Origin of the sequence: Phytohabitans maris (assembly GCF_031085175.1) — a bacterium.
Taxonomy (GTDB): Bacteria; Actinomycetota; Actinomycetes; order Mycobacteriales; family Micromonosporaceae; genus Phytohabitans; species Phytohabitans maris.
The window spans coordinates 172,633-229,078 of sequence record NZ_JAVHUY010000005.1 but is presented as its reverse complement, the minus strand read 5'-3'; the positions used below and the strand labels follow the sequence as shown (position 1 = coordinate 229,078).

The 56,446-nt window shown below is 72.3% G+C and carries 54 protein-coding genes and 1 pseudogene (2 of these 55 running past the window's edge); 23 read left to right on the top strand and 32 right to left on the bottom strand.

All coding sequences use genetic code 11. The annotated features are described in order from the left end of the window. A protein-coding gene (fxsT, locus tag RB614_RS07345; RefSeq protein WP_308711602.1) for an FxSxx-COOH system tetratricopeptide repeat protein crosses the window boundary here: on the top strand, positions 1-2,383 show its 3' portion. The gene continues 1,577 nt to the left of window position 1, outside the view; the window shows 2,383 of its 3,960 coding nt (coding positions 1,578-3,960); the start codon falls outside the window, past its left edge; its stop codon occupies positions 2,381-2,383. Here fxsT and RB614_RS07340 read toward each other — a convergent pair. From RB614_RS07340 to RB614_RS07320, 5 genes are all read right to left on the bottom strand, one after another. Beyond that, positions 2,341-4,083, bottom strand: a complete 1,743-nt coding sequence (locus RB614_RS07340; protein WP_308711601.1) for an HEXXH motif domain-containing protein — start codon at positions 4,081-4,083, stop codon at positions 2,341-2,343. The genes fxsT and RB614_RS07340 overlap by 43 nt on opposite strands. Beyond that, the gene (locus tag RB614_RS07335) at positions 4,068-5,246 is read right to left on the bottom strand and encodes an FxsB family cyclophane-forming radical SAM/SPASM peptide maturase (protein ID WP_308711600.1); all 1,179 of its coding nucleotides are present in this window, start codon (positions 5,244-5,246) and stop codon (positions 4,068-4,070) included. Before RB614_RS07335 ends, RB614_RS07340 begins: the two co-directional genes overlap by 16 nt. 23 nt (positions 5,247-5,269) lie before the next feature. Then, a complete protein-coding gene (locus tag RB614_RS07330; protein WP_308711599.1) occupies positions 5,270-5,440 on the bottom strand; it encodes a hypothetical protein in 171 nt (56 codons plus the stop codon). Between the two features lie 509 nt (positions 5,441-5,949). Further along, positions 5,950-6,621, bottom strand: a complete 672-nt coding sequence (locus RB614_RS07325) for a response regulator (protein ID WP_308711598.1) — start codon at positions 6,619-6,621, stop codon at positions 5,950-5,952. Next, positions 6,618-7,850, bottom strand: coding sequence for a sensor histidine kinase (locus tag RB614_RS07320; protein ID WP_308711597.1), 1,233 nt, complete (start codon positions 7,848-7,850; stop codon positions 6,618-6,620). Before RB614_RS07320 ends, RB614_RS07325 begins: the two co-directional genes overlap by 4 nt. A 211-nt stretch (positions 7,851-8,061) precedes the next feature. Here RB614_RS07320 and RB614_RS07315 point away from each other — a divergent pair, with 211 nt between their 5' ends. The 6 genes from RB614_RS07315 to RB614_RS07290 all read left to right on the top strand — a co-directional run bounded on the left by RB614_RS07315 (position 8,062) and on the right by RB614_RS07290 (position 12,151). Next, positions 8,062-8,565, top strand: coding sequence for a DUF1707 domain-containing protein (locus tag RB614_RS07315; protein WP_308711596.1), 504 nt, complete (start codon positions 8,062-8,064; stop codon positions 8,563-8,565). A gap of 132 nt (positions 8,566-8,697) precedes the next feature. Beyond that, positions 8,698-9,507: a metal-dependent hydrolase gene (locus tag RB614_RS07310; protein WP_308711595.1), complete on the top strand. Its 810-nt coding sequence runs from the start codon at positions 8,698-8,700 to the stop codon at positions 9,505-9,507. Between the two features lie 149 nt (positions 9,508-9,656). Next, on the top strand, positions 9,657-10,496 hold the full coding sequence (locus RB614_RS07305) for an amidohydrolase family protein (protein ID WP_308711648.1): 840 nt from the start codon (positions 9,657-9,659) through the stop codon (positions 10,494-10,496). Then, a complete protein-coding gene (locus RB614_RS07300) occupies positions 10,486-11,067 on the top strand; it encodes an ASCH domain-containing protein (protein WP_308711594.1) in 582 nt (193 codons plus the stop codon). The genes RB614_RS07305 and RB614_RS07300 overlap by 11 nt, the downstream gene beginning before the upstream one ends. A 47-nt stretch (positions 11,068-11,114) precedes the next feature. Next, positions 11,115-11,615: a helix-turn-helix domain-containing protein gene (locus tag RB614_RS07295; protein WP_308711593.1), complete on the top strand. Its 501-nt coding sequence runs from the start codon at positions 11,115-11,117 to the stop codon at positions 11,613-11,615. After that, positions 11,612-12,151, top strand: coding sequence for a DUF6036 family nucleotidyltransferase (locus tag RB614_RS07290; protein WP_308711592.1), 540 nt, complete (start codon positions 11,612-11,614; stop codon positions 12,149-12,151). The genes RB614_RS07295 and RB614_RS07290 overlap by 4 nt, the downstream gene beginning before the upstream one ends. Before the next feature lie 8 nt (positions 12,152-12,159). On the opposite strand, the gene RB614_RS07285 is transcribed toward RB614_RS07290, so the two are convergent. The 7 genes and pseudogenes from RB614_RS07285 to RB614_RS07255 form a co-directional block, all read right to left on the bottom strand. Beyond that, positions 12,160-12,498 (bottom strand): YciI family protein, encoded by a 339-nt coding sequence (locus RB614_RS07285; protein WP_308711591.1) that lies wholly within the window; start codon positions 12,496-12,498, stop codon positions 12,160-12,162. A gap of 42 nt (positions 12,499-12,540) precedes the next feature. Further along, positions 12,541-13,134, bottom strand: coding sequence for a nucleotidyltransferase family protein (locus tag RB614_RS07280; protein ID WP_308711647.1), 594 nt, complete (start codon positions 13,132-13,134; stop codon positions 12,541-12,543). Between the two features lie 87 nt (positions 13,135-13,221). Then, positions 13,222-14,730: pseudogene (locus tag RB614_RS07275) on the bottom strand (bifunctional 3'-5' exonuclease/DNA polymerase); the annotation flags it as partial. Positions 14,731-14,856: 126 nt separating this feature from the next. After that, positions 14,857-15,780: a carbohydrate ABC transporter permease gene (locus tag RB614_RS07270; protein WP_428982940.1), complete on the bottom strand. Its 924-nt coding sequence runs from the start codon at positions 15,778-15,780 to the stop codon at positions 14,857-14,859. A 12-nt stretch (positions 15,781-15,792) separates the two neighbouring features. Then, positions 15,793-16,704, bottom strand: coding sequence for a carbohydrate ABC transporter permease (locus RB614_RS07265; protein WP_308711590.1), 912 nt, complete (start codon positions 16,702-16,704; stop codon positions 15,793-15,795). Positions 16,705-16,709: 5 nt separating this feature from the next. Next, positions 16,710-18,143 carry an N-acetylglucosamine/diacetylchitobiose ABC transporter substrate-binding protein gene (ngcE, locus tag RB614_RS07260; RefSeq protein WP_308711589.1) on the bottom strand — a complete coding sequence of 478 codons (1,434 nt, stop codon included), beginning with the start codon at positions 18,141-18,143 and terminating at the stop codon, positions 16,710-16,712. A gap of 132 nt (positions 18,144-18,275) precedes the next feature. Beyond that, positions 18,276-19,172: a MurR/RpiR family transcriptional regulator gene (locus tag RB614_RS07255; protein ID WP_308711588.1), complete on the bottom strand. Its 897-nt coding sequence runs from the start codon at positions 19,170-19,172 to the stop codon at positions 18,276-18,278. Positions 19,173-19,366: 194 nt separating this feature from the next. On the opposite strand from RB614_RS07255, the gene RB614_RS07250 reads away from it, so the two are divergent. Together RB614_RS07250 and RB614_RS07245 are read left to right on the top strand one after the other, a co-directional pair. After that, entirely contained in the window at positions 19,367-20,377 is a 1,011-nt protein-coding gene (locus tag RB614_RS07250) for an N-acetylglucosamine kinase (RefSeq protein ID WP_308711587.1), read from the top strand. A gap of 72 nt (positions 20,378-20,449) precedes the next feature. Beyond that, positions 20,450-21,511: a Fic family protein gene (locus RB614_RS07245; protein ID WP_308711586.1), complete on the top strand. Its 1,062-nt coding sequence runs from the start codon at positions 20,450-20,452 to the stop codon at positions 21,509-21,511. A gap of 21 nt (positions 21,512-21,532) precedes the next feature. On the opposite strand, the gene RB614_RS07240 is transcribed toward RB614_RS07245, so the two are convergent. The 4 genes from RB614_RS07240 to RB614_RS07225 form a co-directional block, all read right to left on the bottom strand. Beyond that, positions 21,533-22,429, bottom strand: a complete 897-nt coding sequence (locus RB614_RS07240) for a carbohydrate ABC transporter permease (RefSeq protein WP_308711585.1) — start codon at positions 22,427-22,429, stop codon at positions 21,533-21,535. Then, complete coding sequence (locus RB614_RS07235; protein WP_308711584.1) at positions 22,426-23,334, bottom strand: carbohydrate ABC transporter permease; 909 nt, start codon at positions 23,332-23,334, stop codon at positions 22,426-22,428. Before RB614_RS07235 ends, RB614_RS07240 begins: the two co-directional genes overlap by 4 nt. Before the next feature lie 18 nt (positions 23,335-23,352). Continuing rightward, entirely contained in the window at positions 23,353-24,720 is a 1,368-nt protein-coding gene (gene ngcE / locus RB614_RS07230; protein WP_308711583.1) for an N-acetylglucosamine/diacetylchitobiose ABC transporter substrate-binding protein, read from the bottom strand. A gap of 144 nt (positions 24,721-24,864) precedes the next feature. Further along, positions 24,865-26,163: an aspartate aminotransferase family protein gene (locus RB614_RS07225; protein ID WP_308711582.1), complete on the bottom strand. Its 1,299-nt coding sequence runs from the start codon at positions 26,161-26,163 to the stop codon at positions 24,865-24,867. A 73-nt stretch (positions 26,164-26,236) separates the two neighbouring features. On the opposite strand from RB614_RS07225, the gene RB614_RS07220 reads away from it, so the two are divergent. Further along, the gene (locus RB614_RS07220) at positions 26,237-27,175 is read left to right on the top strand and encodes a hypothetical protein (RefSeq protein WP_308711581.1); all 939 of its coding nucleotides are present in this window, start codon (positions 26,237-26,239) and stop codon (positions 27,173-27,175) included. A 172-nt stretch (positions 27,176-27,347) separates the two neighbouring features. Here the strand turns inward: RB614_RS07220 and murD are convergent, their stop codons facing one another. Further along, complete coding sequence (murD, locus tag RB614_RS07215) at positions 27,348-28,685, bottom strand: UDP-N-acetylmuramoyl-L-alanine--D-glutamate ligase (protein WP_308711580.1); 1,338 nt, start codon at positions 28,683-28,685, stop codon at positions 27,348-27,350. Positions 28,686-28,731: 46 nt separating this feature from the next. Between murD and RB614_RS07210 the strand changes: the two genes are divergently transcribed. After that, positions 28,732-30,036, top strand: a complete 1,305-nt coding sequence (locus RB614_RS07210; RefSeq protein ID WP_308711579.1) for a MurL-like N-terminal domain-containing — start codon at positions 28,732-28,734, stop codon at positions 30,034-30,036. Positions 30,037-30,123: 87 nt separating this feature from the next. On the opposite strand, the gene RB614_RS07205 is transcribed toward RB614_RS07210, so the two are convergent. The 6 genes from RB614_RS07205 to RB614_RS07180 all read right to left on the bottom strand — a co-directional run bounded on the left by RB614_RS07205 (position 30,124) and on the right by RB614_RS07180 (position 36,494). Beyond that, entirely contained in the window at positions 30,124-31,356 is a 1,233-nt protein-coding gene (locus tag RB614_RS07205) for a YncE family protein (protein WP_308711578.1), read from the bottom strand. A gap of 61 nt (positions 31,357-31,417) precedes the next feature. Beyond that, positions 31,418-33,043: a PucR family transcriptional regulator gene (locus tag RB614_RS07200; protein WP_308711577.1), complete on the bottom strand. Its 1,626-nt coding sequence runs from the start codon at positions 33,041-33,043 to the stop codon at positions 31,418-31,420. Positions 33,044-33,047: 4 nt separating this feature from the next. Next, positions 33,048-33,887 (bottom strand): TrmH family RNA methyltransferase, encoded by an 840-nt coding sequence (locus RB614_RS07195; RefSeq protein WP_308711576.1) that lies wholly within the window; start codon positions 33,885-33,887, stop codon positions 33,048-33,050. An 80-nt stretch (positions 33,888-33,967) separates the two neighbouring features. Continuing rightward, on the bottom strand, positions 33,968-34,705 hold the full coding sequence (locus RB614_RS07190; RefSeq protein ID WP_308711575.1) for a hypothetical protein: 738 nt from the start codon (positions 34,703-34,705) through the stop codon (positions 33,968-33,970). 212 nt (positions 34,706-34,917) lie between these two features. Next, entirely contained in the window at positions 34,918-36,021 is a 1,104-nt protein-coding gene (locus RB614_RS07185) for an SPFH domain-containing protein (protein WP_308711574.1), read from the bottom strand. A gap of 35 nt (positions 36,022-36,056) precedes the next feature. Beyond that, positions 36,057-36,494 (bottom strand): NfeD family protein, encoded by a 438-nt coding sequence (locus RB614_RS07180; protein WP_308711573.1) that lies wholly within the window; start codon positions 36,492-36,494, stop codon positions 36,057-36,059. 97 nt (positions 36,495-36,591) lie between these two features. Here RB614_RS07180 and RB614_RS07175 point away from each other — a divergent pair, with 97 nt between their 5' ends. Both RB614_RS07175 and RB614_RS07170 read left to right on the top strand, forming a co-directional pair. Further along, a complete protein-coding gene (locus RB614_RS07175; protein ID WP_308711572.1) occupies positions 36,592-37,893 on the top strand; it encodes a serine hydrolase domain-containing protein in 1,302 nt (433 codons plus the stop codon). A 186-nt stretch (positions 37,894-38,079) separates the two neighbouring features. Then, the gene (locus RB614_RS07170) at positions 38,080-38,568 is read left to right on the top strand and encodes a Rieske (2Fe-2S) protein (RefSeq protein WP_308711571.1); all 489 of its coding nucleotides are present in this window, start codon (positions 38,080-38,082) and stop codon (positions 38,566-38,568) included. Positions 38,569-38,585: 17 nt separating this feature from the next. Here RB614_RS07170 and RB614_RS07165 read toward each other — a convergent pair whose 3' ends face one another. Beyond that, a complete protein-coding gene (locus RB614_RS07165; protein WP_308711570.1) occupies positions 38,586-39,392 on the bottom strand; it encodes a DUF3097 domain-containing protein in 807 nt (268 codons plus the stop codon). A 161-nt stretch (positions 39,393-39,553) separates the two neighbouring features. On the opposite strand from RB614_RS07165, the gene RB614_RS07160 reads away from it, so the two are divergent. Beyond that, positions 39,554-40,345, top strand: coding sequence for a hypothetical protein (locus RB614_RS07160; RefSeq protein ID WP_308711569.1), 792 nt, complete (start codon positions 39,554-39,556; stop codon positions 40,343-40,345). Positions 40,346-40,800: 455 nt separating this feature from the next. On the opposite strand, the gene RB614_RS07155 is transcribed toward RB614_RS07160, so the two are convergent. The 4 genes from RB614_RS07155 to fabG are packed head-to-tail and all read right to left on the bottom strand — an operon-like array spanning position 40,801 to position 44,090. Continuing rightward, the gene (locus RB614_RS07155; RefSeq protein ID WP_428982952.1) at positions 40,801-41,580 is read right to left on the bottom strand and encodes an HAD-IIA family hydrolase; all 780 of its coding nucleotides are present in this window, start codon (positions 41,578-41,580) and stop codon (positions 40,801-40,803) included. Next, a complete protein-coding gene (locus RB614_RS07150; RefSeq protein ID WP_308711567.1) occupies positions 41,580-42,599 on the bottom strand; it encodes a ferrochelatase in 1,020 nt (339 codons plus the stop codon). Before RB614_RS07150 ends, RB614_RS07155 begins: the two co-directional genes overlap by 1 nt. Before the next feature lie 4 nt (positions 42,600-42,603). Further along, positions 42,604-43,371: an enoyl-ACP reductase FabI gene (fabI, locus tag RB614_RS07145; protein WP_308711566.1), complete on the bottom strand. Its 768-nt coding sequence runs from the start codon at positions 43,369-43,371 to the stop codon at positions 42,604-42,606. 14 nt (positions 43,372-43,385) lie between these two features. After that, positions 43,386-44,090 (bottom strand): 3-oxoacyl-ACP reductase FabG, encoded by a 705-nt coding sequence (gene fabG, locus RB614_RS07140; RefSeq protein WP_308711565.1) that lies wholly within the window; start codon positions 44,088-44,090, stop codon positions 43,386-43,388. 120 nt (positions 44,091-44,210) lie between these two features. On the opposite strand from fabG, the gene RB614_RS07135 reads away from it, so the two are divergent. The 5 genes from RB614_RS07135 to RB614_RS07115 all read left to right on the top strand — a co-directional run bounded on the left by RB614_RS07135 (position 44,211) and on the right by RB614_RS07115 (position 48,959). Next, entirely contained in the window at positions 44,211-45,464 is a 1,254-nt protein-coding gene (locus RB614_RS07135) for a sensor histidine kinase (RefSeq protein ID WP_308711564.1), read from the top strand. Continuing rightward, positions 45,461-46,129: a response regulator gene (locus RB614_RS07130; RefSeq protein WP_308711563.1), complete on the top strand. Its 669-nt coding sequence runs from the start codon at positions 45,461-45,463 to the stop codon at positions 46,127-46,129. Before RB614_RS07135 ends, RB614_RS07130 begins: the two co-directional genes overlap by 4 nt. Positions 46,130-46,202: 73 nt before the next feature. After that, positions 46,203-46,943, top strand: coding sequence for an alpha/beta hydrolase (locus RB614_RS07125; RefSeq protein ID WP_308711562.1), 741 nt, complete (start codon positions 46,203-46,205; stop codon positions 46,941-46,943). Continuing rightward, the gene (locus tag RB614_RS07120; RefSeq protein WP_308711561.1) at positions 46,940-48,022 is read left to right on the top strand and encodes an acyltransferase family protein; all 1,083 of its coding nucleotides are present in this window, start codon (positions 46,940-46,942) and stop codon (positions 48,020-48,022) included. The genes RB614_RS07125 and RB614_RS07120 overlap by 4 nt, the downstream gene beginning before the upstream one ends. 319 nt (positions 48,023-48,341) lie before the next feature. After that, positions 48,342-48,959 (top strand): hypothetical protein, encoded by a 618-nt coding sequence (locus RB614_RS07115; protein WP_308711560.1) that lies wholly within the window; start codon positions 48,342-48,344, stop codon positions 48,957-48,959. 55 nt (positions 48,960-49,014) lie between these two features. Here RB614_RS07115 and RB614_RS07110 read toward each other — a convergent pair whose 3' ends face one another. Genes RB614_RS07110 through RB614_RS07100 form a run of 3 tightly spaced genes read right to left on the bottom strand, consistent with a single transcriptional unit; the run spans position 49,015 to position 52,042 of the window. Further along, on the bottom strand, positions 49,015-49,965 hold the full coding sequence (locus tag RB614_RS07110; protein WP_308711559.1) for a VWA domain-containing protein: 951 nt from the start codon (positions 49,963-49,965) through the stop codon (positions 49,015-49,017). After that, entirely contained in the window at positions 49,962-50,894 is a 933-nt protein-coding gene (locus tag RB614_RS07105) for a DUF58 domain-containing protein (protein ID WP_428982939.1), read from the bottom strand. Before RB614_RS07105 ends, RB614_RS07110 begins: the two co-directional genes overlap by 4 nt. Further along, positions 50,891-52,042, bottom strand: a complete 1,152-nt coding sequence (locus RB614_RS07100) for an AAA family ATPase (RefSeq protein WP_428982938.1) — start codon at positions 52,040-52,042, stop codon at positions 50,891-50,893. Before RB614_RS07100 ends, RB614_RS07105 begins: the two co-directional genes overlap by 4 nt. 442 nt (positions 52,043-52,484) lie before the next feature. Here RB614_RS07100 and RB614_RS07095 point away from each other — a divergent pair, with 442 nt between their 5' ends. Both RB614_RS07095 and RB614_RS07090 read left to right on the top strand, forming a co-directional pair. After that, on the top strand, positions 52,485-52,985 hold the full coding sequence (locus RB614_RS07095) for a PH domain-containing protein (RefSeq protein ID WP_308711557.1): 501 nt from the start codon (positions 52,485-52,487) through the stop codon (positions 52,983-52,985). Further along, a complete protein-coding gene (locus RB614_RS07090; protein ID WP_308711556.1) occupies positions 52,982-54,316 on the top strand; it encodes a PH domain-containing protein in 1,335 nt (444 codons plus the stop codon). Before RB614_RS07095 ends, RB614_RS07090 begins: the two co-directional genes overlap by 4 nt. Here RB614_RS07090 and RB614_RS07085 read toward each other — a convergent pair. Then, positions 54,240-55,295 carry a phosphatase PAP2 family protein gene (locus tag RB614_RS07085; protein WP_308711555.1) on the bottom strand — a complete coding sequence of 352 codons (1,056 nt, stop codon included), beginning with the start codon at positions 55,293-55,295 and terminating at the stop codon, positions 54,240-54,242. The two genes, RB614_RS07090 and RB614_RS07085, sit on opposite strands and share 77 nt — an antisense overlap. Positions 55,296-55,571: 276 nt before the next feature. On the opposite strand from RB614_RS07085, the gene RB614_RS07080 reads away from it, so the two are divergent. Further along, positions 55,572-55,952, top strand: coding sequence for a thioesterase family protein (locus RB614_RS07080; RefSeq protein ID WP_308711644.1), 381 nt, complete (start codon positions 55,572-55,574; stop codon positions 55,950-55,952). Further along, positions 55,942-56,446, top strand: the 5' portion of a protein-coding gene (locus RB614_RS07075; RefSeq protein WP_308711554.1) for an MBL fold metallo-hydrolase. The gene runs 329 nt beyond the window's last position; 505 of the gene's 834 nt are visible here — the first part of the coding sequence; its start codon is at positions 55,942-55,944; the stop codon falls past the right edge of the window. The genes RB614_RS07080 and RB614_RS07075 overlap by 11 nt, the downstream gene beginning before the upstream one ends.

Below are 56,446 nucleotides of genomic sequence, written 5' to 3'. Positions count from 1 at the left end.
GCCGCAGGCGCTCTACGGCCTCGGCGGCGTCGGCAAGACTCAGGTCGCGCGTGAGTACGCGAACAGGTTCGCCGCCCACTACGACGTCGTCTGGTGGATCTCGGCGGAGCAGCCGGGCATGATCCGCGCCGAGCTGGCCGAACTGGGTGAGAAGCTCGGGATCCCGATGGAGGACAACGACAACGCCACCGCCCGGACCGTCCTCGACGCGCTCGAGCGGGGCGAGCCATACCGGCGATACCTGTTGATCTACGACAACGTGCACGATCCTGCCGACGTCCGCGAGTACATCCCGCAGGGGCCCGGCGATGTGCTTCTGACCTCTCGAAACCCGGCCTGGAGCAGCCAGGCCCGCCCGATCCACATTGGAGTGTTCGCCCGCGGGGAAAGCATCGCGCTGCTCCGTAAGAAGGTCAAGGGGCTCGCCGAGGTCGACGCCGACCAGGTCGCCGAAAAGCTCGGCGACCTGCCGCTCGCCATCGAGCAAGCGGCCGCCTGGCTGGCGGAGACCGCCATGCCGGTCAGCGAGTACCTACGTGAGCTGGACCGCCAGCTGCCCCGGGTGCTGGCCGAAAACCCGCCCCCCGGCTACCAGGAGACCGCCGCCGCTATCTGGCTGCTCTCGCTCGACCGGCTCCGCCAGCAGCGCCCAGCCGCGGCGAAGCTGATGGAGCTCTGTTCCTTCTTCGGCCCCGAGCCGATACCCACCGCCCTGCTCTACAGCGACCGTTGCGTCAAGGTGCTCGCGGAGTACGACGTGGCGCTGCGCGATCTGAAGGACCGGATGCTCGTCGGCGCCCTGATCCGCGACATCGGGCGCTTCGCCCTGGCCCAGCCGGGCGCGGGTCCGAGCAGCATCCAGGTGCACCGGCTGGTCCAAGCGGTCATCCGGGAGCGGCTCTCACCGCAGGACCAACGGGAGAACCGCCGGCACGTGCACGAGATCCTGGCCGCGGCAAACCCGAAGAACCCCGACGAGCCCAGCTTCTGGGACGTGTACGACGAGATCTGGCCACACCTGGTGCCCCCGAAGACCATCGAATCCACCACACCCGAGGTCCGGCAGCTTGTCATCGACGTCGTCCGCTATCTCTACCGGCGTGGCTACTACGTCAGCTGCCAGGAGCTGGCCGAGGAGACCCAGGTTCGTTGGTCGGCCGCGGACATCCTGGACGACGACCCGATGACCCTGGTCCTCCGCTTCCACCTCGCCAACACCGTGCGGGCCCGGGGTGACTACACCGCCTCACTCGCCCAAAACCAGGACATCCTCGCGCGCCAGGAGCGCACGCTCGGCCCCGAGCACCCGTACACGCTCCTGACCGCCCGGAGCCTCGGCGCCGACCTGCGCACGTTCGGGCGGTACGCGCAGGCCCGCGACCTCGACGAACTGACCCTTGTGCGGTTCCGGAGAGTCTTCGGCGAGGACGACCAGCAAACGCTCGCCGCGGCCAACAACCTCGCCGTCACCTTGCGTCTGGTCGGAGACTTCCGGCGCGCCACGGAGCTGGACGAGGAGACGCTGCGCCGCGGCCGCGAGGTGCTCGGCGAGCGACACCCCCTGACGCTGCAGTTCGCCGCGAACTACGGGCGCGACCTGCGCGAGATCGGCGACTTCCCGGGGTCGAAACGAGTCCTCGAACAGACTTTCGAGCACCTGCGGACGGTGCTCGGCGACGAGCACGCGGACACCCTGCGGGCCGCGCGCAGCATGGCGGTCACGCTCCGGAAGATGGGTGACCTGGAGGTCGCCCGAGATCTCACCCGCGACACCTTGACCAAACACGAACACCGTCACGGCCCGGAACATCTCGACACGCTGGCCTGCTCCCTCAACCTGGCCTGCGACGACTCGGCCCTCAACGACGACCGGGCCGCCCAGCAGCGTGCTGAGGCGGTGCTCGGCCGCTACCAGCGCCTCGTCGGCGAGGACCACCCCTTCACCCTGGCCTGCGCCAACGACCTGGCCATCTTCATCCGCCGGCAAGGCGACCACGACACTGCCCGCTCGCTCTCCGAGCGAGTGGTGGAGCGGCTGGTCGAACGCCTCGGCCCGGACCATCCGTACGCGATCGCGAGCCAGCTCAACCTCGCCAACGACGTCTACGCGATGGCCGAGTACGACCGCGCACGCGACCTGGACGAGCAGGCATTCGCGCGATTCTCCGCCGTGCTCGGAGAGGAGCACCCGGACACCTTGGCGGCTGCGGTCAATCTCGCGCTGAGCCGGCGTGCCACCGGTGACACCGCCCGCGCGCGGTCGCTCAGCACCGGCGTCCTGGCCAGAATCCGCCGCACGCTCGGCGACGATCACCCGAACACAGCGGCTGCGCGGACGGGTCAGACCCGGTTCAACTGTGACATCGAGCCGCCTTCGGTATAGGCCACACGCTCCGCGACGGCGCCGACCGTGGCCGCGACGCCGGCGCCACGCAGGCACCGGTAAGCGGCCCGGACGAGTTCCGGCCGGGCGGCGAGCGCCCGGGCGACCGCGGTGTCCGGATCCAGCCGCCCGGCCGCGAGCGAGAGCCCGACCCAGTTCTCGTGATCGTCGGGGTCGGCCGCGATCGAGTCCTGATACCGCCGTGTCGCAGCGGGCCAGTCGCCGCGCAGATACGCCACAGCCGGCTCGCCGGCCCGCTCGGTCGACCTTCCGATGGTGCGCTGGCGTACCAGACGGGCCAGCCCCGGCAACAGCGGCAGCGACGTGGACGGCTCCGTCGACGGCGCCTGCGCCCGATGCCCGGCCAACTGGTCTCGCCACTCTTCGAGCACCCGCTCCACGCTGTCCTGTGCGGGCCGCACATTGCGCAGCCGCCAGGCGACTGAGCCGGCCCGGGACATGTCGTCAACCGCACGGCGGATACCGGGCGGTAGTTCCTCGGTCTCCCGCCAGCCCCGCAGCGTACGCGCCATCCCGGTCACGAACCGCCGGCCGTGATCGGTCATCTCCCCGCTTCGGTCGAGGGTGTCGGTCGCCTCGATAGTCTGGGCCAGCCAGTAGCCGAACTCCAGGTCCGCTGCCGCCCCGGGCCGCCGACGGCGACGCAGCCGCCAGTAGTCCGTCACTCCAATGTGGGCAAACGCCCCCTGGAGCAACGCGCCGGCGGGCCGTGGGTCCGGTCGCCACGGGGCCCGGTGTCGCGGCGCGCCGCCTGGCCGGTACAACGGCACGAGATCCAGCAACGCGCCGAGCTTCATATGTTGAAATTCGTGGATCAATAGCATCGCCAGTGTCTCGGCATCCGACGGAACCGCCAGACCGATCGACCCGCAGGCGAGCCGTGACGCCGCGCTGACCTCCGCCGCCGGGTCGGTGCTCACCAGCGGCACCACCGCCCGCAATCCCGTCCGCAACGCGATCGCGTGCTCGGGATGATCGCGGGTGACGATCGTCCAAGCGTCGCCCAGGAGGCGCTGGAAGTCGGCGACGGCCTCGTCGGACAGGCGCGGCGCCAGTGGCCATTGAAAGAGGTCCCGGTATGGATCCAGGTCCTCCACCATCAGCGCGATCGATTCGTCACCGATACCGGCCCGGGCGATCCGCAGCGGCAGCCAGCCGGGCATCGCCGACTCGAAGGCACGCCCGACCACGACCTCGCGCTCCGATCCGCCGATCACAACCCCTTCGCGACGCCGATTGCGCACCGTCGCCGACGGGGCCGCGCCGAGCCCCGTCGCCAGGCCGAGGCCGGGGAGCCAGAGCGCGCCGCCGCGAACCGGGACCGCCAGTTCGAAGTCGAGGCCGGCACGAATCGCGGCAGTGGCCGCATACGCGAAGAGGCGGCCGGGGTCGCCCCCGGCGCCAGGATGGGCCGCCCTCACCCGGTTCGTTGCCCAGGCGGCGAAGAAGGGATGCGCCAGCACCGACTCCACCGCGGCGGGATCCTCCCGCTGCGCGTCCGCGATCAGCGTCAACGCGTCACCCGGCAACCGCTCGTCCGGGCACGCCGCCAGCACGGCGCGCAGCAGCAGCATCCCCCTGGAGATCTGCCCGGCGAGGAGTGTCTCCATGGCCTGGCGGCCGCCGTAGCCCGCGGCCAGTTCGCCGAACTGTGCGGCGCTTATCAGGTGCTCGGGCATCTCTCCGCCGCCATGGTGGGCCGTAGTCTTTCGATGTCGTGGGTCAGCCGAGAGCGCACATGCCGGATGAGCGCGAACAGGTCAGCGCAGTACACCGACGGGCGGTCGAAGCCGCGAGCGGGGTCGAAGCGGTGCGCGCGCAGGCCGCCACCGCAGACGGCCACCTCGGGGCAGCGCCGGCACTCCGGACCGAGCCCTGGCGCCCGTGACCACGCCTCGTGCGCCAGCACGTCGTCGAGGCTCTGCGCCATGACGGTCATCCCGGTCGCACCCCCACCGTCCACAGTCGACTTCAACGCGTCGTGCTGCTCGATCGTGCCATCCGACTCGATCACTACCAGGTCGTCCGGATCCGGGCCGATGACCTCGCTGCTCGCCGGGCCGCCGAGCAGCAGGCTGAGGATGGAGCCGAACAGGCGGATCTCGGTCTCCCGGGTAGGCGCGTCGTACCAGCGGTCGAAGACCGCGATCAGCCAGTCGCCGTACGGCGTGCCGCCGCCGGCCAGGCCGCCGGGTGGGTGGAGCCAGTTGCCATGCGGCAGAAGCAGATCCAGCTTGGGCGGCCGCGACCACAACAAGCTTTCGTATGTCTCGACCGGGTCATTGGCCAAATCAATGGTGCAGAGCAGTCCAGAGTAGAGCGACCGGTGCTCCGGCCGAGTCAACAGCGCGATCCCCCGAGCGACCCGCTCGTGGCTGCCCCGCCCATTGGCGAAGCGGCGGTGCCGGTCGTGGGCCGCACCGGTGCCGTCGATACTGACGCCGACGCGGATGCCGTGCCGGTGGAAGACCGCCAGGAACGCCTCGTTGAGGAGAGTGCCGTTGGTCTGCACGACGAGCTCGAGGTCGGTGGTGGGCCGCACCGAGCCCCGTAGGGAGCGGGCGATGTCGTCGATGGCCTGAGGCCCGGCGAGCAAGGGTTCGCCGCCGTGCAGGATCACCCTCAGGCGGCGGATGTCGCGCGAGGTGACGTGTTCACCGATGCGCCGCGCGGACTGGGCCAGCACGGTCGGGGACATGGCCGAGGTGCGGGCCCGCCATCCCTGGTCGGCATGCTCGTACACGTAGCAGTAGTCGCATGCGAGGTTGCACGAACCGTGCACCTTCATCAATATCTGCCGAAGCGCCTTCGGTCCTCGTCCAGCATCGACGTGGCCGGCCACGGTCGGTGGGTATCCGTCCGCGCTCAGATGGCGGAGGTGAACGGAGAAACGAACTCCTCGTCGACCGGACCGCCGCCGAACACCTGGCGCACGGAAGCGGCGAGGACGCTGTCCTCCAGCGCCACAAGGTCCATGATCGCAACGCCGCGAAGATCGAGTACCTCGCTCAATATGTCACTCTCAGTGTCGTTCACGTTTACTCCAGAAGCGGCAGCGACCAGAAAGACGGGCAACGATACAACGCCACGGGCCGCCCCCCGGACTCGGGCAGGCGCGTCTCGTCCGCGACACGGTCCCAGGATTTTTCATGGGCGACACCACCCAGCGGGATCGCCGCCTGGAAGGTGGACGTGTCGGGGCATGCGGTAATGATCGGCCGGTAGAGCCACCAGACAGATTACGAGTTTGTGGCGATTTACCCACCTTGACACGCTCGGGGGGTGTATGGGCGCGCTCCGATCGTCACGACGGCACGCACCATCACATCAACGATCCTTCCCCGCCGACCGGCCCATCCGGCCACCCCGGCCCGCGTCGAACTGTCCGGACCGCGATTTCAGCCCGGTCGGCGCCCCGAGGCTCCCCCCTTCGGGCACGTCCGTTGCCCGGCACCGGTCTGTTGGCTCGGCGTAATGCGATACGCGCCGTGCCTGATGGTCGCAATGCCTCGGGGGACGGGATGGGGGCGGCGCGAGATGGCGGCTCAGCCGAGCCAGCCGGGGCGGACCAGGCCGGCCTCGTACGCATACACGACGAGCTGGGCGCGGTCGCGGGCGCCGAGCTTGACCATCGCGCGGCTCACGTGGGTCTTGGCGGTGGCCGGGCTGACCACCAGGCGGGCGGCGATCTCCTCATTGGACAGTCCGGCGCCGACCAGGGCCATCACCTCGCGCTCCCGGTCGGTGAGCTGCTCCAGCGACGGCTCGGGCGCGGCCGGGTGGGCACCGCCCCGGCCCGCGAACTCGGCGATCAGCCGCCGGGTCACCCCGGGCGAGAGCAGCGCGTCGCCGGCCGCCACCGCGCGCACCCCGCGCAGCAGCTCGACCGGCTCGGTGTCCTTGACCAGGAAGCCGGAGGCGCCCACCCGCAGCGCCTCGAACAGGTACTCGTCGAGCTCGAACGTGGTCAGGATGACGATCCGGGTCGCGGCGAGCGCCGGGTCGGCGACGATCCGGCGGGTGGCCTCCAGGCCGTCGACGCCGGGCATCCGGATGTCCATGAGCACGACGTCGGGCCGGGTCTGCCCGGTGAGCCGGACGGCCTCGACGCCGTCGGCCGCCTCGGCGACCACCTCGATGTCCGGCTCGGCGTCCAGCAGCGCCCGGAACCCGGCCCGCACCAGCCCCTGGTCGTCCGCCAGCAGCACCCTGATCATCCGTCCCCCTCGCCAGCGCGCCCATCCACACCGTGCCGTCCCGTGCCCGCGACCAGCGGCAGGGTGGCCGCCACCGTGAAGCCGCCACCGTCGTCGGGGCCGGTCACCAGAGTGCCGCCCAGCGCGGACGCGCGGGCCCGCATACCGGCGATCCCGTTGCCCACCTCGGGCGCGGTGGGGCCGCCCACGCCGTCGTCCGCCACCCGCACCGTGACCGCCTCGGCGCCATACCCGATCGTCACCACGGCGGAGGCCTCCGCGCCGGCGTGGCGGCGCACGTTGGTCAGTGCCTCCTGCACGATCCGGTAGGCCGCGCGGTCGACTTCGGCCGGCAGCTCCCGCGGCTCCCCCTCCACCACCGTGCGCACCGGCAGGCCGGCGTCGGCGGTCAGGTCGTCGAGCCGGGCCAGGCTGGGCGCGGGCGCGCGCGGGGCGGCCTCCTCCTCCGGGCGCAGCACGCCGAGCACCGAACGCACCTCGCGCAGCGCCTCGGCGCTCGCCGACTTGATCGCGGTGAGCGCCTCGCGGGCCTGCTCGGGGCGCGTGTCCATCAGGTGCAGCCCCACCCCGGCCTGTACGTTGATCAGGGACAGGTGATGGCCCAGCACATCGTGCAGCTCGCGGGCGATCCGCAGCCGCTCCTCGCTGGCCTGCCGCTTTTCCTGCTCGGCGCGGGCCTTGGCCTGCTCGGCGCGGTACTTGGCCACCTCGGCGAACTGCTGCCGGCGCGCCCGGTTGGCCTCGGCGAGCAGCAGGGACACGGCGACGACGGCCGCGATGACCACCGCCCGACCCCAATCCGGACGGGTCACGACCGCATAAGCGACGTAGCCGGCGGCGACCAGCGCCCAGGTGGCCCCGCGCCTGCCCGCGTCGACCGCGGCGAAGAGCGCGAAGACCGCGGCCAGGAAGTAGGGCCCGCGCGGCTCCGGCGCCCACGCCGCGAAGCCCACCGCGCTGGCGATCGTGACGGCGAGGACCGGCAACGGAAACTTGTAGCGCCAGCCGAGCGCGAGCGGGCCGGCGAGCAGGATCGCGTATCCGAGAGCGTCCGGGTCCACGCGGGCGGTGCGGGCCGCGAGCACCTGCACGACCGCGCTGAGGACGAGCAGGCCGCCCGCGTGCCGCTTGCGGTTGGGATCCCAGGGACGCGGCTCCCAGCGACCGCGCGGACCGCCGCCGTGCCGCTCCCAGGGCGGCCGGCGGGGCGGTCGCCAGTCCTTGCTCACGGGTTTGACGGTAGGGCACGCGAACCGGCCCCGGCATCGCCCCGCCGCGGCGTTCCGGCCTACCCCCGCGGGAGTACACCGGCCTCCCCCCGCCGGCGGCCCGCTACTCCCCCGGTGGTACACGTGGACCCGCTCCTGCTCCCGCCGGTGGCCGGAGGATGCCTCCGCCGGCCCGACGCGCCGGGCCCGCCGGTTCGGGAACCTCGATGGCATGACAGCAACGCAAGCCGGCGCCGGGCGCGTACGAGCCTCGGACGCCGAACGGGAGCAGATGGCGACGATCCTCCGCGCCGCGATGGCGGAGGGGCGGCTGGACCTGGCCGAGGGCGAGGAGCGGCTGGCCAAGGCGTACGCGGCGACGTACCGGGACGAGTTGCGCGGGCTCGTCACCGACCTGCCCGACGGGGGGCGGCGGGCGCTGGCCGAGACACCGGAGGCGAAGGCGTTCGCCCGCACCGCGCTGCGGCGGCACTTCGGCGGCGTACTCGTGATCGGGGCGATCCTGGTGGGGCTCTGGGTGCTCTCCGGGGTGGGGTTCTTCTGGCCGGTCATCCCGCTGGCCTTCCTCTTCCTGGGGCTGGCCAAGCACGCCGCGTGGCACCGCCACGGCGGGTACCGGCACCACGGCGACTGGCGCGGCCGGGGTGACTGGCGGGCGCCGGCCGAGTACCGCGGGCACGGCCCGCGCGGTAGGGGGTACCGCGACGAGTGGTGACCGCACGGCCGGGTGGCGCCTCCCGCGCCGGTGGGCGCCACCCGGCGACTCCCGGCGGCATCCCTGGCGGCGTGGTGAGCGCCACCGTGGCGGTCGTTGAATGTGGACTGTCGCTCTGCGACAGTGCCGCGCATGATGGGGCCGTCTCACGCACTCTCCGGCGCGGCCGTCTGGCTGGGCGGTTCCTGGGCACTTGACCACTTCGCCGGATACGAGCAGTCGCCGCTCGCGATCGCCGTCGGCACCGCGGTCTGCGCCGGCGGCGCGCTCTTTCCCGACCTCGACCTCTCCGGCCGGGTCACCCGCAACAAGGGCGGGGCGACGGTCGCGCGCACGTTCGGCGTGGCGTCGCTCTTCCTGGCCGAGGTGATCGAAAAGCTGTCGCTCGCCGTCTACCACGTCACCAAGCTCGGCGACGACCCCGAGCGGGAGAACGGCCACCGCACGCTCACCCACACGCTCCCGTTCACGGTGCTGGTGGGCTGGGGCACGACGGCGCTCTGCACCGCGTACGGCAAGTGGGCCGTCATCGCCATCCTCTTCGTCATGATCGGCCTAGCCCTGCGCGGCCTCTTCGACGAGTGGGCCAAGCGCGCCGGCTGGCTGCTCGTCACGCTCATCTCGCTCGCCGCCGCCTGGGGCACCGCGCTGCGCCTGCCCGGCGACCGCGGGTACCCGATGCTCGGCCTCGCGGTCGGCGTCGGCTGCCTGGTCCACCTCCTGGGTGACCTGGTCACCCGCGCGGGCGTACCCATCCTCTGGCCCATCCCCACCGGCCGCCGCATGTGGCGGATGTTCGGCCTGCCCGACGCCTTCGCCCTCCGCGCCGGCGGCGCGGTGGAGGTCTACCTCTTCCGCGGCGCTTTCATGGTGGTCTCGTTGCTGTCCGCGTGGGGGCTGCTGGCGCCTTCCGTCCTTCGCCGGTTCAATATCGAGGTGTGAACGTTTCCGGTGACGACACCGTCCCTGGGCCGGCGGGATCCGGGTCGAGGAGCGCAGCGACGAGGCCGGATGGCGGCGGCTTCCCGGGACGCCCAGCGAGCGGAGCGAGCGAGACAGGCACCGTCCCGGGGTTCTGGGGCGCCCTCGGCCTGCCCGGCCTGGCCGACGTGCACGTGCACTTCCTGCCGCCGCGGATGCTCCGCCGCGTGTGGGCGCACTTCGACGAGGCCGGCCCGCTGGTCGGCGTGGAGTGGCCGATCCGTTACCGGTGGCCGGACCCGGAGCGCGTCGCCCACCTGGAGAAACTCGGCGTGCGGGCGTTCACCGCGCTGGCGTACGCGCACAAGCCCGGCATGGCCGCCGACCTCAACGACTGGACGCTGGCCTTCGCCCGGGCCACGCGGGGATGTCTGCCGTCGGCGACGTTCTACCCAGAGCCCGGCGTGACGCAGTACGTGACGGCCGCGCTCGACGCCGGAGCGCGGGTCTTCAAGGTGCACCTACAGGTGGGCGGCTTCGACCCGCTGGACGCGGCACTCACCCCGGTGTGGGGGCTGCTGGCCGAGGCGGGGGTACCGGTGGTGGTCCACGCCGGGCACGCGCCGGTGGCCGCCGAGCACACCGGACCCGCGCCGTTCACCGCCCTGCTCGCCCGCCACCCGCGGCTGCCGGCGATCGTGGCGCACATGGGCGCGCCGGACTACGCGGAGTTCCTGGAGCTGGCCGAGTCGTACGAGCGGGTCGCGCTGGACACGACGATGGCATTCACCCCGTTCTTCGACCAGTTCGTACCCTTCCCCGCCGCGCTGCGGCCGCGCCTGCGCGAGCTCGGCCTGGCCGGCAAGGTGCTGCTCGGCAGCGACTTCCCCAACATCCCCTACGAGTACGCCGACCAGCTCGACGGCCTCGCCCGCCTCGACCTCGGCGACGACTGGCTGCGCGCGGTCTGCTGGGAGAACTTCACGGGGCGGTTCGCCGATGCTGTTTGAGCGGCGGCTGCGGGACGGGATCGCGGAGGGCACCATCACCGCCGCCCTCCGCCGGTGGCGGCGACCCCAGGTCGTGGCCGGCCGGACCTATCGGACCGGCGCCGGCCTGGTCGAGGTGACGGCAGCCGATCCGGTACGCCCGGAGGACCTCACCCCCGCCGACGCCCGCGCGGCCGGCTTCGAGAGCGTGGCCACGCTCCTCGCCCAGCTGCACGGCCCCGCCGACGGCCACCTGTACCTGCTCCGCCTGCGCCGCGTCGACGGCCCCGACCCGCGGGCGGCGCTGGCCGCCGACGACCGCCTGGACGAGGCGGGTGTGGCCGCCATCGACCTGCGCCTGGCCCGCCTGGACCACGCCAGCACCCGCGGCCCCTGGACGGCGGCCGCCCTGCACGCGATCGCCGACCACCCCGGCGTACGCGCCGGCGATCTGGCCGCCACGCTCGGCCGCGACGTGCCCTCTTTCAAGGCGGACGTGCGCAAGCTGAAGGCGCTGGGCCTGACCGAGAGCCTGGAGGTCGGCTACCGCCTCTCCCCCCGCGGCGCCGCCTACATCGCCCACCGCCCCTGACCCCCGCGGCGTTGCGTTTTTGGTGTTTGTGAGGCACCCTGGAGATCATGGTTCAGGAAGGGGACCTGCTGACAACGAGCGAGGCGGCGGCGCTGCTGCGGTCGTCGCGCCAGCACGTCGTCGACATGTGCGAGCGTGGCCTGCTGCCGTTCGTCAAGGTCGGTGCCCACCGCCGCCTGCATCGCGCCGACGTCGAGGCGGTCCTGCGCCCGGAGCTGACCCGCGACCAGCTCAAGGCGCTGTGGCTGCACCGCGCGGTGGCCGGCCGCCTCGTCCAGGATCCCGACGCGGTCCTGGCCCGCGCATCGGCAAACCTCGAGCGGCTGCGCCGGGTCCACCCCGACGGGATGGCCGCCAGGTGGCTCGATCGATGGGCGGAAGTGCTGGACGCCGGCGTCGAGGCGGTGCTCGACACGCTGGTGTCCCGGGCGCCGGTGGCGATCGAGCTCCGGCAAAACTCACCGTTCGCCGGCGTCCTGCCGGAGCCGGAGCGCCGGGCGGTGCTGGCGGCGTTCGCCGACCGCTGGCGCAGCACCCACGCGGCATGAGGCGGGAGCACCTGGAGCACGTGCTCCGGGCCGCTTCGCAGATCGCTGGCGACCCGGATGTGCTGGTCATCGGCAGCCAGTCGGTGCTCGGCGCGATCCCGGAGGAGCGCCTGCCGCCGGCCGCCACCGCCTCGATCGAGGTCGACGTCGCCTTCTTCGACGACCCCGACGACCGCAAGGCCGATCAGGTCGACGGGGCGATCGGTGAGCTGTCGGCTTTTCACGAGACGTTCGGTTACTACGCCCAAGGCGTCAGCGTGTCCACGGCGGTCCTGCCCGCCGGGTGGCGCGACCGGCTCGTCCTCGTGCAGACGTCGAGCACCGCCCCGGGCCGCGGCTACCTGCTCGACCCGCACGACTGCGTCGTGTCGAAGCTGGTCGCGGGCCGGGAAAAGGACTACGCCTTCGCCTACGCGCTCGTCGATGCCCGGCTCGTCGACCCGGACGTGCTCGCCCAGCGGGTCGAGACGGTCGACGTGCCGGACGCGCTCCGGCAGCGGCTGCGCAGCTGGGTCGGCGGCCTGAGCCGGCCGTAGCCGGCGGGTCAGCCCCAGATCGGGCGGACCTCGGTCGCCGAGGAGATGGGGCAGTGGCGCGCCACCTCCACGGCCGTGACGTGGTCGGGTACGTCGATCACGTAGTAGCCGCCGATCCCCTCCTTGAGCTCGATGAACGGGCCGTCCGTCGGCACCGGGCCGTCCGGGCCGGGGCGGAGCGTGGTGGCGGTGTCCTGGCCGGACAGCGCGCCGCCGCTCCACTCGATGCCGCGTCCGTCCAGGTAGCGGGTGAACGCCCCGTGCTCGGCCAGGGCGGCGTCCAGGTGTTCCTTGGGCGCGGACTGCCAGTCGGTGTCGGGTTCCCAGATCAGCAGGATGTACTTCATGACCTCATGACGATCGGCGGGTGGGTGGAATCGACAGGTGGGCTATCGCCGGTCGCGCTGGGCGGGGATGGTCAGCTTGAACGCGGCCACCACCTCCGGGCTCTCCAGCCGCGCGCCGTCCGCGATGCGGTCGCAGGCGACGTCGAGTACCTCGTGCTTGTGGGCCAGCAGGTACGGCCGGGCACCGGCGTCGGCGTGGGCGACCGTCGAGATGCCGGGCCAGTGCTTGCGGCCGAAGAGCATCGGGTAGCTGCGCCTGCCCTCGTAGGTGGCGCAGACCAGCACGTCGGAGTACGGCAGGGCGGCCACCCGGCGTACCGCATGGGTCGTCACGCCCGGCATGTCGACCGGGACCACGACGACGGCGTCGGCGTCGGTGCTGGTCAGGGCCGTCAGCCCGACGCGCAGTGAGCTGCCCATGCCCCGGCCCCAGGCCTTGTCGACCACCACGCTCGCGCCCTTGAGCTCGGCCGCGGCCTGGATCTCCTCGGCGGCCGCGCCGAGCACGACGACCACCGGCTCGCAGCCGGCGTCGCGCACGGTCTCGATCGCCCGGTCGACGAGCGGTGTGCCGTCGTGTTGCAGTAGTGCCTCCGGCCCGCCGATCCGGCGCCCCCCGCCGGCGGCGATGACCATCCCCGCGGTCGTCATCGCGTACACCCCCCCAGGTGTGCCGCGTCAAGTCTGAGCGCTTCGCCTCCTCCGGGAAAGACCCGGAGCGTCTCATTTGGCGTCGGCGTAACAATCAACGACGGACACGTCAAGAGGGAATCGCACCGCGGTGGCCCCGAAAAGCAGCTGGCCGGCGCGGGTGGCGGCGGCGAGCACCGCCTCGCCGACCTCGGCGGCCCGCTCCCGCGGCGCGTGCACCAGCACCTCGTCGTGCTGGAAGAAGACCAGGTCGGCGCCGGTGCCGGCGAGGTGGCCGCGGAGCGTGGCGAGCAGCGTGAGCGCCCACTCGGCGGCGGTGGCCTGGATGACGAAGTTGCGGGTGAACCGGCCACGGGCCCGCGCCCGGGCCCCGTCGCCGCCGCCCTCGCCGGGTTCCTCCTGCGCGACGGAGACGGAGCGGGGCGGGCAGGTGCGCCCCAGCCAGGAGCGGACCAGGCCGCCGCCTTCGCCGGTGCGGGCGGCCGCCTCCACGTACTCGAAGGCGGTCGGGTAGTTGCGCTTGAGCGTGGCCAGGGCGGGGACGGCTGCGCCGCCGGTCTGGCCGTACATGGCGCCGAGCAGCGCCACCTTGGCCCGGGCCCGGTCGCCGCCGAACGCGTCGGCGGCCAGCGCGGAGTACAGGTCGCCGGAGGCGGCCGCGGCGGCCAGGCGCTCGTCGCCGGAGACCGCGGCGAGCACCCGGGGCTCGAGCTGCCCGGCGTCGGCCACCACCAGCTTCCAGCCCGGGTCGGCGACGACCGCGCGCCGCACCACCTTGGGGATCTGCAGCGCGCCGCCGCCGCGGGTGGCCCAGCGGCCGGAGACGACCCCGGCCGGCACGAACTCGGGCCGGAACCGTCCATCGTGGACCCACGTGTCGCGCCAGGCCCAGCCGTGCGCGGTCCAGATGCGGTACAGCTCCTTGTGCTCCAGCAGCAGCGGCACGGCCGGGTGGTCGACGCCCCGCAGCGACCAGGCCCGGGTGTTGGGCAGGTGGACGCCGGCCCGGGCGAACGCGCGCAGCACCTCGTGTGGCGACTCCGGATGCAGCTGCCGCACGCCGAGCGCCTCGGCGATCCGGGCGGAGAGCTCGGCCAGGCGGCGGGGTGGCCCGCCCACCGGCGACGGCTCGCCGAGCAGCTCGTGCAGCAGCTTGTCGTGGACGTCGGCGCGCCACGGCAGCCCGACCGCGCCCATCTCGGCGGCGACCAGCGCCCCGGCCGACTCGGCGGCGACCAGCAGGCGGAATCGGCCGGGGTGCTCGGTGGCCGCGACCCGGGCGCACTGGTCCTGGTAGACCCCGGCGAGCACGGCCGGGTCGTCGTCGGGCGGCGCCACCGCGTCGAAGAGGGAGCCCTGACCGTCGCCGGGCGGTGCGGCGGCGCGCGGCGGCGGGTCGGGCGGCACCGGCGCGCCGGTCAGCCGGGCGTGCGCCGCGGCGAGCGAGCGCGGCTCGCCCCACTGCCCGGCGTAGCCGAGCAGCAGCGCCTCGGTCAGCTCGACGTCGTGGCAGCGCTCGATCCGGGTGCCGGCGCGCAGCAGCGCCGGATAGGCGGCGGCGGTGGAGCCCCACACGACCCGCCCATCCGGCGCCAACCACCCCACGCGGTCAGTGTGCCACCGCCGTCCGACAGTTGATCAGGGACTTTGTGCCGCGCCACGCCGGAGGACGCGCCCACCAAGTCCCTGATCAACGCCGCATGGGGGCTACTTGACGGCGCCGGCGGTCAGGCCGGCTTGGATTTGGCGCTGGAAGAAGGCGTACATGATGATCATGGGCAGGATGGAGAGAGTCACCGCGGCGAACATCGCCGCCCAGTCGGCCTCGTAGCCGGCCTGGACCGAGATGTTCGCGATGCCCTGGGTCAGCACCCACTTCTCCTGGGCGCCCTCGCCCTGCATGAGCGCCACCGGCAGCAGGTACTGGTTCCACTGCCCGATGATGTTGAAGATCGTGATGCTCACCAGGGCCGGCCTCGCCATCGGCATCATCACCTGGAAGAACAGCCGCGTGTGTGACGCGCCGTCCATCACCGCGGCCTCCGCGACCGAGTTCGGCAGCGTCTTGAAGAACGCGGCCAGGAAGAACACGGTGAACGGCAGCGAGTACGCGATGTAGACCAGGATCAAGCCGGTGAACGTGTTGAGCAGCCCCATGTTGTTGACGATGAGGAAGAGCGGCACCAGCGCCAGGAACACGGGGAACGCGAGCCCGGAGACGAACAGGTAGTAGATGATCCGGTTTCCGATGAACTTGTACCGGGCCAGCACGTACGCCGCCATGGAGCCGAAGAGCATGGTGCCGGCCGTGCTCAGCGCGACCACGAAGACGCTGTTGAGGAAGTACCGGCCGACGTGCGCCTCGTTCCACGCCCGTACGTAGCTGTCGAGGTTGATCGACGACGGCAGGCTGAACGGGTTGCCCAGGTACATCTCGGTGTTGCTCTTGAACGAGGCGAGGAACATCCAGAGCAACGGGGCGATGATGATGATCGCCCAGAGCGCGAGCCCGACGTGCGCGAGGCTGTTGAGCAGGCCGATCTCCCGGCGCCGCTCGCCAGCCGGCCCGCTGTGGCCGCGCGGCGGCAGGCCCTCCCGCCGCGGGGGCGCCGGGGCGTCGATGCGTGCCACTGTCGATACCCCCTAGAGCTCGATCGTCTCGCGCCGGCTCACCCGCAGGGTCAGCGCGGCGAACGTGATGGTCAGGAAGAAGAGCGCCACACCCATGGCCGAGGCGTAGCCGAACTGCGAGTACGAGAAGGCGTTGCGGTAGATCTCCATGCCGAGCACCGTGGTGGCGCCGTCCGGGCCGCCCTGCTCGATCGAGAGGACGTTGACGATGGCGAACGCGTCGAACGCCGCGATGCCGAGGTACACCCAGGCGACCTGGAGGGTGTCCCAGAGCAGGGGGAGCGTCACCTTGAAGAACATGCTCGACCGCCCGGCGCCGTCGAGCACCGCCGCCTCGTAGATGTCCTTCGGCACCGACGCCATGCCGGCCGAGAAGAGCACCACGTAGAAGCCGACCGCCTGCCACACGAGCACCGCGATGATCGCGAAGAGCGCGATGTTCTTGTCCGCCATGATCGGGATCGGGTCGATCCCGACGACGCCCAGCAGCCCGTTGACCAGTCCGGTCTCGTCCGGCGCGTACACCCGCCGGAAGATCACGGCGATGATGACGACGGCGAGGACCTGGGGGAAGAAGAACACGATCCGGTAGAACCTCGACCCCCAGACCCCCCTCATCGCGCCACCCTTGGACCCTCCGCCCACGTTCAGCAGGAACGCGAACACGAGGGCGATCGCGATGGCCACCAGCGGCAGGACAAGCAACAGCACGCCGTGATGCCGTACGGCCTTCCAGAAGGTGTCGTCGGTCAGCAACCGCTCGAAGTTGTCCAGCCCGATGAACTTCGGGTTGGCCGAGACACCGCGCCAGTTGGTCAAGGCCAGGTAGAAGGCCTGGATGTAGGGCGCGATCACGAAGGTCACGTAGATCGTGACCGGCGCGATCAGGAAGCCGACGATGAACGGGTACCTGCCATGCCGCATGACGGTTACCGCTTGAACTTCTCGATGGACGGGTCCTTCTTCACGTCGTCCGCGACCTTCTGCATGCGGGTCACGAACTTGTTGGCGTCGCCACCGTTGAACATCAGCTCGTTGGTGGCCGCCCGGCACTCGTCGTCCATCTTCTTGTACCAGGTGTCCCAGCGGTACGCGAAGTAGTCGCTGCCGGCCGCCTTGAGCATCGCCTCGCTGCTGGTGAGGCCGGGCGAGATGGTGAGGCCCTCGGTGGCGCCCTGCACGACCGTGAGCACCTTGGTCAGCTGGGTGAAGCCCTTCGCGCCCTCCTTGGAGAGCATGTGGCGCAGGTACTCCATGCCGCCGCGCGGGTTCTTGCCCTTGGCGGCGACGAAGTACATCTCACCGGCCGCCGCGTAGATCGCCGTCTGCGGCAGCTTGTCCGAGGAGGTGGCGCTCGGCACCGGGACGACCGCGTAGTTGAAGCCGGCCGGGGTGTCCTTGGCCTGCTCGTTCTCCAGCCAGGAGCCGGAGGGGTAGAAGACCACCTTGTCCTGGTTCTGCTGGAGCTGGACCTCGGTGTGCTGCAGGCCGAGGTGCGCCTTGTTCATGTACTTGGCGCCGATCTCGCCCCACATCTGCGCGGCCTGCTTGACCGGCTCGGCGGTCCAGGCACCGTCCTCGAGGTTGTCGATGTTCTTGAGGACGTCCGGCCCACCGATCTTGGCGGCGGTCGTGAGGATCACCAGGTACTGGTAGTACGCGGCGTTCGCACCGGCGTAGGCGTACCCGGTCTTGCCCGCGGCCTTGGCCTTGTCGAGCAGCGCGGTGAACTCGCTCCAGGTCTTCGGCGGGGCCCAGCCGTTGGTCTGGAAGAGCTTGTCCGAGTACCAGAGGCCGAAGACCGTGAAGGCGTAGTTGAGCACGTACGGCTTGCCGTTGAACGAGCCCTGCTCGATCGTGCCCGGTACCAGCGTGTCCTTGACCGTCTTGCCGGGGATGTCCAGCGACGGCGCGTCGAACAGCTCGGTCAGGTCCTGCACCTGGCCGGCCTGCACCAGCGCGCCCTGGTCCATCAGCTTCGAGCCGGCGTTGTTGACCATGTCCGGCGGCTCGTTGCTGGTGAACCGCGGCTGGAGCACGGTCGCCATCTCCTCGGCCTGGTTGAACTTCACCTCGGCCTCGGGGAACGACTTCTTGTACGACGGGACGTGCACGTCGGTCGCGTACTTGGTGCCGAGGCCGCCGTTGAAGATGTAGATCTCCAGCGGAGCCTTGCCGTCGACGCCCAGCGGGTTGGTGGCGCTCTTCTCGCCCTCCGCCTGGTCGGTCGGCTCGTCTTCACCACCGCCCACACAGGCGCTGAGCAGGCCGGCGGCCGGTGTCGCGAGCAGACCGGCGGCCGCGGCCCGGCGCAGCAGCGTGCGACGGGTGAGGTCCGACGTGCCGTCGGGGGTTACGGACATTTTGCGTCTCCTCGGTTGGGGTGTTGGTGGGACTGTGCTGGCTGCGCCCGCTTCGCTCGCTGGTCGCCCCGCGACCGGCGCGCTCCGCGCTCGCCGCTCCGCTCCGGGAGCGGAGCCCACCAGCCGTGGGACTCATCTGGCCGTCGCCTCCTTGCCGGCCTTGTGGCCGTCGACGGCCTGGGCGGTGCGCTGGAAGGCGGCGTGGGCTCGATCGTGGGTCCGCTGCGCGACCGCGATGTAGAGCAGGTCGAGGACGACCAGCTGGGGGTGGCGGGCGGAGAGGGCGTCCGGCCGGAACGTCGTCGCCTGGGTGGCGGTGAGCAGCACGACGTCGGCGAGCTCGGCCAGCGGCGAGCGGGGGAAGCTGGTCAGCGCGACGGTCGTGGCACCGTGGCTGCCCGACTCGGCGAGCATCTCGATCGTCTCCCGCGTCTGTCCACTGTGGGAGATGCCGAGCGCCACGTCGCCGGCGCGGAGCAGGGCGGCGCTGGCCAGTCCATTGTGTACGTCGGTCCAGGCCCACGCCGCCACGCCGATGCGGTGCAGGCTGAACTGCATCTCTTCGCCCACCAGGGCGCTGCCGCTGGCCCCGAAGATGTTGACCCGGGTGGCGCCGGCGATCGCGTCCGCGGCCCGCTCCACCTCGCCGAGGTCGAGCAGCGCGGCCGTGTCGTGCATCGCGCGGGTGTCGGCCGCCATGATCTGCTCGAGCACCTTTTCCAGCGGGTCGCCCGGCTCGATCTCTCGTCCGATGTCCACGGTCCAGCCCGCGGCCCGGGCCCGCCCGGTCTCCGCGGCGATGCCGAGCCTCAGGTCGGCGTAGCCCTCGAAGCCGAGCGCCCGGCAGAACCGGGTGACCGTCGCCGGCGAGGTGCCACTCCGCTCGGCCAGCTCGACGATCGTGGCCCGGGCCGCACCGGCCGGGTCGGTCAGCACCTGCTCGGCGACCCGGCGCAGCGCGCCGGTGAACTCCGGCAGCTTGCTGCGGACGGCCACCAGCACACCGTCCACAACCACCGGGGAGTCCATGCGACAGCCGCCTTCCTGCTTCTCCGGCACGGCCGGGGCCGCGCGTCCAAGGTCAAGTCTTTGGAAAGGAGTGTTAACTGATAGTGGTAAAAGTTCTTACTAACGGGGCTACCTTGTCAAGGCGTTGGGCGAAGTTTTCAAACTGTTACCGTCTGGGAGCGCTTTCACAGCCGCGCCGGCACCACGATGAGCGGGTGTCGGACGCACTCGTGATCGGGCTGGACATCGGCGGCACGTCGACCCGCGCGCTGGTCGCCACCCTCGCCGGCGACCGGGTCGGCACCGGCACCGCCGGCGGCGGAAACCCCACGTCACACGGCGCCGAGGCGGCCGCGGCCGAGCTCGGCAAGGCACTGTCCGAGGCACTCGCCGCCACCGACCCCACGCGGGTACGGGCTGGCGTGATCGGCATCGCCGGCGTGGCCCGGCTGCTGGCCGACCCGGCGAGCCGCGCCGCGTTCGAGCGCACCTGGGCCGACGCCGGCCTGCGCTGCCCCTACGAGATGATCGGCGACGCCCTGGTGGCGTACGCGTCCGGCACCGCCAGCCCGGACGGCTCGGTGCTGATCTCCGGTACCGGCGCGATCGCCGTCACGATCCGCGGCTTCGCGCTCGACCGCGTCTCCGACGGCCACGGCTGGCTCCTGGGCGACGCCGGCTCCGGCTTCTGGCTGGGCCGCGAGGCCGTCCGCGCCACCCTGGCCGCCATGGACGCCGGCCGCCCGCTCGGCCGCCTCTCCCGGGCCGTGGTGACCACCCTGCTGCACGCCGAGACGTCCGCGACGTCGGTGGGGCGGGGCGACCTGGGCGCGCTCTCCGCGCGGGACCAGGTCGACGTGCTCGTGCAGCGGGTGACCCGGCGCCCGGCGGTGGAGCTGGCCAAGCTCGCCCCGCTGGTGATCGCCGCACAGGCCGACGGCGACCCGACCGCGAACGCCCTGGTGGCCGAGGCCGCCCGCCTGCTGACCGACAGCGTCGCCCGCATCCGCGACCCCGGCGACCCGAGCCCGATCGTGCTGGCCGGCGGCCTCCTGGTCGGCCAGACCCCGCTGGCCGCCGCGGTCGAGCGCGAGCTGAGCGCCCGCTGGCCCGATGCCCCACGCCCCCACGCCTCGGACGGCGCGGCGGCCGCCGCCTGGCTCGCCGCCCGCCCGCAGCTCACCCCCACCGAAGCGGCGGCCCTGCACACCCGCCTGTTCCCGTAATCCGCCAGCGATCCGCTAAAGTTACTAAAACAGCCTCTGGTTAGTAACTTCTTCGGTTCGGCTTGGTGTGCCTTGCGTAGTTTTTCCGATTTATCCGCGACGATCGGCCGCGTCCCGGCCGACGTCGTGACCCGCCTCAGCGCCGTCGACGTCGGGCGAGGATCCGAGGCACTCTACCGGGACCAGATGCCGGGTCTGCTCCATCTCCTGGCGGACCGAGCCCGGGTCGCGAGCATAACCGCCTCGTCGGCTATCGAGGGCGTCGTGGTCGCGGATGCGAACCGCGCCGAACGCATCCTGCAGGGACGCGTGCGCCGGCTGCGAAGCCGAAGCGAGCAGGAGCTGGCGGGCTACCGGGACGCGCAGGATTACCTTTTCCAGGACGACTGGCACCCGTTGAGTCCCGGTCTGCTCCTTCACCTCCACCGGCTGCTCTTCCGGCACACAGCCTCCGCCGGCGGACGGTTCAAGTCCGAGGACAACCTGGTCGTCGACCGGGCCTCGGACGGAAGCACCACCGTGCGCTTCCGCCCGGTGCCCGCAAAGGAGACCGAGTTCTACGTTGCCGAGCTCGTCGATCGCTACGCCGCCGCCGTAGCGGCCGGGCAACATCATCCGGTACTGCTGATCGGCGGCTTCGTGCTCGACCTCCTGGTGGTCCACCCGTTCGAAGACGGCAACGGCCGCGTCGCACGGGCGCTGACGAACGCCCTGCTCGTCGACCGAGGCTACACCGTGTCCCGGTACGTCAGCCTGGAAGAGCTGATGGCCGGCTCTGAAGACGCGTACTACCAGGCGCTGCTGGACTCGACACACGGCTGGCACGACGACAAGGCCGATCCGTGGCCGTGGCTGCGCTACTTCGTCAGCGTCCTGGCGGACGCCTACGCCATCTTTTCCACTCGTACCGCGGCCAACCGCAGTGCCGGGTCCAAACAGGACCGAGTGCGTGACTACCTGCTCAACCACGCGGCGGACGAGTTCCGGATCGCCGACGTCCGAACCGCCCTCCCTGGCGTGAGCGACCAGACCATCCGGCTCGTGCTCGACAAGCTCCGGGCCGAAGGCGCGGTCACTCCGCAGGGCCTGGGACGGACCGCGACGTGGCGCAGGACGAACCGCCCACCCGACTGAAGTCGTTCTCTCCGGGCTGGGTCACTTCAGTTGGCCTGCCGTGAGGCCGGACTGGATCTGGCGCTGGAAGAGGATGTAGACGCCGAGTACCGGCAGCATCGCGATCGTCAGGCCGGCGAAGAGGCCGCTGTAGTCGGCGTGGTAGCCCTGGCTCAGCGCGAGCGCGGACAGCCCCTGCGCCAGTACCCAGCGGGAGTCGTCGCCCTGCATGAGCACCTGGGGCAGGATGAACTGGTTCCACTGGCTGAGGAAGTTGAAGATGGCCACGCTGATCAGGCCGGGCCGCGCCATCGGCAGCATCACCCGGAAGAAGAGCCGGAAGTGGCCGCAACCGTCGATGAGCGCGGCCTCGGCGACCGTCTGCGGGAGGGTGCGGAAGAACGCGGTCAGGAAGAAGACGGTGAACGGCAGCGAGTAGGCCGCGTACACGAGGATGAGGCCGCGCCAGGTGGCGAGGAGGCCGGCGTCGCGCACCACGAAGAAGAGCGGCACCAGCGCCAGGAAGACCGGAAACATCATGCCGCCCACGAACAGGTAGTAGAAGACCTGCCGGAAGCGGAACTCGTAGCGGGCGAAGACGTACGCGGCGGTGGCGCCGAAGAGCATGGTGAGCGTGAGCGAGCCGGCGACCACGACCGCGCTGTTGAAGAAGTACTGGCCGATGTGCGCCTCGGTCCACGCGCGCCGCCAGTTGTCGAACCGCAGCGCGCCGGGCAGGCCCCACGGGTCGGTGAGGATCTCGTCGTTGTCCTTGAACGAGCTGAGCGTCACCCACAGCAGCGGCAGCGTGGTGAGCAGCGCCCACAGGAACAGGAAGCCGTGCGAGAAGACGTTCGCCACGCCCCACTCGCGGCGCGGCGGGCGGTCGGCTCCGGGCCCGGCCTTCGCCGGCGAGGCCTCGGTTTCCAGCAGCGTCATGAGAACTCGATCCGGTCGCGGCGGGACGCGCGCAGCGCCAGTACGGCCACCGAGAGCGTGAGGAAGAACATCACCACGCCGATCGCCGAGGCGTACCCGAACCTGGTGTCCGTGCCGAAGGCGGTGTTGTACATGCGCAGGCCGATCACGTCGGAGGAGAAGTTGGGGCCGCCGTCGGTCATCTGCTGCACGAGGATGAACCCGTCGAGCGCGGCGATCGCCAGGTAGATCCAGGCGACCTGCACGGTGTCCCAGAGCAGCGGGATGGTGATCCGGCGGAGCGTGACCGAGCGGGAGGCGCCGTCGAGGAGCGCCGCCTCGTAGATGTCCTTCGGGATGGCCTGCATCGCCGCGCCGAAGAGCACCACGTAGAAGCCGACGTTGGCCCAGACCATGACGGCCAGCACGCACCAGAACGCCGTACGCGGGTCGCCCAGCCAGGCCGGCCCGTTGATGCCGAAGGCCTTCAGCGCGCTGTTGAGCAGGCCGGCGTTCGGGTGGTAGATCTCCCGCCAGATGATCGCGATGATCACGACGGAGAGCACCTGCGGGAAGAAGTACACCAGCCGGTACGTCGCGGTGCCGCGCACGCCGGCGACCCCGGCCCGCCCGCCGCGCCCGCCCATGTTGAGCATCGTCGCGAAGAACAGGCCGAGGGCGATCGTCACCACGGGTACGACGGCGAGCATGATCGCGTTGTTCTTGAGGGCGTTCCAGATGTAGTCGTCCTTGAAGAGCCGGACGAAGTTGTCCAACCCCACCGAGTTGGCGTCCGCGGAGAAGCCGAGCCAGTCGGTGGTGGAGATCTGGAACGCCTGCAGGTACGGCGAGAGCACGAAGACGCCGTACAGGATCAGGGGCGGCACCAGGAACGTGATGATCAGCGGGTACTTGCCGTGCCGCATGCGCCGCCCCTGCTCCCCTCAGGCCCGCTTGTACTTCTTGAGCGAGCTGTCCTGGGCGATCATGTCGGCGCCCTTCTGGCACTGCTCGAGGAACTCGGTCGGGCCGATCCGCCCGCTGAAGAACTCCCCGCACGCCGCGTCGACCAGCTCGCGCTCCAGCTTGCGGTAGTAGTTGTTGTAGACCCAGTTGAAGCCGTTGGCGCCGGAGGCGTCAAGCGCCTTGACCACGCTGGTCAGCCCCGGCGGGAGCGTGGCACCCTCGGCGGCGCCGGCGACCACGCTGAGCGCGGAGACCTTCTGGGTGAAGTCCTTGGCGCCGCGCATCGACAGCACGGTCCGGAAGTACTCCAGGCCACCGGGGACGTTCTTCGCCTTGGCCGGCACGATGAACGGCTCGCCCGCGGTGCCCCGGATCGCCTCGAACGGCAGCTTGTCGCCGGCGCCGAGGCTGGGCGTGGGCGCGATCGCCATGTCGAAGCCGGCCGGGGTGACGTCCTTCTGCTCGTTTTCGATCCAGGACCCGCAGGAGATGAGGGCGGCCTTGCCGCGGCACCACTCGGTCTGCGACTGCACGTGGTCGAGGCCGGGCGTACCGGGAAGGATGAACTGGTCCTTGACGATCTGGTGCCACGCGTCGGCGGCGGTCTTCATCGCCTCCGACTTCCAGGCGTTGGGCTCCAGGTTGTCGATGTTCTTCGCGACGTCGAGCCCGCCCAGCTTGACGGCGGTGGAGATGACCGGCCAGCTCATGTACCGGGGGTGCTTGCCCGCATAGGTCCACGGGGCGATGCCGGCGGCCTTGATGGTGCGGCAGAGCGCGATGTGCTCGTCCCAGGTCTTCGGGTACTCCCAGCCGCGGTCGGTGAAGAGCTTCGTCGAGTACCAGATGCCGTAGGCGGTGTAGCTGATGTTGAGCACGTGGAACTTGCCGTCGTAGCTGCCCACGTCGACCACGCCGGGCAGCAGCGTGTCGCGCACCGTCTTGCCCGGTACGTCGAGGCTGGGCGCGTCGAGCAGCGGACCGAGGTCGGCGAGCGCGCCCTGCGAGACCAGGCCGCCCGGGTCGATCTGGCCGGCGCCGGAGTTGTTGACGACGTCCGGCGGGCTGCCGTCGACGAAGCGCGGCTGAAGGGTCTTGCTGATCTCCTGGGTGGAGGAGTGCGTGATCTTCGCGTTCGGGTACTTCTCGCTGTACATGGCCTCGTGGGCCTTGGCGTACTCCTCGCCGTACCCACCGTTGAAGATGACCACCTCCAGCGGGGCGTCCGCCTTGACGCCGAAGGGGTTTTCGGCGGTCTTCTCACCCTGGTTGGCGCTGGCGTCGTCGTTGTCGTCGCCCCCGCCCATCGCACAGCTCGACAGCAGGCCGGCCGCGGGGGTCGCCATGACGCCGGCGACGACCCCGCGACGGAGAATGTCACGCCTTGTACTATTCATGGGGGCCGCGTCACTTCCCTTCAATCGCCGTTAACGCTTTGAAGGATTCTTACGACAAGTCGCGGGTGACAGCAACCCCTGAGCGCCGAACCGTTACCCGTTTACCGCCCCCGCCCGGGCGATCGCGTCGACCAGGATCGCCAACCCCTCCCGGGCCTCGTCCTCACTGAGCGTGAGCGGCGGCCCCATGCGCAGCACGTTGCCGTACAGCCCGCCCTTGCCGACCAGCAGGCCGCCCTCCTTGGCCAGCTCGAAGACCCGCCCAGCCACCGCCGGGTCCGGCTCCACCGTGCCCGGCCGCACGAACTCGATCGCCAGCATCAGCCCCTTGCCCCGCACCTCGGCCACGATCGGGTGGTCGGCGGCCGCCGCGCGCAGCCCCGACAGCAGGATGGCGCCGACCCGCTGGGCGTTCCCCTGGAGGTTGTGGTCGAGCACGTAGTCGAGCACCGCGTTGCCGGCCGCCGTCGAGATCGGGTTGCCGCCGAACGTGGAGAACGAGATCGCCTGCACCGCGTTCATCACCTCGGCCCGGCCGACCACGCCGGCCAGCGCGAACCCGTTGCCGATGCCCTTGGCGAAGGTGAGCAGGTCCGGGGTCACGCCGTGCGCCTGGTACCCCCAGAAGTGCTCGCCGGTGCGCCCCCAGCCGGTCTGCACCTCGTCCGAGATGAGCAGGATGCCGTACTCGTCGAGCACCTTCTTCAGCGCCGCGAAGAGCCCGTCCGGCGCGGAGACGAACCCGCCCACGCCCTGGATCGGCTCGGCGATCAGGCAGGCCACGTCGCCCGCCGTCTGGGTGGCGAGCACCTCGCGCAGGTCCTCCACGGCCGCCTCGATGTGGTCGGCCTCGTCCAGCTTGGCGAGCAGGCCACGCAGCCGGTCGCCGGAGTGCAGCCAGGCCACCTGCAACGGGTTGAGGCTGCTCGCCGACCAGCTGCGGTGCCCGGTGATGCCCATCGCCGCGTACGACCGGCCGTGGTAGCTGTTGCGCACCGCCAGGATCTGGTTGGAGCGGCGCAGGTTGGTGGCGACCAGCAGCGCGGCCTCGTTGGCCTCGGTGCCGGAGTTGGTGAAGAAGACCCGCGCGTCCTCGATGCCGGAGAGGCGGGCGATCTTCTCGGCGAGCTCGACCTGCTGGCGGATCAGGTACAGCGTCGAGGTGTGCGCCACGCCCGTGCGCAGCTGCCGCTCGACCGCCTCGCGCACCTCCGGCACGTCGTACCCGATCATGGTGGTCAGCACGCCGCCGAAGAAGTCGAGATAGGTGCGGCCGGCCGCGTCGGTGACCCGGCACCCCGAGCCGGACACGATCTCGATCGGCTCCGCGTAGTAGAGCGGCATCCACTTGGGCAGCACAGCCTGGTGGCGGGCAAGCAGGTCATCGGTCATACCGCACTTTCCAACGGCGCGGCCCGCGAGGCAACCTACAGTCTGTAACCGCCCCGCCCGTTAAGATCCGACGGTGCACGTGCAGCCGGTCCCGCTCCCGTCCGGCGAGCCAGCCGCCGTGCTCGACGGCGTGGCTCGCTGGATCACTTCCACGCCCCTCCGCGACCTCGTCACGGCGTTCGGCGGCCAGTGGCCCGGCGGCGACAGCCCTTCCCTGCTGGGGTGGCTGGACGCGTTCTCGGCGGCGCACTGGGACTTCCGGGGCGGCGCCGAGCGGCCGGACGCCGTCGAGCCCGACCTCGACCCCGAGGTCGCCACGCTGGTCACGGCCTCCGCCGAGGCGCTCGGCATGGTCGGCGCCAAGCCGCCGCCGCGCCGCGACTACCGGCACGTGCTGGTGCTCGGCGGGCTCGCGCACGCCTGCCTGCGGCGCACCGCGTACGCCGCGCACCTGCTGCACCGGGGCACCGTCGCCGGCGGGGTGGGCGTGCTGGGCAGCTTCCGCCCGCTCTCGCCGGCCGAGCGGGCCCTCCCGCCGGTCGACGGCTGCCGCAGCGAGGTGGACGTGCTCGACCTGGGCGTGCGGCGGGCGTTCAAGGTCGACGACCCGGTCGAGGCGGACGACGCGCCGGACGGCTCCTGGTCGGTGCGCACATACGCCCCCGCCGAAGGCCCGCGGGTCGCGGTGCTGGCGGCGCCCTCGTCCGAGCCCGGGCGGCGCCGCGCGCACACCGCCGACACCCAGCGCTTCTGGGCCAAGCGGGCGGCGCTGGCCCAGGGCGACCGGCTGCTGGTGGTGACCGCCCCGATCTACGTACCGTTCCAGCACTGCGACGCGGTCCGCACGCTCGGCCTGCCCTACGGCTGCGCCGTCGACACGATCGGCGTCGACCCTCACCTGGCCGACGAGCTCGCCCTGCCCGAGCCCACGCTCACCCCGGGCCGCTACCTCCAGGAGATCAGGTCCGCGATCCGCTCGATGCGCCTGCTCGTCGCCGCCCTGGGCGGCTAGCGGGCTGCCCGCAGGGGCCGGGGTGACCGCGACCAACCGCGGAGGGTGAGGCCGCGGGAGCAACGGTCCGGACCACGACGAGCGTCGCGGTAGCCCAAAGCCGGTGATCGAAGCTCCCCCGAAGTCGTTCTAACGACGTGAGGGGAGCTTTGATCACCGGGAACCGGAAGCTCTAGACGGTGGGGGCGGTGTCCCGCACGGCTTGAGCGAAGACCTCGGAGCGGTGCTCGAAGTTGCGGAAGTGGCCGTAGCTCGGTGCGGCCGGCGAGAGCAGCACCGCCCCGCCGGGCGGGGTCAGCTCGCGGGCCAGCCGGACCGCGGCGACCAGGTCGTCGGCCGCCTCGGTGCGGACGCCGGGCAGCCCCTCCAGGGCGGCCACGATCCGCGCGCCGCTGTCGGGAATGCCGATCACGGTGAGCTCGCGGCCGGTCAGGTGCTCGCGCAGCGGGGTGTAGTCGAGGCCCCGGTCGGTGCCGCCGACGATGACCGTGAGCGGCCGCCCGTCGTAGGCGTCGATCGCGTGCATGGAGGCGTACGGGCTGGTCGCGAGCGTGTCGTCGACGAACGTCAGCCCGGACGGGTCCTGGATCTCGGTGAGCCGGTGCGGCAGCGCGGCGAAGCTCTTGGCCGCCGCGGCGAGCGTGTCGGCCGCCGCGACGGTGTCGACGCCGAGCGCCTCCAGGACCGCGAGCGCGACGCAGAGGTTGCGCTCGTTGTGCCGGCCGACCAGCGGCAGCGCCGCCCGCTCGAACAGCGGCACCGCCGCCTGGTACACGATCCCGTCCCGCACGTGGTACGAGTCGGGCAGCCCGGCCCGCACCGCCGGCCGGTCGCCGATCTCGGCGGCGAGCCGCTCGTCCAACCCGTTGACCACCACGGTCTCCGGGCCGTGCGCGATGAGGTTGAGCTTGTCCCGGTAGTACTCCCGCTCGCCGCCGTGCGCGTCCAGGTGCTCGGGGAAGAGCGCGGTCACCACCGCCACCCGGGGTGAGTCGGTGAGGTCGCCGCACTGGTAGCTGGAGAGCTCCAGCACGTACTGCCCGGCGTCGGGCAGGTCGAGCAGCGGCACGCCGATGTTGCCGCCGAAGACGTTGGGGCGGCCGGCCGCGGTCAGCAGGTGGCTGATCAGGCTGGACGTGGTGCTCTTGCCCTTGCTGCCGGTCACGCCCACGGTCGCGGCGGCGTGGTCGGCCATCCACAAGGCGGTGCCACCGGTGACCGTGATTCCCCGCTCGCGCGCCGCCACGATCCACGGGTGGGTCTGCGGCACGCCCGGCGAGCGCACGATCACCTCGGCGCCCATCAGCTCGCCGTGGCAGGCCTCGCCGGTGACCAGCGGCACGTCGCTGGCCTTGCTGTGCGCCCAGTCGAGCGACAGGAAGTTGGCCTTGTCGTCCACGGCCACGAGGCGGGCCGGCCCGTACGCCGCGATCGCCGCCGCCGCGGCCACCCCCTCGCGCCCCGAGCCCCACACCGCGACGGTACGGCCGCGCAGGTCAGCCAGGCGCACGTGGTCTCCTCACTCGCTGTTTGGCTGGTTCGGCCTAGTATGGCGTGTGCTTGAGACGCGATTCCGGCGGCTGTCCTTTCCGGCGCTCACGTTCGACCCGGCGACCGGCGTGGCGCGCTTGCCGTACGCGCTGGACGGGCTCGAATTCACCGAGACGGTGACATTTCCGGTTGCCGACCGGGAGCCGCCGGCCGCGTTCCACAAGGTGCTGGAGCTGCTGCACCTCGTGGCCGGGGTGAGCTACTTCAAGGTCGGCGCGCCGCCGGAGATCACGACCACCACGCCGCTGAGCCCGGCCGCCGCCGCGCTGCTCGACGCCGTCTACACCAAGGGCATGGCCGAGTACGCGTACCGCAACGACCTGCCGCACGTGCTCTCGCTCTCGGTGTCGGCGCCCGCCGCCCCGCCCGCGACCCCGGTCTCGGTGGCCGGCGGGCGGCCGCTCAGCCCGGTCGGCGGCGGCAAGGACTCGATCGTCACGCTGGAGGCGCTGCGCGCGGGCGGGCTCGACCCGGTGCCGTTCGCGGTCAACCCCAACTGGGTGATCCAGTCGGTCTTCGCCGCGTCGGGGCTCACCCCGCTGGCCGCCCGCCGCGCGATCGACCCCAAGCTCTTCGAGCTCAACGCGGCCGGCGCGCTCAACGGCCACATCCCGGTCACCGCGATCAACTCGCTGATCGCGGTCGCCACCGCCACCCTGCACGGGCTCGGGCCGGTGGTGATGTCCAACGAGCGCTCCGCCTCCGACCCCAACCTGGTCTGGAACGGCCACGAGATCAACCACCAGTGGTCCAAGGGCGTCGAGGCGGAAGGGCTGCTGCGCGAGGCGCTGGCCGGGCAGGCGGGGCTCGCGGACGCGTACTTCTCGCTGCTGCGCCCCCTCTCCGAGCTGCACATCGCCCGGCTGTTCGCCGCGCACACCAGGTACGACGCGGTGGTGACCAGCTGCAACGCCGCGTTCAAGCTGCGCGACCCGAGCGCCCGCTGGTGCGGCCACTGCCCGAAGTGCCGCTTCGTCTTCCTGGCGATGGCCCCGTTCATGCCCCGCGCCCGGCTGGTCGCCATCTTCGGCGCCGACCTGCTGGCCGACCAGACGCAGATCCAGGGGTACAAGGAGCTGCTCGGCCTCGACGGGCACAAGCCGTTCGAGTGCGTGGGCGAGGTCGAGGAGTCGGTCGTCGCCCTGTCCCTGCTCCGCGACAGTGCGGAGTGGGTGGACGCGCCGGTGGTGTCGGAGCTGGCGGCCGCCGTCCCCGCTGCCGCGTGGACGGCGGCCGCCAGCTCCGACGTCTTCACCCCGGGCGGGACCAACTTCGTCCTGCCCGGCTTCGCCACCCTCGTCACCCCGTGACCAACGCTCTCCCCACGCTGTGATCGAAGCCCATCACCCCGACTCCGAAAGCTCGCTAGAACCGCTTGAGGGGAGCGTTGATCACGCTCAGGGCAGCGCGGCGATCGCCTCAGGGCTGAGCTTGGCGTTCCGCTCGCGCTGCGGGAAGTCGCCGACCGGGACCCGCGCGACCACGTCGCCGGTGGCGTACGAGAGCACGGCCATCTCGTCGTCGCCGCTCAGCGTCACGTAGCAGTAGCGGCCGTCGAAGCTGCTCTGCGCCCAGTACGGGATGTCGCCCACCGGCACGATCCGCTGGGTGGTGAGCGCCGGGCGGTCGAGGATCGCGGCGTAGTCGTCGATCGTGCCGGCCACGCAGAGCTTGGTGCCGTCGCCGGACATCGCGATGCCGTGGTGCGCCGAGTTGCCCGGGTAGTCGTCCGGATCGGTGGCCTGCCCCTCCTCGCTGTAGGGCAGGTTGACCGTGCGCACGATCCGCCCGGCCACCAGGTCGTACTCGACGAGGCCGTTGAGGTACGACAGCTGCGCGTACATGGTGCGGTTGTCGGGGGTGAAGACCGCCGGGCGCACGCCGTGCTCGAACTCGTACGTGCGGGTCACCTGGAACGTCCTCGGGTCGACCACGGTGAGCCGCTTGGCGCCCTTGGCCCACTCCAGCCACCGCGGCAGGGAGACCGCGCCGATGCTGGAGTTGTAGAGGCGGGTGCCGTCCGGCGAGTAGTCGTTGGCGTGGGGGTAGGCGCCGGTGGGAAACTCGGCCACTTCCTGACCGGTGGCCGCGTTGATCACCTGCGCCTCGTTCACGGTCGTGTCCGAGACGATGATCCGGCTGCCGTCGGGCGAGATCGCCATGTGGTCGGCGTGGAAGCCCTCCAGCTCGAAACGCCACACCTGCTGGTGCGTGACCAGGTCGATGGCGACCACGTCGGGCAGGTTGGAGCGGGAGACGTACATGATCCGGCCGTCCGGCGAGACGGCCACGTCGTCGACCAGCTTGTCGCCGTTCTCCGCACGGACCACCTCGTACGCGGCGCGCTCGACCAGGTTCATCTCGTCGAGGCGCTGCTGCAGGTCGGGGATGACGTCCAGGGTGCCCAGGACCTCGAACGTCCGCTCGTCGACGAAGCTGACCGTGCCGCCGTACGCGTTGCCGACGAGCAGCACCTCGCGCAGCGCGGCCGGTGCGGCGCTCACGGTGTAGGGTCCGGCGCTCGCCGTGGAGGGGGCGGCGCTCGCCGTGGAGGGGGCGGCGCTCGCCGTGGAAGGCGCGACCGCGAGGGCGCCGAGCAGCAGCGTCGTCGCCAGGGAAGTCTTTCTCATGACGCGTCCCTTCGAGGACGATAAATGTTACCCGCAAGTAAATCGGCTATCGGGAAACGCGTCAATGTTTCATGTTCTGCTCGCGGAGAGCGTCCAGAGCCAGCAGCGCCACGTGCAGCGAGAGGCAGGTGTCGACGGCGTCCAGGTCGGCGTCGAGGATCCGCTCGATGCGGGCCAGCCGCTCGTACAGCGCCGGCCGGGACAGGTGCGCCGCCGCGGCCGCCGCCGACTTGTTGCGGCCACTGTCCAAATAGGCCCGGAGCGTGCCGAGCAAGCGCTCCTTGGGATGCCGGGCGTCGTACGCCAGCAGGCCGCCCAGCTCACGCTCCACAAAGGTCTGTAGCCGCGGCTCGTCACGGAGCAGGTGCAGCAGGCCGGCCAGCCCCACGTGCGGCAGGCGGAACACCGGTACGTCCCGCCGCCCGTGCCGCGCCGCGTCGGCCACCTGCCGAGCCTCCACAAGGGAGCGACGGGCGTCCCGCGGCGACTCCACCCGGGACCCGGCCGCGACGACGACGGCGGGCACGGCCACACCCCGTACCCGGTGCAAGGCGGCGGCGAACGCGGCGAGCGACCGCTCGTCGTCCGCGGCCGGCGGCAGCGCGACCAGAGCGCCCACCGCGTGGTCGTCGAGCGGGCCGGCCAGGCCGGTGAGGGCAGCCTCGCGCAGCGCGTGGCTCACCGCCTCGGCCAGGTCGCGCAGGCGGGCGGCGTCGAGCGCGGGCTCCTCGCCCCGGTGCCGCACGACCACGCCGACGAGGTGGCGGCGGTCCAGCGGTACCCCGAGCGCCCGCGCCCGCAGCGCCACCTCGTCCACCGGCCGGGTGTGGTCGAGCAGGGCGGTGAGGAGGGTGCGGTGGAGCTGGTGTTCGAGGCCTTCGGCGTCGCGGCGGATGAGGCGGCCGAGGGCGAGCGTGGAGGCGGCGCGTTCGAGGAGGATGGAGAGGCGGGTCGGTGGCGGCCCCTCCCCCGCCCACCGGGCCAGCAGCCGCCCCCAGTCCTGCCCACGCGCGCCGACGGTGGTGACGAGCCAGCCCGCGTCCGCGTCGTACGCGGTGCGCCCGGCCGGCTGGATCCGCCGCGAGTGCTGCTCCCACCCGTCCAGCAGCAGCTCGGCGCTGTCGCCGGCGGGGTCGTACGCGAGCACCTGCCGGGCCAGGTTTTCCAGCACCACCGGGCACCCGGCCAGCGCGGCCGCCTGGTGCACCACCTCGGCCGCCTCGGCCCCCTCGACGGAGAGCTCGGTGAACCGCTGGTGGATCTCCTCGGTCGCCCGCAGCTCGGTGAGCTGGGAGTCCACGATCAGCGCGTGCACCGCCTCGGTGATCCGCACGAACGGCGTGGCCCGGCGCAGCTCCACCAGCGGCATCCCGCGCCGCTGCGCGGCCGCGACCATCACCCTGGGGACACTCCCGGTGTACCGGCGGCCGAGCTCGACCACCAGCCCGGCCACGCCGACGTCGGCGAGGTCCGCGACGAACGCCCGGATGCCCGCGTCGTCGGCCGGCAGCCCGATGCCGGTGGTGAGCACCAGCTCGCCGCCGCGCAGGAGGGTCGCGATGTCCGGCACCTCGGCGACGTGCACCCACCGCACCGGCCGGTCCAGCCCGGCCTCGCCGGCCACCACGCGCGGCTCGCCGTGGCGCACGGGGGCGAGGGCGATGACCTCACGGACGGTAGGGAACACCAGGTCAGTCTGCCGTGTCCTCAGCCTGGGGTGGGGCGGCGGCCGGCGCGTCGTCGCGGCCCAGCTCCCAGAACGCGACCGCCGCCGCGGCGGCCACGTTGAGCGAGTCGACCCCGCGCCGCATGGGGATGACCACCCGCTTGTCGCTGCCGTCGATGGCCTTGCGCGACAGGCCCGGCCCCTCCGCGCCGAGGAGGAGCGCCGGCCGGGCCCGGTCCGTTTTGTCCAGGTCTTGCATGGGTACGGCGTCGGCGGCCGGCGTCATCGCCAGCACGGTGAACCCGGCGCTCCTGACCCGGTCGAGGGCGGCCGGCCAGGGCGCCAGCGTCGCGTACGGCACCGCGAACACCTCGCCCATGCTCACCCGTACGCTGCGCCGGTAGAGCGGGTCGGCGCAGGAGGGCGAGAGCAGCACCCCGTCGATGCCGAGCGCCGCCGCACCGCGAAAGACCGCGCCGAGGTTGGTGTGGTTGTTGACGTCTTCGAGGATCGCCACCCGCCGCGCGCCGTCCAGCACCTCGTCCGCGCCGGGCAGCGCCTTGCGGTGGAACGAGGCGAGCACGCCACGGTGCACGTGGAAGCCGGTCGCCTTCGCCAGGATCTCCTGGCTGGCCGCGTACACCGGCGCGCCGCCCCCGGCCAGGTCGCCGAGCTGCTCGACCCGCTTGGCGTCCAGCAGGTACGACCGGGCCCGGTAGCCGGCCCGCAGCGCCCGCCGCAGCACCAGCTCCCCTTCGGCGATGAAGAGCCCGTGCGGCGGCTCCCACCGCGTCCGCAGCTCGACGTCGGTCAGCGCCCGGTAGTCCGCGATCCGCTCGTCGTCCGGGTCGGTGATCAGCTCCACGGCTCGCATTCTCCCCGCTCACCGCGCAGCCTCCGCCGCCGCCTCGGACGTCGGGCCGGGCGCGCGAGGCCGGCGGCTCGTCAGGTGACGCTGCCGGTCGTGGCCACCTTCGCGGCGACCGCCTGGGTGCCCGCCGCCGCGGCCGCCGCACGGGTCTCCTCGGCGGTCTGGACGCTGGGTACGTGGCGCCCCGCCGTCCAGGACATGCCGATGCCCGCGGCGAGCGTGAAGATCGCGCCGACCGTCTGAAGTGGACCGACGAGCAGGCCGGCGATGCCCACCAGCGGGGCGGCGACCATCAGCAGCAGGCCGTCCGACTTGCTGAACAGGCGGCTGTGCATCACGGCCCAGCCGGCCAGCACCCAGCCGGCCGAGTAGACGGCACCGCCGGCCAGGGAGAGGGTGTGCGCGTCCAGGCCGTACACGGGGGTGTCGCCCGGCAGCGCGGCGAACGGGAGCCACAGCACCGTACCGGTCAGGCCGACCATGAGGCCGACCGCGGCGCTGCGGCGGCTACGGGCGGCGGCCAGCAGGCCGGCCAGGGCCACCAGCGCCATCAGGCCCAGCCACACCGCCACCACCCAGCCGACCAGGTGCAGGACCCGGCCGTCCGCCAGGTACGGCAGTGGTGCCACGCCGTCCCAGCGGCCCAGCGTCACCGCGCCGTACACGATGGCGTACGCGGGCAGGGTCCACATCAGGGCACGGGCGAAGCGCCGTACCGACCAGGCCCACGTGGCGTTGGTGACCGGACCGATGGGTGAGCGCCCCGCAGCGGCGACCGCGACGACGGCGACTCCCGCCTCGGTTCGGGACACCACCTTCACCGATGTCGACCGCGTGGCCGAGCCCGCTGGGCGTGTGTGTCTCGTGGCGTTCGTCCCGCTCATGGCCAGACCGCCTTCCCCCGCGGCCGGAACGCGCCGGCGCCCCGGCAACCAACCATGCTGTGTAGATCATGGCAGTCGCCGGGGCGCCAAGCGGATGTTTCCGACTAATCAGGCAGCCGAACGCAAGCGGACACGCCGGGTCAGGCCCGTTCGCGTTCCGCCGACGGGGTGGAGCCGAGCAGGTCGGAGGGGGAGGCCGGCTCGGGCGCCGGCAGCCCACGCGGGCCGTCGCCGGAGACCTGCTGCTCCGCCTCCTGCACCGACTGCTGCACCTCCTGCGCCGCGTCGGCGGCGGCCTGTGCGGCCGCCGCGGCCTCGCGCTCGACGGCGCCGGAGTCCACCGCGGCCCGGGGCTCGTCACCCACCATCCCGGCGAGGCCGCCCAGCGCGCCACCGAGGCCTTCGAGCGCCTTGGTGAGCTCGGCCGGCACGATCCACACCTTGTTGGCCTGGCCGTTGGCGATCTGCGGCAGCGCCTGTAGGTACTGGTAGGCCAGCACCTTCTGGCTCGGGTTGGCGGTGTGGATCGCGTCGAAGACGGTACGGATCGCCTTCGCCTGACCCTCGGCCTGCAGGATGCGGGCCTGCCGGTCACCGTCGGCCCGCAGCACCGCGGCCTGCTTCTCACCCTCGGCGGTGAGGATCTGCGCCTGCTTGTGCCCCTCGGCGTTGAGGATCGCGGCACGGCGGTCCCGCTCGGCGCGCATCTGCTTCTCCATCGAGTCGCGGATGCTCGGCGGCGGCTCGATCGCCTTGATCTCGACGCGGGTCACCTTGATGCCCCAGCGGCCGGTGGTCTCGTCGAGCACCCCGGAGAGGTGCCGGTTGATCTCCTCGCGGCTGGTGAGCGCCTTCTCCAGGTCGAGCGAACCGATCACGTTACGCAGCGTGGTGACCGTGAGCTGCTCGATCGCCTGGAGGAAGTTGGAGATCTCGTAGGTGGCCCGCACCGGGTCGACGACCTTGAAGTACAGCACCGTGTCGATCGAGACCACGAGGTTGTCGGAGGTGATCACCGGCTGGGGCGGGAAGCTCACCACCTGCTCGCGGAGGTCGACCTTGGTGCGCACCGAGTCGATGAACGGCACCAGCACGTTGAGCCCCGGCCGCAGCGTGCGCTGGTAGCGGCCGAGGCGCTCGACCACGAAGTTGCGCTGCTGCGGCACGATCCGCACCGCCCGGATGAGCGTGATCGCCACGAACAGCGCGACGAAAGCGACGACGATCGCGATGACAGCTTCCATTTATCCCAACCCCCGGATCATCTCTACCAACCGGATCAGAAATCCCGCCAGACCATGGCGGTGGCGCCCTTGACCTCGATGACCCGCACCCGCTCGCCAGGCTCCAGAACCTGCGTGGCGTCGTACGACCGGGCGGTCCACAGCTCCCCGTCGATCTTTACCAGCCCGTGGTCCGTGTCGACCTGCTCCAGGACCAGACCGGTGGAGCCGGAGATGGCCTCCACACCCATCGGCGTCTCGTCGCTCTCCAGCCGGGCCTGCCGATGCCGCCGGATCACGGGCCGCACGGCGACCAGCGAGAGCGCGGAGACGATCGCGAAGACCGCGGCCTGCACCGGCACGTCCGCGCCGAGACCGGCGGCGATCGCGGCGGCGAAGGCGCCGGCCGAGAGCATCATCAAAACGAACGTGAACGTAAACATCTCGGCGACCGCGAGCAACACGCCCAGAACGATCCAGAGAACGGCATCCACCCCTCGATCGTGGCACGTCAGCGCACGTGCGGCGAGTCGCGCAACGGTAACGTCGTGCCGCCCGGGACCGTTGACCACCATCAGGGAGGTACGAGACGTGTCGCTGCTACCGGAAACAACCCGCCGCCTCGACGTGCTGGCCGCCGAGATCCAGGCCGCCGGCCGGGCGCCCTCGGTCGTGCTGGGCGTCGTGCGGGACGGCGGGCTGGCGTACGTGACCGGAGCGGGCGACCACCCGGCGCCGGCCCCGGACACCCAGTACCGGATCGGGTCGATCTCCAAGACCCTGACCGCGACGCTGGTGATGGGGCTGCGCGACGAGGGGCGGCTGGCCCTCGACGACCTGCTCTACCGCCACCTGCCCGGCACCCCGGTCGGGAGCGTGACGCTCCGCCAGCTCCTCGGGCACGCCTCCGGCCTCCAGCGCGAGCCGGACAGCGCCGGCTGGTGGGAACGGACCGAGGGCAGCGACGTGGAGACGCTGCTGGCCGGCCTCACGCCGGAGAAGGTGGCCCACCCTCCACACCGGACATACCACTACTCCAACCTCGCGTACGGGCTCCTCGGCGCCGTCGTCGAGCGGATCACCGGCAAGCCGTGGATCGAGCAGGTGACCGAGCGGATCCTGGCGCCGCTGTCGATGCTGCGCACCACGTACCACCCGCACGAGCCGTTCGCCCCCGGCTACGTCGTACACCCGCTGCACGGCACGCTCCACGAGGAGCCGCGTACCGACACCGGCGCGATGGCACCGGCCGGGCAGCTCTGGTCGACGGTGGGCGACCTGGCCCGGTGGGCGGCGTTCCTGGCCGAGCCGGTCCCCGAGGTGCTCGCGCCGCAGACCCTCGCCGAGATGTGCGTGCCGGTCGCCATCAGCGACCCGGAGACCTGGAGCGGCGGCCACGGCCTGGGGCTGGAGCTCTATCGCCGCGGGGAGCGCGTCCTGGTCGGCCACGGGGGCTCCATGCCCGGGTACGTCGCCGTGATCGCCGTCCACCGCCCGTCCCGCACCGGTGTCGTCGCGTACGCCAACGCGTACGGCTTCCCGATCGGGCAGGTCGGCTTCTCCGCGCTGCTGGAGGTGCTCGACCGGGAGCCGGTGCCACCCGCGCCCTGGCGCCCGGCCCCGCCGCCCCCGCCCGAGGTCGCCGAGCTGTGCGGGCGATGGTGGTGGATGGGGCTGGCGCACGACGCCGCCTGGGAGGGGGGCGAGCTGGTGCTGACCCGGGCCGGGCGGGAGCCGTGGCGGTTCACGATGGACGGCACCGACCGCTGGCGGTGCCATTCGGGCGCCAACGACGGTGAGACGCTCGTGGTACGCCGGGACGCCGCGGGTGGGGTGGCCGCCCTGGACATCGCGACGTTCGTCTTCACCCGGGACGCGGGCCAGCTCGGCTGAGGCCGGGATGAGCACCAGCGGTACTCCAGATACCTTATGGGACCGCCATAAGGTATCTGGAGTACCGCTGGACGCAGACTTGGCTCCCGGACGGCCGTAGTGCCTCCGTCGCCGCACCCGGCGGTTTCAGCGGATCCACAGGCGCGGCACAGGACTCGTCCAGGCATGCCGGACATGCTGGCGCCCATGAAGAAGGTGAACGCTCAACCAACGACGATGGCCCGACGCAACGTGCTCGCCGCCGGGGCGGTCGGCGTGGGCGCGGCCGGGCTGCTGGCCGCCTGCGGTGGCGGCGAGGAGCCGGCGGCCTCGGCGCCGCCGGCGAGCAGCGCGGCGCCCTCGACCGGCGCGGCGCCCTCCACCTCGGCCAGCGGCGAGGCCGCACCCGCGAACGCGCTCGCCAGCACCTCCGACATCCCGGTCGGCGGCGGCACGATCTTCTCCGAGCAGCGGGTGGTGGTCACCCAGCCCGCGGCGGGCGACTTCAAGGCGTTCGACGCGCAGTGCACCCACCAGGGCTGCCTGGTCTCCCAGGTACAGGGCGACCAGATCATCTGCACCTGCCACGGCAGCGCCTTTTCCACCAGCGACGGCTCCGTGCTCGGCGGCCCCGCCCCGAGCCCGCTCGCCGCCCAGCCGATCACGGTCGAAGGCGACTCGATCGTCTTGAGCTGACGTCTCGGGCTGACGTCTCAGGTCGACTCCACCGTCACGAAATCGATCAGGCGTTCCATCGCGTTGATGAGTGGCGTCTCCACGTCGTGGAAGCTGTCCACCTTGGACAGGATCAGCCGCCACATGTCGGCCGGGTCGGCCACGCCGAGGGCCGCGCAGACGCCCTCCTTCCACGGCCGGCCCGGCGGCACCACCGGCCACGCCTCGATGCCGAGCCGCTGGGGCTTGACCGCCTGCCAGATGTCGACGTAGGGGTGGCCGGTCACCAGCACGTACGGCGACGTCACCGCGGCCACGATGCGGCTCTCCTTCGAGCCCGGCACCAGGTGGTCGACCAGTACGCCGAGGCGCCGCCGCTCGGACGGGCCGAAGTCGCGTACCGCCGCGGCCAGCTCGTCGATCCCGTCCAGCGGCTCCACGACCACACCCTCGATGCGCAGGTCGTCGCCCCAGATCCGTTCCACCATGGCGGCGTCGTGGATGCCCTCGACCCAGATGCGGCTGGCCTTCGCCACCTGCGCGCGTACCCCGTCGAGCGCGATCGAACCCGACGCGGTGCGGCGGCGGGCGGCCGGCGCGGTGCTCTTGACCGGTCTGCGCAGCGTCACCGGCTCGCCGTCGAGCAGGAACGCGGCGGGCGCCAGCGGAAAGTTGCGCCGCTTGCCGTGCCGATCCTCCAGCACCACCGCGCCGTACTCGAATCCCACGACAGCGCCGCAGAAACCCGAGTCGGCGTCCTCCACGACCAGGTCGACCTCCGCGTCGACCTCGGGCACCGTCTTACGACGCCGCCAGTTCCCCGCGAGCACGTCCTCCCCATACATACGGTCTCCCGTCGCTCACCGCCGTGGTCGCATTTTCGCTGAGTTTGATGGTTCACTCGCAAGCTCGCTCACGTCCTCTGACGCTAAACCCGGGAGTGCGGCGTGCCACGCAGACGCGCCGCACGCGAGACAGGGCAGCGGCCAGCACGTACTCTTGCCGCATGTCTCCCGCAGCAGGCGCGGCGACCCTCGCGGCGCGCCGGTCCAGCCGGTTCGTGGCCTGGGTCCGTGCGTGGCGCGCCGGGCTGGTGCCGTATGACGAGGTCGCCGACGAGATCGCCGGTGACGAGGAGCACCTGGTCGCGGACGCGCCCGGCACCTGGACCGACGTGCCCTTGCGCGACGCGCTGCCCACGCTCTCCAAGCTGCGCCCCGACGAGATCCGGCTGGTGCTGCCGGCCCCCGGCGACCCGCGCGGGCTGCCCGGCCCCGGACCGTTCGCGGGGGCGGCGCTCGTCGCGGGCGAGGCGGTGGTCGCCGGCGACCTGGGCGTCATCCCCGAGGTGCGCAGCCACACGTCCGGCTCCGGCATGACGTTCGAGACGGTGCTGTGGCGGGTCTACCCGCTGCCCGCGCCGTCGTCCACCGCCGCCGGTGGCGAGCCGGGCACCGCCGAGGCCGAGTCCGACCTTTCCGCCGCGCTCGCCGAGGCCACCGCCCGCCTCACCCGGCTCGACGTGGCCCAGTGGCGCCCCGAGCTGGCCGGCGCGCTGGCCGCGCTGCGCCGCCCGGACGCGGGCATCGACCTCCCACCCGGCTTCGACCCGCGAGCCCGCCGCCTCTTCGCCCGGGCCAGCGTGCTGGATCGCGTGCTGGCGCTGGCCGAGCACGCCGCACCCGGCGGCGCGGTCAACGGATACGAGGCGCAGGAGCGCGACGCCGCCCTCCGTCCACTCACGACAGCCTGCCGCCGCGCCCTGGTCGCCGCCTGCAACGCCCCTCTCTCCCCGTAAAGCGGCTGATCGTCGATCTGATGCGGCGTGACGTGGAGCGACTGATACTGGAGACCGAGGACGCCGCGCTCCGGACGGACAGATCCCTGATTTGCGCCCAGCAGGCGACGAACAGCCATTTCAATATGCGCATATGCGGGCCTACGAGGAGAGTCTCCTCGCGATTCCCGACGCGATCGCCTGGTCGTGGGCTAAGGGTGGCCATTGGCGGGCACGGGTCAGCGAGATCGTCGCCGACGTGCAGAAAGTGTGATGTGGCCCCGGAATGCGCGGAACCCGGCCCACCCACCGTCCGGAGAGCTGCCGGGTCCACTTCCTAAGCGCTACTGCACTTGGCACCTTCGAGGCTAGCCACCCGCCCGCGCCGGCGTCAAGCAAGCACGACCGTCGAGCAAGCACCGCCGTCAGCAAGCACGACCGTCGAGCACGCACGACCGGTCAAGCACGCGCCGGTGTCAGATCTCGTCGATGAGGTCGGCGATGGACTCGACGATGCGGGACGGGCGGTACGGGTAGCGCTCGGTCTCGGCGCGGGTGCTGATCCCACTCATCACCAGGATCGTCTCCAGCCCCGCCTCCAGGCCGCACAGGATGTCGGTGTCCATGCGGTCGCCGATCATCGCGGTGGTCTCGGAGTGGGCGTTGATGGTGTTGAGGGCGGAGCGCATCATCATCGGGTTGGGCTTGCCGACGAAGTACGGCTCGACGCCGGTCGCCTTCGAGATCATCGCGGCCACCGAGCCGGCCGCGGGCAGGGCGCCCTCGACCGACGGGCCGGTCGGGTCGGGGTTGGTGCAGATGAAGCGGGCGCCGTCGTTGATCAGCCGAACCGCCTTGGTGATCGCCTCGAAGCTGTACGTGCGGGTCTCGCCGAGCACCACGTAGTCGGGCGCGAAGTCGCTCAGCACGTACCCGACGGCGTGCAGCGCGGTGGTGAGTCCCGCCTCGCCGATCGCGTACGCCGTGCCGCCCGGCCGCTGGTCGGCCAGGAACTGCGCGGTCGCCAGCGCGGCCGTCCAGATGGACTGCTCGGGCACCTCGAAGCCCATCCGGGTCAGCCGCGCCCGCAGGTCGCGCGGCGTGTAGATCGAGTTGTTGGTCAGCACCAGGAACGGCTTGCCCGACGCGCGCAGCCGGCTGATGAACTCGGGCGCTCCGGGGATCGGCTGCCCCTCGTGGACCAGTACCCCGTCCATGTCGGTCAGCCACGACTCGATCGGCTTTCGATCGGTGATCATCCAGACCCCCTGCGCGGTGGCGGACAGCAGCCCACGGGACACGTGTCCCAAACCGGAAGACTACCCAGCCGGGATCGCCGGGCACTTTCCCGTGCGTTGACACGCTCCCGCACCAGATCGTGCACCATCGCCACGAAACGGGGGTCGGTGCCCGGCGTGGCGGCCCGCGCGTAGTCCAACCCCAGGCGCTTTGCGGTGCTGGCGGCCTCGTTGTCCAGGTCCCAGATCACCTCCAGGTGGTCGGAGACGAAGCCGATCGGGCTCACCACCACGCCGGTGACGCCGTCCGCCGCGAGCGCGGCGAGATGGTCGTTGACGTCCGGTTCGAGCCACGGCACGTGCGGTGGGCCGCTGCGGCTCTGCCACACCAGATCCCAGGGCAGGCCGGGCGCGCCGGCCGCGGAGACCAGGGCCGCGGTCTCGTGGAGCTGCGCCTCGTAACGGCCGCCGTCCGGGCCCGCGGTCGCGGCCATCGACACGGGTACCGAATGAGCGGTGAACACCACGCGGACGTTGCCGCCGGGCGGGAGGGTGCCCCGCGCGGCCCGCAGCGCGTCGGCGTGCGGCTCGACGAAGCCGGGGTGGTCGTGGAAGTGCCGCAGCTTGTCGATCACCGGCGCGCTCGGCCCCACGGCGGCACGGGCGGCGGCGATGTCCTCCAGGTACTGGCGGCACGAGGAGTAACCGCCGTACGCGCTGGTGACGAACGCGAGCGCGCGCTGGACGCCGTCGTCGCGCATCTTCGCCACGGTGTCGGCGAGCATCGGGTGCCAGTTGCGATTTCCCCAGTACACCGGGAGGTCTGTGCCCTTCTCTACCTCCCGCAGCAGGTCGCGGCACTGCTGGTTGATCGGCGACACCCCGCCGAAGTGCTGGTAGTGCTCGGCCACCTCGGCCAGCCGCTCGGGGGGCACGCCCCGGCCGCGCGTGACGTTCGCCAGGAAGGGCAGCACGTCGTCCGGATGCTCGGGCCCGCCGAACGAGACCAGCAGCAGCGCGTCATACGCCTCGCTCACGGACTCACGCTCCGACCGCGTGGAACCCGCCGTCCACGTGCACGATCTCGCCGGTCGTGGCGGGGAACCAGTCGGAGAGCAGCATCAGGACCGCCTTGGCCGCGGCGTCCTGGTCACCGAGGTCCCAGCCGAGCGGCGCCTTGCGTACCCACTCGTCCTCGAACTGCTCGAAGCCCGGGATGGACTTGGCCGCCATCGTGCGCAGCGGGCCGGCCGAGACGAGGTTGCTGCGGATGCCCTGCTTGCCCAGGTGCAGCGCGAGGTAGCGGGAGGCGGACTCGAGGCCGGCCTTGGCCACGCCCATCCAGTCGTAGACCGGCCAGGCGTACTGCGCGTCGAAGGTCAGCCCGACCACCGAGCCACCCCGGCCCATCAGCGGCAGCGCGGCCATCGCGAGGGCTTTATAGGAGTACGTGGAGACGTGCAGCGCCGTGCTCACGTCCTCCCAGCCGGCGTCGAGGAAGCCACCGCCCAGGGCGCTCTGCGGCGCGAACGCGATCGAGTGCACCACCCCGTCGAGCCCGTCGACGTGCTCGCGCACCTTGCCGGCCAGCCCGGCGAGCTGCTCCGCGTTCTGCACGTCGAGCTCGATGACCGGCGGCGGCTCGGGCAGCCGCTTGGCGATCCGCTCGACCAGCGACAGCCGGCCGAACCCGGTCAGCACGACCGTGGCGCCCTGCTCCTGGGCCAGCCTCGCGGTCGAGAACGCGATCGACTGGTCGGTGATGACGCCGGTGATGAGCAGCCGCTTGCCGGCGAGAAGTCCTGACACGTACGACCTTCCTCTTAGTGGCCCATTCCGAGGCCGCCGTCGACCGGGATCACCGCACCGGAGATGTACCCGGCGGCGTCACTCGCCAGCCAGGTCACCGCGCCCGCGATCTCCTCAGGTGCGGCGAAGCGGCCGGCCGGGATCATCTTCTGGTACTCCGCCTTGCGGTCCTCGGGGAGCGCGGCGGTCATGTCGGTCTCGACGTAGCCGGGCGCCACCACGTTCGCGGTGATGTTACGGCTGCCCAGCTCACGGGTGATCGAGCGGGCGACGCCCACCAGCCCGGCCTTGCTCGCCGCGTAGTTGACCTGGCCGGGCGAGCCGTAGAGGCCGACCACCGAGGAAATGAAGATCATCCGGCCCCACCTGGCCCGCAGCATCTTGCCGGCGGCCCGCTTGGCGAGCCGGTACGCCCCGGTGAGGTTGGTGTCGACGACCCGGGTGAACTGCTCCTCGGACATCCGCAGCAGCAGCGTGTCGTCGGTGATGCCGGCGTTGGCCACGAGCACCTCGACCGGGCCGAGCTCGGCCTCGATGGCGCCGAACGCCGCGTCAACGGCCGCCGCGTCGGTGATGTCGCACTCGACGCCGAACAGGTCGCCCGGCACGCCGCTGCCGCGGTGGGTGACGGCCACCCGGTCCCCCTGCTTCGCGAACGCCTGCGCGATCGCCAGGCCGATCCCCCGGTTGCCCCCGGTCACCAGCACGGTGCGGGCCATCGTGGCTCCTCCACTCCTCGTCGCGGCTTCGCCGACGGCCCAGACACTACCGGGGTATGACACCGAGGATCACACCACGGCGGTACGACGCGACTGATCACACACCGTAACCTGCGAGGGGTGGCTTCCCCCATGCGCGGCGCTTGGAACGCGCTCAAGCGGCTCTTCGCCGGACCGGACTACGCGCCGGTCACGGTGCGCCTGCCGTGGCCGCGCCTCGGGCCGGTCCTACCGGCGGTGGCCGCGCTCGCCCTCGTCGGCGTGGCGGTCGCGACCGCGCAGTACCTGATCGACGGCCGCGAGCTGCCGCCGCTCACCAGCTGGTTCATCGCCGTCCTCACCGTCCTGCCGGTGCCGTTCCTGCTCTCCCGGCCGCTGTGGGCGTGGCGGCTGATGTTCGTCAGCATGCTCCTGGGCACGTTCAACAGCGGCGACGAGACCTGGCCGTGGAGCCCCGGCCACGTCGTGATCATCCTGCTGGTCCTGCTCGTCGCGGGGTCCCGGGTCGACCGGGCGGTGCTGCTGTGGATGGGGCTGTTCAGCCTGCTGGCGGTCCTGATCTTCGTACCGCCGCCGGACATCGCGGGCGTCGCGCTGCTGTTCTTCGTCGTGGTCCTGGTCGCCGACGTGATCGGGCGGATCGCCCGCAGCCGCAGCAGCCTCAGCGAACGGCTCGCCGAGCAGTCCGAGGTGAGCGAGCTGGAGAAGGCGCGGCGTACCGTGCTGGAGGAACGCACCCGGATCGCGCGGGAGATGCACGACGTGGTCGCACACCACATGTCCATGATCGCGGTGCAGGCGGAGACGGCGCCGTACCGCCTCCCGGACCTGCCCGAGTCCGCCCGCGCCGAGTTCACCTCGATGGCGATGGGCGCCCGCCAGGCGCTCACCGACATGCGCCGGCTGCTCGGCGTGCTACGCAGCGAGGAGAGCGAGCGGCTCGTCGCGCCCCAGCCCGGCCTCGCCGACATCCCCGAGCTCGTGTCCAGCGCCCAGCGGGCCGGCGTGGCCGCCACCCTCGACGTGGCCGAGGGCGAGCCGCCACCCGAGGCGGTCGGGCTCGCGGCGTACCGGATCGTGCAGGAAGCCCTCGCCAACGCGAGCCGGCACGCGCCCGGGGCGGCCGTGCGGGTGGAGATCCGCCCGTGGACCGCGGACCTGAGCCTGCGTGTCCACAATGGTCCCCCACTCTCCGCGCCCGAGTCGACGGCGGGCGAGGGGCACGGGATCGCCGGCATGCGCGAGCGGGTGACGCTGCTCGGCGGGGAGATGGCGGCCGGCCCGACGCCGGACGGCGGCTTCGCGGTGGCCGCGCGCCTGCCCTACGCGCCCCCGCCCGAGCCGGACGACGCCGGCGGCGGGAGCGATACGTGATCCGGGTGCTCATCGCCGACGACCAGGCGATGGTGCGGCAGGGCTTCGGGGCGCTGCTGGCCGCCCAGCCCGACCTGGTGGTCGTCGGCGACGCGGCCAATGGCGCCGACGCGGTCACCGCCGCGCGGCGGCTCGACCCGGACGTCGTACTCATGGATGTGCGCATGCCGGTGCTCGACGGCCTGGAGGCTACCCGGCGCCTGGTGGGCGACCGGCCGGAGGGCGGCGAGCGGCCGCGGGTGCTGATCCTGACCACGTTCGACCTCGACGACTACGTCTACGAGGCGCTGCGCGCCGGCGCCTCGGGCTTCCTGCTCAAGGACGCGCCCGCCGCCGACCTGGTGCACGCGGTGCGGGTGGTGGCCGGCGGCGAGGCGCTGCTGGCGCCGTCGGTGACCCGGCGGCTGATCGCCGAGTTCGCCGCGCGGCCCAGCCGCAACCGGCCCCGCCCCACCGCGCTCTCCGCGCTCACCCCGCGCGAGACCGAGGTGCTGCGGCTTATCGCGCGTGGACTGTCCAATGGGGAGATAGCCGAAAACCTCGTGGTCGCCGAGCAGACCGTGAAGACCCACGTCGGCCGGATCCTCGCCAAGCTCGGCCTGCGCGACCGGGCGCAGGCCGTCGTGCTGGCGTACGAGACAGGTCTGGTCGCCGCCGGGGAGTAGTACCCCGGTCCTAGGGCAAAGAGCGGACCCCGGTCTGACGCGCTCCGGCCGTCGCGCGGCCGACTCTTGCGGCATGACCCGGATACGGTACGCCGCAACCGCCGCCCTGCTCGGCGCCGTCCTCGTCGCGCCACCGCACGACGCGGCCGCCCCGGTCCCGGCGACCCCGGCCGTCGACGTCGCCGGCCGACCGTCCACAGCGGACCGCATCGCCGTCCTGGTGCCCGGCGTGGGTACGACCCCGGCGAACCTCGCCGCCACGACCGGTGTGATGGCCCGCACCCTGTACGACTCGGCCGCCCCGCGCACCCGTCCCGGCGGCGTGGCGGTCGTGGCCTGGCTCGGGTACCGGCCACCGGACGGGCTCGGGCTGGAGGCCGCCCGCTCCTCGTCAGCGCGAGCGGGCGCCCCGGCACTGGGCCGCTACGTCGCCGCGCTGGTGGCCGGCCGCCCGGAGGTACGGGTCACGCTGGTCGGCCACAGCTACGGCGCGCTGGTCATCGGGTACGCGGCGCCGACCCTGCCGCCGCAGGTGACCGACATCGTCACGCTCGGCGCCCCGGGCATGGGCGCGGACCGCGTGGCCGACCTGCACACCACCGCCCGCGTCTGGGCCGCCGAGTCACCGCACGACTGGATCCGCTTCGTACCCGGCGTCCGCCTCCTCGACCTGGGCCTGGGCCGGCATCCGGCGGACCCGTCGTTCGGCGCGAACCGGCTGCCGGTGGCCGGTGTGGACGGTCACCCCGACTACCTGACCCGCGGCACAGCCACGCTCACCGCGGTCGCCGGCATCGTGGCGGTGGACTCGTGAACCGCCGGCTCGCTCCCGCCCCGACCGACGCCGGCCGCTTCCCGTCGAGCCAGCCCCGGGACCGGGCGATCGACACGGTCCGCGCCGTCGCGATCGCCGGCGTGGTGCTGGGACACTGGCTCGTCACCGGGCTCGTGCTGGACCCCGGCGGCGGGCTCGACCAGGACAGCCCGCTGCGCGCGCTCCCGTCGTTCGCGCCGGTGACCTGGGTGCTGCAGACGCTGGGGCTGTTCTTCTTCGCCGGCGGGTACGCCGCGGCCCGCTCGCGCCGCCCGCTCCCCCGCCGCCTGCTCCGGCTGGCCGCCCCGGTCGCCGGCTTCGGTGCACTGTGGACAATCGCGCTGCTGGCGGCGGCCGCGGCCGGCGTACCCGGCGTGACGCTCGACACGGTCGGCACGCTGGTCGTCAGTCCACTGTGGTTCCTGCTGCCGTTCGTGGCGCTGCTGGCGCTCACCGGCCCGCTGCGCCGGATCGGGCCGCTGGCCGCCCTGCCGGCGGTGGCGGTGGTCGGGTTGGCGGACGCCGGGTTCGGCACGCTCCCGCTGACCGTGCTGGCCGCGTGGCTGGTCCCGTACACGCTGGGCATGGCGCTGGCGGCCGGGCGGCTGACCGGCCGGCGCACCGGGATCGCGCTCCTGGCCGGCGGCGCGGTGGCGATGGCCGTGCTGATCCGGTGGCTGGACTACCCGATGAGCGCCGTCGGCGTACCCGGGCAGGGGCGCTCCAACCTGTCGCCCCCGTCACTGTTCACGGTCGCGCTCGCCACCGCACAGATCGGCGCCGCGCTGCTGGTCCGCCCGTGGCTCGACCGCCGCCGCACACCGCCCGCCGTGGCCGTGCTCAACCGGGCCGCCATGCCCATCTACCTGTGGCACCAGAGCGCGCTCATCACCGTGGTGGCGGGCATGGCGTGGCTCACGGCCGGCGCTCCCGTACCCGGCCTGCACACCGCCCCGGACGGCCTGGGCTGGGTGGCCGCGCGGGTGCTCTGGTTCCCTGTGTTCGCAACGGTTCTGGCCGCCGCGTGCGCCGCCTTCCCGGCCAGGCGGACACCACGCGCCGACCGATCGGCCAAGTAGGTACGGCGGCGCCCGGGGTGTACGATGACGGACGGTTCTGAGCCCGACGGCCTATGGAGGTGATCGCTGTGCGAGATAGCGATCCCCCTAGTCATAGCCGGGCCACACGTCAGCTGAGCTGACCGGTCTCTCCTCTCCCTTGAGCGCCCCGGGCAACGGCCCTGGGCGCACCGTCGCGCGTACCGCCACCGGAGAACCGCCATGAACCGTTACGCCGCCCCCCTGGGCTTCACCCTCGCCGCCGTCTGGGTCGTCGTCCTCTTCGTCCTCGTCTGATCGCCGCCCGTACCGTCGTACCCCGCCGCGACACCGGTGGGACGTGGCCGCATATCAGCGAATCGACGACATCCACAGGTTTCGCCCCGACGAGGCGGGCGATCTCGAGTTCCTGCTCTTCCACCAGGACGGCGTCGTCAGCCGCCGCCAGGCCTTGCGGTACCTCTGCGAGAAGGCGATCCGGCACCGGCTGGCCAGCGGGCGGTGGTTCCTCGCGCACCGCGCGGTTTACGTCACTCACGCCGGGCCGGTCAGCGAGCACCAGCGGCGGTGGATCGCGGCCCTCGCCGTGGGGCGCGGGCGAGCCGCGCCGCTGGCGGGTCTGTCGGCGCTCGCGGGCCCGCTCGATGATCGACGCGGCCCAGTGGGCGGCCGCACCGACCGGTCCGGCCGCCGCTACCGGGACGTCCACTTCGACCGGTGGGGCGTGCACGTCGAGATCGACGGTGGGCAGCACATGGACGTCAAGGCCTGGTACGCGGACATGCGCCAGCACAACGAGAGCGCGATCGCCGGCGAGCGGCTGTTGCGCTTTCCGGGATGGGCGCTCCGCCAGCGGCCGGACGAGGTGCTCGCCGGCGTACGCGCCGCCCTGAGCGTGGCGGGTTGGAGACCGGACACGAGCGTCCGTGGCGAAAACCGCCCCGATAGGGGCAGCTAATCGCCACGGACGGGCGGGACGCGCCCGCTTCGCGGCGCGGCGCGACGAAGACGCGCTACGGGAGGCGGGAGGTCCAGAGCAGGCTCATGCCGCCCGCGGCGAGGGCGAAGAGCAGCGCGATCCCCGCGTACCACTGGGTGACCTCGCGCGGCTCCACGCGGTGGCCGATCGAGCTGCCCATGTCTTCGTACACCTGCTTGAGCTCGCTCACCGACGCGGCCTCGTAGAAGAAGCCCTGCGTGGTCTCGGCCAGCTCGGCCAGGGCGAGCCGGTCCACCGGTACCGGCTGGAGCTGGCCGCCGATGTCGACCACGCCGGCGTCGGTGCCGAAGGCGATGGTGGAGACCGGCACGTTCGCGGCGGCGGCGGCCGCGGCGGCCTCCTCGACCGAGCGGCCCGACGTGCGGTAGCCGTCGGAGAGCAGCACGATGCGCGCGGGCGGGATGCCCTGCGCGCCGTCGGCGGGCACCGACCGCACCGCCTCCAGGCAGGTGAAGACGGCCTCGCCGGTCGCGGTCGCCTCGGCCAGGGCGAGGCCGTCGATGGCCTGCTGGACGGCGACCCGGTCCTTGGTCGGCGGCACCAGCACGTTGGCCGACTTGGCGAAGGAGACCAGCCCCAGGTTGTACGTCGGGGGAAGCTCGGTCACGAACTGCTTCGCCGCCTCCTGCGCCGCCTCGATCCGGCTCGGCGCCACGTCGTCCGCCTCCATCGACAGCGACACGTCGATCGCCAGCATGATGGTGGCGCGTTCGAGCGGCTCCTCGCGGTCGACCGAGGGGCGGGCCATCGCGGTGGCCAGCGCCAGCAGCGCGAGCAGGAACGTGCCGGCCGCCACGTGCCGCCGCCACCCCAGGCCCTTGGGGGCGAGGGTGCGCAGCAGGTCGAGGTTGGCGAAGCGGACCGCGTACTGCTTGCGGCGGAACTGCCGCCACACGTACACGGCCGCGATCGCGACCACCGGCAGCAGTGCGAGCAGCCACCACGGCTCGAGAAAACGGATCATCGCGTCGTCCCTCGGGTGCGTGCGTGCCGCTGGGCGGCGACGAAGCGGACCATGTCCAGCAGCCAGTCGGAGTCGGTGCGCAGGCGCAGGTGGGCGGCGTTCGCCGCGCGCAGGGCCTGGGCGATGGCCGCGCGCTGCAGGCCGGCCGCCTCGGCGTACCGGCGGCGCAGCTTGGGGTCGGCGGTCTGCACCTCGTGCAGCGCGCCGGTCTCCGGGTCGACGAGCGTGAGCACGCCGACGTCCGGCAGCTCCAGCTCGCGCGGGTCGACCACCTCGATCGCCAGTACGTCGTGGCGCACGCCCAGCTTGCGGACGGGGCGGGCCCACTGCTCGACCGGCGCGAGGAAGTCGGAGATCACCACGGCCACACCCCGGCGGCGCGGTGGGCGGTTGAGCATGTCGATCAGGGCGCCCAGGTCGGAGCGGCCGGGCCTGATCCGGGTACGGGCGACGGCGCGCAGCAGCCCCTGCGCTTCCTTGCGGCCGGGGCGGGCCGGCAGCCGCTGCACCTCGGCCCCGGTGCCGACCACCGCGCCGATCCGGTTGCCGCCCCGGACCGTGAGGTACGACAGCGCGGTGGCCGCCGCGATGACCAGCTCGGACTTGAGGTGGCGGGCGGTGCCGAAGTCGAGGCTGGCCGACAGGTCGACGGCCAGCCAGGTCTCCAGCTCGCGGTCGGCCACGGTCTGCCGCACGTGCGGAAACGTGGTGCGCGCGGTCACCGGCCAGTCCATGCGCCGCACGTCGTCACCGGGGCGGTACTCCCGGGACTCTCCCGCCTCGGTGCCCGGCCCGGGCAGCAGCCCCACGTAGTCGCCCTGCAGCAGCCCGTCGAGCTTGCGGGTGACGAGCAGTTGCAGCCGGGAGAGTACGGCGTCCGCCCGCGCCGTGGCCTGTGGGTCGAGAGGGGCGGTCACGGGACGGGTCACGGAAGGTTGGGCCACGCACCGGCCGGAGCAGGCTGGGGAGGACCGACGGGCGGGCTGGAGGCGGGGGCGGGGGCGGCGCTCTGCCGGGGCGCGACGGTGGGCAGCGGCACGGTGGCCATCACCCGGGCCACGATGTGGTCGGCCGGGATGTCGTCGGCGAGCGCGTCGTAGCTGAGCACCAGGCGGTGGCGCAGGATGTCCGGCGCGACGTCCTGCACGTCCTGGGGGAGCGCGTAGTCGCGGCCGCGCATCAGCGCGAGCGCCCGGGTGGCCCGCACGATGCCGAGCGAGGCGCGCGGGCTGGCGCCGTACTGGATCAGGGGCGCGATGTCTGGGATGCCGTGCTCGGCCGGCGTACGGGTGGCGAGCACCAGCCGCACCGAGTAGTCGACCAGCGCGTTGTGCACGAACACCTGGTCGGCCTTGCGCTGGAGCCCGATCAGGTCGGCCGGGGTGAAGATCGCGGAGGGCTCCGGCGCGCTCACGCCCATCCGGTACACGATCTCGCGCTCCTCGGCGTCCGTCGGGTAACCGACGATGATCTTCATGAGGAAGCGGTCGCGCTGGGCCTCGGGCAGCGGGTAGACGCCCTCCTGCTCGATCGGGTTCTGAGTGGCCATGACCAGAAACGGGTGCGGCACCTCGTGGGTCTCGCCGCCGATCGAGACCTGCTGCTCGGACATGACCTCCAGCAGCGCGGACTGCACCTTGGCCGGCGCCCGGTTGATCTCGTCCGCGAGCAGGAAGTTGACGAACACCGGGCCGAGCTCGACGTCGAACTTCTCGCTCGACTGGCGGTAGATCCGGGTGCCGATGATGTCGGCCGGCACCAGGTCGGGCGTGAACTGCACGCGGGCGAACGTGCCGCCGGTGACCTTGGCCAGCGTCTCGACGGCGAGCGTCTTCGCCACGCCGGGCACGCCCTCCAGCAGGCAGTGGCCGCGCGCCAGCAGCGCCACGAACATCCGCTCGACCATCCGGTCCTGCCCCACGATCACGCGCTTGACCTCGAACAGCGCGCGTTCGAGCAGCGTGGCGTCCTGGGCCGGGGTGCTCCCGTCCACCGGCGAGGTGGACGAAGGGGGCGCGTCGGGGCGCTCGGGCGTGGTCGCGTTGGCCACCGGTCCTCCACTGCGGTGCGGCGTCATCGGTATTGCGGCGAGGTGCTGCCGCACCAAGCCTTACACGCCCAGCTAACCAGCCGGGGTCGCAGCGCCGGAAATCCGGTCTCGCCCGCGCGTCGTGGCTGGTCCCGACCGCCGAACGTCCGGCCGACGCTACCGCTTACGGACAGAGGCCAAACAGGCACGACCGATGGGTAGACATGAGGGGGTTTCCGGTGTGTACGATTCAGCCGTCGCCGGGCGGCTTCCCCCGTGGCCGCCCGGCGCTCATAGACTCGGCGCTCATGAAGTGCTCTGCCCGGGGCTGCAAAGAGCCGGCCGTCTGGGCCCTCCGGTGGAATAATCCGAAGATCCACGAGCCCGAGCGGCGCAAGGTGTGGCTCGCCTGTGAGGCCCACCGCGAGCACCTGAGCGACTTCCTCTCCGCGCGTGGGTTTCTGCGCGAGATTGACCGTAGCCTGGAAGCGTGAGCTCCCCCACCAGCGCCCTCGAGCCGTGGCCGGAGACGGTCGACTGGCGCCCGGTCTCGCGCGACCTGATCTGGGTCGAGACGATCAGCTTCGGATCGTTCATGATCTTCGTTTTCGCTGGCCTCGGCATCGCCTGGGCCCTCAGCGGCCACTGGCTTCTCGGCCTGGCCCTGGCGCTGGTGGCGGCCCTGGCCGGCTGGCGGGTCATCGTGATCTTCCGGGCGGTCCGCGCCTGGGGGTACGCGGAGCGCGACAACGACCTGCTCGTGCGGCACGGGCTGCTGGTGCGCCGGCTGTCGATCGTCCCGTACGCACGGATGCAGTTCGTCGACGTCACGGCCGGGCCGCTGGAGCGGGCGTTCGGGCTGGCCACGGTCCAGCTGCACACCGCCGCGGCGGCCTCCGACGCGAAGATCCCCGGACTGCCGCCGGACGAGGCCTCGCGCCTGCGTGACCGCCTGACCGCGCTCGGCGAGGACCGCGCGGAGGGGCTGTGACCACCTCCCTCGCCACCGGGCCGAGACGGCGGCTGCACCCCCTCACACCGCTGCTCAAGGGCGCCCGCGCGCTCGTGGTGATCATCGCGGCGCTCTCCTGGCAGACGCTCGGGCGGGTCGGGCTGGGCTGGTTCGCCGCCATGGTGGTCGCCGCGCTGATCGGCCAGGTGATCCTCTCGGTGATCAGCTGGTACGTCACCGGCTACCAGGTGGTCGGGCGTGAGCTGCGGATACACGAGGGGCTGGTGTTTCGCCGCACGCGCGCGATCCCGCTGGAGCGGCTGCAGTCCGTCGAGGTCGTACGCCCCCTGCTGGCCCAGCTCACCGGCCTGGCCGAGCTGCGGCTGGAGGTGGTCGGCGGGGGCAAGACGGAGGCGCCGCTCGCGTTCCTGACCGTCGACGAGGCCCGTGCGCTGCGCGAGCGGCTGCTGGTGCTGGCCGGCAAGGCGGGCGCGGCCGTACCGGCCCAGGCGGCGGCCGAGGGCGAGGCGGTCGCACCGGTCGCGCACCCGGAGCGGCCGATCCACGCGGTCGCCAACCGTGACCTGCTGATCAGCCAGCTGCTCACCCCGCAGACGCTGTTCCTGCCGTTCGGCGTGGCGTTCGTGGCGGTGCAGTTCGCGGCCGAGGCGACCTGGTCGTTCATCGGCATCGCGAGCACGCTGACCGCGATGGCCGGCGTGCTGCTCCAGCCGGTCCGCCGGATCCTCGCCGACTGGAACTTCCGGCTGGCCAGCCAGGAGGGCTCGCTGCGGCTGCGCGGCGGCCTGCTGGAGACGCGGAGCCAGACCGTGCCGCTCGACCGGTTGCAGGCGGTCGGCGCGACCTGGCCGCTGCTGTGGCGGCGCCGGCGGTGGCTGCGGCTGCGCCCGCACGTGGCCGGTATCGCCGCGCCGAGCTCGGGCGACGACTCCGGCGGCGGGCGCCTGCTGCCGGTCGGCGACCCGGAGACCGCGCGGCTCGTGCTCGCCGAGGCGCTGCCGGGCGTGGCGCTGGACACGATCCCGTTCACCCCGCCGTCGCGGCGCGCCCGCTGGCTGCACCCGCTCTCCTGGCGGATACTCGGCGCCGCCCTGACCGACCAGGTGGTCGCGCACCGGGAGGGGCTGCTGACCCGGCAGGTGCTGGTCGTGCCGTATGCGCGGATCCAGAGCGTGCGGGTGGTCCGCGGGCCGCTGCAGCGCCGCCTGGGCCTGGCCACCGTGTACGCGGACACGGCCGGCGGGCCGAGCGCCGCGGCCCGCGACCGCGACGTCAGTGAGGCCTGGGAGCTTGCCGCGACGCTGGCGGAGCGTTCCCGGGCGGCTCGCTCGGTGCCGGCGCCGCACTGACCGCGAGCTGGGCGACGACCGCCGGCGCCGCGCTGGCCGCGCGCCGCCGCGCCCACCACCTCTCCCCCAGGCCGACGGCCAGGAACGTCAGCCCCACGTACGCCCAGCCGACCAGGACGTCGATCACGTAGTGCTCACCGGAGTACACGAGGGTGAAGGTCATCGCGAGCGGGTAGGCGAGCAGGAGCGGCCACCAGCGCCGGCGTACCGAGCTGAGGAAGAAGGCCACCACGAAGAGCGCGAACGCGGTGTGCAGCGACGGCATCGCGGCCACCGGGTTGGCGGCGACCTGGCCGACGTTGAGCATGTTGCCGGCACCGTGCATGCCGATCGCCTTCCACCCCCGGGTGGAGATGCGGGCGACCTCCTCGATCAGCCCGTAGCGGGCGGCCCACCACGGCGGCGCGGCCGGGTAGAGGAAGTACGTGACGAGCCCGGCCAGGGACAGGAACACCCAGCGCCGCATGAACGCCGCCCAGCGCGGCCGGGAGATCAGCCACAGCACCACGGCCACGGTGAGCGCGACGACGAAGTGGGAGAAGTACACCCAGCTGACCAGCACGTCGTACCAGTGCACCCGGTCCGGGTCGTACAGGTGCTGCTGGAGCCACACCGTGGGCACCTCGCCGCCGGTCGCCCACCCGAACATCCAGCGGTCGGCCGCGACCAGCTCCAGCACGTGCGGGGTGGCGTCGTTGTCGGCGAAGCCGCGGGACAGGTTGTATCCGACGAGCAGCAGCACGACCGGCAGCCAGTCGCGGGCGAAGCCCAGGTGGGAGCGCCACGGCCGCTCGATGCGCCAGGCGATGGTGGCGGTCCAGAGCCAGCCGAACGCATACAGCGGGTCGGTGGGCAGGCCGATGAGGAACCAGCCGGCCACGAAGAGCAGGGCCCACACGCCCATCGCGATCATCTGGCGCCGCCGGTCGCGCACGGGAGGCGGGGAGTCGGCGGGCGCGGGAGAGATCGTCACGGCCATCGGGTCCAGGTTAACCATGGGGGTACGCCGGATGGCCGCTGGGCGCGTCCGGTACGCCGATCCGTGGCCCGCACAGATACATGACGCTCACAGATACGTGGTCTGTCCGGTTCGGGAGCGCCTACGCTATGCGGCATGGAGCAGCAGCAGCCGGACCCCGCGGCTGGCGACCGCCGCCCCGAGGAGCGAAGCGACGAGGAAGGCACGAGCCGGCACCGGGGTCCCAGCGGGAGCGAAGCGAGCGCAGACCAGCTCAGCCCCGCGTTCGCGCCGGGGTTGACCGCCCGGGTGGAGCTGACCGTCACGGACTCCGACACCGCGCAGGCGCTGGGCTCGGGTGACGTGCCCGTGCTCGGCACGCCGCGGGTCCTCGCGCTCGCCGAGGCGGCCACCGTGGTGGCGACGGCGCAGCGGATGCCGGCCGGCATGACCACGGTCGGCACCCGGGTCGAGCTGGACCACAAGGCTCCCACCCCGGTCGGCCGCACCGTCGTGGCGCAGGCCCAGCTGGCCAAGGTCGACGGCCGCCGCCTGCTCTTCGAGGTGGCGGTGACCGACGGCGAGGCGACCGTCGCCGAGGGGCGGATCGAGCGGGTGCTGGTCGACCGCCACAAGTTCGTCGGGCGCGCCTTCGGCGAGGCCGAGAGTGCCGGCTGAGTTCGCCGAGGTCGGCGACGACGTCTTCGTGCTCCGCTACCCGGTGCTCGACGTCAACGCCACCCTCGTGCTGGGCGACGGCGTGGCGCTGCTGGTCGACACGCTCGCCACGCCGGCGCAGGCCGCCGAGCTGGCCGCCGCCGCCCGCCGGGTGACCCGCGCGCCGTGGGTACTGGTCAACACCCACCACCACTTCGACCACAGCTTCGGCAACGCCGCGCTGGCCGGCGACCCGCCGTGCGACATCTGGGCGCACGAGGAGACGGTGTCGCTGCTGCGCGCCCGGCCCGAGGCGGTGCGGCGCGAGGCGTACGAGGAGGCGCTGCGGCTCGCCCCCGACCTGGCCGGCGAGCTGGCCGAGGCGCCCATCCTCGCGCCCAACCGGGCGGTGCACCAGGAGTCCACCGTGGACCTCGGCGGCCGCCCGGTCGTGCTCCGCTACCTGGGGCGCGGCCACACCGCCGGCGACCTGGTGGTGCACGTGCCCGACGCCG

What these genes read in the sequence shown, in the direction of transcription:
- RB614_RS07340 (WP_308711601.1), bottom strand. Translation starts at nt 4,083, where the DNA reads ATGCCCGAGCACCTGATAAGCGCCGCACAGTTCGGCGAACTGGCCGCG.
- RB614_RS07325 (WP_308711598.1), bottom strand. Translation starts at nt 6,621, where the DNA reads ATGATCAGGGTGCTGCTGGCGGACGACCAGGGGCTGGTGCGGGCCGGG.
- RB614_RS07315 (WP_308711596.1), top strand. Translation starts at nt 8,062, where the DNA reads ATGACAGCAACGCAAGCCGGCGCCGGGCGCGTACGAGCCTCGGACGCC.
- RB614_RS07310 (WP_308711595.1), top strand. Translation starts at nt 8,698, where the DNA reads ATGATGGGGCCGTCTCACGCACTCTCCGGCGCGGCCGTCTGGCTGGGC.
- RB614_RS07300 (WP_308711594.1), top strand. Translation starts at nt 10,486, where the DNA reads ATGCTGTTTGAGCGGCGGCTGCGGGACGGGATCGCGGAGGGCACCATC.
- RB614_RS07295 (WP_308711593.1), top strand. Translation starts at nt 11,115, where the DNA reads ATGGTTCAGGAAGGGGACCTGCTGACAACGAGCGAGGCGGCGGCGCTG.
- RB614_RS07290 (WP_308711592.1), top strand. Translation starts at nt 11,612, where the DNA reads ATGAGGCGGGAGCACCTGGAGCACGTGCTCCGGGCCGCTTCGCAGATC.
- RB614_RS07285 (WP_308711591.1), bottom strand. Translation starts at nt 12,498, where the DNA reads ATGAAGTACATCCTGCTGATCTGGGAACCCGACACCGACTGGCAGTCC.
- RB614_RS07280 (WP_308711647.1), bottom strand. Translation starts at nt 13,134, where the DNA reads ATGGTCATCGCCGCCGGCGGGGGGCGCCGGATCGGCGGGCCGGAGGCA.
- RB614_RS07265 (WP_308711590.1), bottom strand. Translation starts at nt 16,704, where the DNA reads ATGCGGCATGGCAGGTACCCGTTCATCGTCGGCTTCCTGATCGCGCCG.
- ngcE (WP_308711589.1), bottom strand. Translation starts at nt 18,143, where the DNA reads ATGTCCGTAACCCCCGACGGCACGTCGGACCTCACCCGTCGCACGCTG.
- RB614_RS07255 (WP_308711588.1), bottom strand. Translation starts at nt 19,172, where the DNA reads ATGGACTCCCCGGTGGTTGTGGACGGTGTGCTGGTGGCCGTCCGCAGC.
- RB614_RS07240 (WP_308711585.1), bottom strand. Translation starts at nt 22,429, where the DNA reads ATGACGCTGCTGGAAACCGAGGCCTCGCCGGCGAAGGCCGGGCCCGGA.
- RB614_RS07235 (WP_308711584.1), bottom strand. Translation starts at nt 23,334, where the DNA reads ATGCGGCACGGCAAGTACCCGCTGATCATCACGTTCCTGGTGCCGCCC.
- ngcE (WP_308711583.1), bottom strand. Translation starts at nt 24,720, where the DNA reads ATGGCGACCCCCGCGGCCGGCCTGCTGTCGAGCTGTGCGATGGGCGGG.
- RB614_RS07225 (WP_308711582.1), bottom strand. Translation starts at nt 26,163, where the DNA reads ATGACCGATGACCTGCTTGCCCGCCACCAGGCTGTGCTGCCCAAGTGG.
- RB614_RS07205 (WP_308711578.1), bottom strand. Translation starts at nt 31,356, where the DNA reads ATGAGAAAGACTTCCCTGGCGACGACGCTGCTGCTCGGCGCCCTCGCG.
- RB614_RS07185 (WP_308711574.1), bottom strand. Translation starts at nt 36,021, where the DNA reads ATGGAAGCTGTCATCGCGATCGTCGTCGCTTTCGTCGCGCTGTTCGTG.
- RB614_RS07170 (WP_308711571.1), top strand. Translation starts at nt 38,080, where the DNA reads ATGAAGAAGGTGAACGCTCAACCAACGACGATGGCCCGACGCAACGTG.
- RB614_RS07165 (WP_308711570.1), bottom strand. Translation starts at nt 39,392, where the DNA reads ATGTATGGGGAGGACGTGCTCGCGGGGAACTGGCGGCGTCGTAAGACG.
- RB614_RS07160 (WP_308711569.1), top strand. Translation starts at nt 39,554, where the DNA reads ATGTCTCCCGCAGCAGGCGCGGCGACCCTCGCGGCGCGCCGGTCCAGC.
- fabG (WP_308711565.1), bottom strand. Translation starts at nt 44,090, where the DNA reads ATGGCCCGCACCGTGCTGGTGACCGGGGGCAACCGGGGGATCGGCCTG.
- RB614_RS07125 (WP_308711562.1), top strand. Translation starts at nt 46,203, where the DNA reads ATGACCCGGATACGGTACGCCGCAACCGCCGCCCTGCTCGGCGCCGTC.
- RB614_RS07110 (WP_308711559.1), bottom strand. Translation starts at nt 49,965, where the DNA reads ATGATCCGTTTTCTCGAGCCGTGGTGGCTGCTCGCACTGCTGCCGGTG.
- RB614_RS07100 (WP_428982938.1), bottom strand. Translation starts at nt 52,042, where the DNA reads ATGACGCCGCACCGCAGTGGAGGACCGGTGGCCAACGCGACCACGCCC.
- RB614_RS07085 (WP_308711555.1), bottom strand. Translation starts at nt 55,295, where the DNA reads ATGGCCGTGACGATCTCTCCCGCGCCCGCCGACTCCCCGCCTCCCGTG.